General features: G+C 60.3%; 52 protein-coding genes and 1 pseudogene (1 of these 53 only partly in view). 18 read left to right on the forward strand and 35 right to left on the reverse strand.

From position 1 onward, the window contains the following. The first annotated feature begins 162 nt into the window (after positions 1-162). A complete protein-coding gene (locus tag AC1DIS_RS12995) occupies positions 163-414 on the forward strand; it encodes a YfhL family 4Fe-4S dicluster ferredoxin (RefSeq protein ID WP_003195146.1) in 252 nt (83 codons plus the stop codon). 57 nt (positions 415-471) lie between these two features. On the opposite strand, the gene AC1DIS_RS13000 is transcribed toward AC1DIS_RS12995, so the two are convergent. Genes AC1DIS_RS13000 through AC1DIS_RS13010 form a run of 3 tightly spaced genes read right to left on the reverse strand, consistent with a single transcriptional unit; the run spans position 472 to position 2,505 of the window. Beyond that, entirely contained in the window at positions 472-795 is a 324-nt protein-coding gene (locus tag AC1DIS_RS13000; RefSeq protein ID WP_018928681.1) for a multidrug transporter, read from the reverse strand. A gap of 54 nt (positions 796-849) precedes the next feature. Beyond that, the gene (gene mutM / locus AC1DIS_RS13005; RefSeq protein WP_018928680.1) at positions 850-1,662 is read right to left on the reverse strand and encodes a bifunctional DNA-formamidopyrimidine glycosylase/DNA-(apurinic or apyrimidinic site) lyase; all 813 of its coding nucleotides are present in this window, start codon (positions 1,660-1,662) and stop codon (positions 850-852) included. A gap of 30 nt (positions 1,663-1,692) precedes the next feature. Then, positions 1,693-2,505 carry an HDOD domain-containing protein gene (locus tag AC1DIS_RS13010; RefSeq protein ID WP_172901221.1) on the reverse strand — a complete coding sequence of 271 codons (813 nt, stop codon included), beginning with the start codon at positions 2,503-2,505 and terminating at the stop codon, positions 1,693-1,695. A gap of 232 nt (positions 2,506-2,737) precedes the next feature. Between AC1DIS_RS13010 and AC1DIS_RS13015 the strand changes: the two genes are divergently transcribed. From AC1DIS_RS13015 to ilvD, 5 genes are all read left to right on the forward strand, one after another. Further along, positions 2,738-3,934, forward strand: coding sequence for a class I SAM-dependent rRNA methyltransferase (locus AC1DIS_RS13015; protein WP_017341306.1), 1,197 nt, complete (start codon positions 2,738-2,740; stop codon positions 3,932-3,934). Between the two features lie 439 nt (positions 3,935-4,373). Continuing rightward, entirely contained in the window at positions 4,374-5,453 is a 1,080-nt protein-coding gene (locus AC1DIS_RS13020) for a SagB family peptide dehydrogenase (RefSeq protein ID WP_026331822.1), read from the forward strand. Next, positions 5,450-6,427 (forward strand): diiron oxygenase, encoded by a 978-nt coding sequence (locus tag AC1DIS_RS13025; protein WP_477780908.1) that lies wholly within the window; start codon positions 5,450-5,452, stop codon positions 6,425-6,427. Before AC1DIS_RS13020 ends, AC1DIS_RS13025 begins: the two co-directional genes overlap by 4 nt. Then, the gene (locus AC1DIS_RS13030) at positions 6,420-7,640 is read left to right on the forward strand and encodes an MFS transporter (protein WP_477743618.1); all 1,221 of its coding nucleotides are present in this window, start codon (positions 6,420-6,422) and stop codon (positions 7,638-7,640) included. The genes AC1DIS_RS13025 and AC1DIS_RS13030 overlap by 8 nt, the downstream gene beginning before the upstream one ends. Before the next feature lie 257 nt (positions 7,641-7,897). Beyond that, positions 7,898-9,739 (forward strand): dihydroxy-acid dehydratase, encoded by a 1,842-nt coding sequence (gene ilvD / locus AC1DIS_RS13035; RefSeq protein ID WP_018928674.1) that lies wholly within the window; start codon positions 7,898-7,900, stop codon positions 9,737-9,739. Positions 9,740-9,830: 91 nt separating this feature from the next. On the opposite strand, the gene AC1DIS_RS13040 is transcribed toward ilvD, so the two are convergent. Beyond that, positions 9,831-10,898 carry an HAD family hydrolase gene (locus AC1DIS_RS13040; protein WP_018928673.1) on the reverse strand — a complete coding sequence of 356 codons (1,068 nt, stop codon included), beginning with the start codon at positions 10,896-10,898 and terminating at the stop codon, positions 9,831-9,833. Positions 10,899-11,136: 238 nt separating this feature from the next. Between AC1DIS_RS13040 and AC1DIS_RS13045 the strand changes: the two genes are divergently transcribed. After that, entirely contained in the window at positions 11,137-12,528 is a 1,392-nt protein-coding gene (locus AC1DIS_RS13045; RefSeq protein ID WP_477780909.1) for an L-cystine transporter, read from the forward strand. 110 nt (positions 12,529-12,638) lie between these two features. Here the strand turns inward: AC1DIS_RS13045 and AC1DIS_RS13050 are convergent, their stop codons facing one another. Then, positions 12,639-13,151, reverse strand: a complete 513-nt coding sequence (locus tag AC1DIS_RS13050) for a dihydrofolate reductase (RefSeq protein WP_477743617.1) — start codon at positions 13,149-13,151, stop codon at positions 12,639-12,641. A gap of 85 nt (positions 13,152-13,236) precedes the next feature. On the opposite strand from AC1DIS_RS13050, the gene AC1DIS_RS13055 reads away from it, so the two are divergent. Then, positions 13,237-14,616 carry a DUF2868 domain-containing protein gene (locus AC1DIS_RS13055; RefSeq protein WP_477743616.1) on the forward strand — a complete coding sequence of 460 codons (1,380 nt, stop codon included), beginning with the start codon at positions 13,237-13,239 and terminating at the stop codon, positions 14,614-14,616. Continuing rightward, positions 14,609-15,985, forward strand: a complete 1,377-nt coding sequence (locus AC1DIS_RS13060) for a GTPase/DUF3482 domain-containing protein (protein WP_096479415.1) — start codon at positions 14,609-14,611, stop codon at positions 15,983-15,985. Before AC1DIS_RS13055 ends, AC1DIS_RS13060 begins: the two co-directional genes overlap by 8 nt. A gap of 10 nt (positions 15,986-15,995) precedes the next feature. Here the strand turns inward: AC1DIS_RS13060 and AC1DIS_RS13065 are convergent, their stop codons facing one another. The 8 genes and pseudogenes from AC1DIS_RS13065 to AC1DIS_RS13100 form a co-directional block, all read right to left on the reverse strand. Then, positions 15,996-16,421 (reverse strand): hypothetical protein, encoded by a 426-nt coding sequence (locus AC1DIS_RS13065; RefSeq protein WP_028939094.1) that lies wholly within the window; start codon positions 16,419-16,421, stop codon positions 15,996-15,998. Positions 16,422-16,506: 85 nt separating this feature from the next. Continuing rightward, positions 16,507-17,073, reverse strand: coding sequence for a phosphonate degradation HD-domain oxygenase (locus tag AC1DIS_RS13070; RefSeq protein ID WP_018928667.1), 567 nt, complete (start codon positions 17,071-17,073; stop codon positions 16,507-16,509). Continuing rightward, positions 17,073-18,206, reverse strand: a complete 1,134-nt coding sequence (locus tag AC1DIS_RS13075; protein WP_477780917.1) for a TIGR03364 family FAD-dependent oxidoreductase — start codon at positions 18,204-18,206, stop codon at positions 17,073-17,075. The genes AC1DIS_RS13070 and AC1DIS_RS13075 overlap by 1 nt, the downstream gene beginning before the upstream one ends. An 87-nt stretch (positions 18,207-18,293) precedes the next feature. Further along, positions 18,294-19,244, reverse strand: a pseudogene (locus AC1DIS_RS13080) (putative 2-aminoethylphosphonate ABC transporter substrate-binding protein); the annotation flags it as partial. Positions 19,245-19,276: 32 nt separating this feature from the next. Beyond that, a complete protein-coding gene (locus tag AC1DIS_RS13085) occupies positions 19,277-21,001 on the reverse strand; it encodes a putative 2-aminoethylphosphonate ABC transporter permease subunit (protein WP_477780910.1) in 1,725 nt (574 codons plus the stop codon). Next, positions 21,001-22,077, reverse strand: a complete 1,077-nt coding sequence (locus AC1DIS_RS13090; RefSeq protein WP_477780911.1) for a putative 2-aminoethylphosphonate ABC transporter ATP-binding protein — start codon at positions 22,075-22,077, stop codon at positions 21,001-21,003. The genes AC1DIS_RS13085 and AC1DIS_RS13090 overlap by 1 nt, the downstream gene beginning before the upstream one ends. Positions 22,078-22,304: 227 nt before the next feature. Then, on the reverse strand, positions 22,305-23,168 hold the full coding sequence (locus tag AC1DIS_RS13095) for a LysR family transcriptional regulator (RefSeq protein ID WP_018928662.1): 864 nt from the start codon (positions 23,166-23,168) through the stop codon (positions 22,305-22,307). 16 nt (positions 23,169-23,184) lie between these two features. Further along, the gene (locus tag AC1DIS_RS13100; protein WP_477748473.1) at positions 23,185-25,503 is read right to left on the reverse strand and encodes a heavy metal translocating P-type ATPase; all 2,319 of its coding nucleotides are present in this window, start codon (positions 25,501-25,503) and stop codon (positions 23,185-23,187) included. An 84-nt stretch (positions 25,504-25,587) separates the two neighbouring features. Here AC1DIS_RS13100 and cadR point away from each other — a divergent pair, with 84 nt between their 5' ends. After that, on the forward strand, positions 25,588-26,037 hold the full coding sequence (gene cadR, locus AC1DIS_RS13105) for a Cd(II)/Pb(II)-responsive transcriptional regulator (RefSeq protein ID WP_007897786.1): 450 nt from the start codon (positions 25,588-25,590) through the stop codon (positions 26,035-26,037). Positions 26,038-26,130: 93 nt separating this feature from the next. On the opposite strand, the gene AC1DIS_RS13110 is transcribed toward cadR, so the two are convergent. From AC1DIS_RS13110 to AC1DIS_RS13120, 3 genes are all read right to left on the reverse strand, one after another. Continuing rightward, positions 26,131-27,102, reverse strand: coding sequence for a thymidylate synthase (locus tag AC1DIS_RS13110; protein ID WP_477780912.1), 972 nt, complete (start codon positions 27,100-27,102; stop codon positions 26,131-26,133). Between the two features lie 64 nt (positions 27,103-27,166). Beyond that, complete coding sequence (gene lgt / locus AC1DIS_RS13115; RefSeq protein WP_064621002.1) at positions 27,167-27,979, reverse strand: prolipoprotein diacylglyceryl transferase; 813 nt, start codon at positions 27,977-27,979, stop codon at positions 27,167-27,169. Between the two features lie 83 nt (positions 27,980-28,062). Further along, positions 28,063-28,845 carry a sulfite exporter TauE/SafE family protein gene (locus tag AC1DIS_RS13120; protein ID WP_105340765.1) on the reverse strand — a complete coding sequence of 261 codons (783 nt, stop codon included), beginning with the start codon at positions 28,843-28,845 and terminating at the stop codon, positions 28,063-28,065. A 134-nt stretch (positions 28,846-28,979) separates the two neighbouring features. Here AC1DIS_RS13120 and AC1DIS_RS13125 point away from each other — a divergent pair, with 134 nt between their 5' ends. Continuing rightward, a complete protein-coding gene (locus tag AC1DIS_RS13125) occupies positions 28,980-29,726 on the forward strand; it encodes an NRDE family protein (protein WP_477743611.1) in 747 nt (248 codons plus the stop codon). 175 nt (positions 29,727-29,901) lie between these two features. Here AC1DIS_RS13125 and ptsP read toward each other — a convergent pair whose 3' ends face one another. Both ptsP and AC1DIS_RS13135 read right to left on the reverse strand, forming a co-directional pair. Continuing rightward, positions 29,902-32,181 (reverse strand): phosphoenolpyruvate--protein phosphotransferase, encoded by a 2,280-nt coding sequence (ptsP, locus tag AC1DIS_RS13130; RefSeq protein WP_018928656.1) that lies wholly within the window; start codon positions 32,179-32,181, stop codon positions 29,902-29,904. Between the two features lie 22 nt (positions 32,182-32,203). After that, entirely contained in the window at positions 32,204-32,683 is a 480-nt protein-coding gene (locus AC1DIS_RS13135; protein WP_007897732.1) for an RNA pyrophosphohydrolase, read from the reverse strand. Between the two features lie 143 nt (positions 32,684-32,826). Between AC1DIS_RS13135 and AC1DIS_RS13140 the strand changes: the two genes are divergently transcribed. Next, positions 32,827-33,483 (forward strand): histidinol-phosphatase, encoded by a 657-nt coding sequence (locus AC1DIS_RS13140; protein ID WP_018928655.1) that lies wholly within the window; start codon positions 32,827-32,829, stop codon positions 33,481-33,483. 117 nt (positions 33,484-33,600) lie between these two features. On the opposite strand, the gene AC1DIS_RS13145 is transcribed toward AC1DIS_RS13140, so the two are convergent. Next, complete coding sequence (locus AC1DIS_RS13145; protein ID WP_018928654.1) at positions 33,601-34,029, reverse strand: DUF2269 domain-containing protein; 429 nt, start codon at positions 34,027-34,029, stop codon at positions 33,601-33,603. A gap of 39 nt (positions 34,030-34,068) precedes the next feature. Continuing rightward, a complete protein-coding gene (gene ilvA / locus AC1DIS_RS13150; protein ID WP_018928653.1) occupies positions 34,069-35,583 on the reverse strand; it encodes a threonine ammonia-lyase, biosynthetic in 1,515 nt (504 codons plus the stop codon). A 349-nt stretch (positions 35,584-35,932) separates the two neighbouring features. On the opposite strand from ilvA, the gene rpiA reads away from it, so the two are divergent. After that, complete coding sequence (gene rpiA, locus AC1DIS_RS13155) at positions 35,933-36,604, forward strand: ribose-5-phosphate isomerase RpiA (RefSeq protein WP_018928652.1); 672 nt, start codon at positions 35,933-35,935, stop codon at positions 36,602-36,604. 62 nt (positions 36,605-36,666) lie between these two features. Here the strand turns inward: rpiA and AC1DIS_RS13160 are convergent, their stop codons facing one another. From AC1DIS_RS13160 to AC1DIS_RS13175, 4 genes are all read right to left on the reverse strand, one after another. After that, the gene (locus tag AC1DIS_RS13160) at positions 36,667-37,572 is read right to left on the reverse strand and encodes an SdiA-regulated domain-containing protein (protein WP_477743610.1); all 906 of its coding nucleotides are present in this window, start codon (positions 37,570-37,572) and stop codon (positions 36,667-36,669) included. An 87-nt stretch (positions 37,573-37,659) separates the two neighbouring features. Beyond that, entirely contained in the window at positions 37,660-38,595 is a 936-nt protein-coding gene (locus AC1DIS_RS13165) for an SdiA-regulated domain-containing protein (RefSeq protein WP_018928650.1), read from the reverse strand. A gap of 181 nt (positions 38,596-38,776) precedes the next feature. Then, positions 38,777-39,442 carry a fumarylacetoacetate hydrolase family protein gene (locus AC1DIS_RS13170; protein ID WP_018928649.1) on the reverse strand — a complete coding sequence of 222 codons (666 nt, stop codon included), beginning with the start codon at positions 39,440-39,442 and terminating at the stop codon, positions 38,777-38,779. A 38-nt stretch (positions 39,443-39,480) separates the two neighbouring features. Beyond that, positions 39,481-40,875, reverse strand: coding sequence for an FAD-binding oxidoreductase (locus tag AC1DIS_RS13175; RefSeq protein ID WP_018928648.1), 1,395 nt, complete (start codon positions 40,873-40,875; stop codon positions 39,481-39,483). A gap of 204 nt (positions 40,876-41,079) precedes the next feature. On the opposite strand from AC1DIS_RS13175, the gene serA reads away from it, so the two are divergent. Further along, entirely contained in the window at positions 41,080-42,309 is a 1,230-nt protein-coding gene (gene serA / locus AC1DIS_RS13180) for a phosphoglycerate dehydrogenase (RefSeq protein ID WP_018928647.1), read from the forward strand. Positions 42,310-42,386: 77 nt separating this feature from the next. On the opposite strand, the gene AC1DIS_RS13185 is transcribed toward serA, so the two are convergent. Then, the gene (locus AC1DIS_RS13185; protein WP_086944382.1) at positions 42,387-42,812 is read right to left on the reverse strand and encodes a DUF4399 domain-containing protein; all 426 of its coding nucleotides are present in this window, start codon (positions 42,810-42,812) and stop codon (positions 42,387-42,389) included. A gap of 140 nt (positions 42,813-42,952) precedes the next feature. On the opposite strand from AC1DIS_RS13185, the gene AC1DIS_RS13190 reads away from it, so the two are divergent. After that, complete coding sequence (locus AC1DIS_RS13190; protein ID WP_477743609.1) at positions 42,953-43,537, forward strand: transporter substrate-binding domain-containing protein; 585 nt, start codon at positions 42,953-42,955, stop codon at positions 43,535-43,537. A 29-nt stretch (positions 43,538-43,566) separates the two neighbouring features. On the opposite strand, the gene AC1DIS_RS13195 is transcribed toward AC1DIS_RS13190, so the two are convergent. Both AC1DIS_RS13195 and AC1DIS_RS13200 read right to left on the reverse strand, forming a co-directional pair. Continuing rightward, a complete protein-coding gene (locus AC1DIS_RS13195) occupies positions 43,567-44,052 on the reverse strand; it encodes a 2-thiouracil desulfurase family protein (RefSeq protein ID WP_018928644.1) in 486 nt (161 codons plus the stop codon). A gap of 2 nt (positions 44,053-44,054) precedes the next feature. After that, complete coding sequence (locus AC1DIS_RS13200) at positions 44,055-44,687, reverse strand: 2OG-Fe(II) oxygenase (RefSeq protein WP_018928643.1); 633 nt, start codon at positions 44,685-44,687, stop codon at positions 44,055-44,057. 133 nt (positions 44,688-44,820) lie between these two features. Here AC1DIS_RS13200 and AC1DIS_RS13205 point away from each other — a divergent pair, with 133 nt between their 5' ends. Further along, a complete protein-coding gene (locus tag AC1DIS_RS13205) occupies positions 44,821-45,573 on the forward strand; it encodes a DUF2059 domain-containing protein (protein WP_018928642.1) in 753 nt (250 codons plus the stop codon). 42 nt (positions 45,574-45,615) lie between these two features. On the opposite strand, the gene bipL is transcribed toward AC1DIS_RS13205, so the two are convergent. Continuing rightward, on the reverse strand, positions 45,616-46,563 hold the full coding sequence (gene bipL, locus AC1DIS_RS13210) for a phospholipase BipL (protein WP_018928641.1): 948 nt from the start codon (positions 46,561-46,563) through the stop codon (positions 45,616-45,618). 97 nt (positions 46,564-46,660) lie between these two features. On the opposite strand from bipL, the gene AC1DIS_RS13215 reads away from it, so the two are divergent. Together AC1DIS_RS13215 and AC1DIS_RS13220 are read left to right on the forward strand one after the other, a co-directional pair. Next, on the forward strand, positions 46,661-47,239 hold the full coding sequence (locus tag AC1DIS_RS13215; protein ID WP_086944381.1) for a DUF6436 domain-containing protein: 579 nt from the start codon (positions 46,661-46,663) through the stop codon (positions 47,237-47,239). A 103-nt stretch (positions 47,240-47,342) separates the two neighbouring features. Then, positions 47,343-49,745 (forward strand): penicillin acylase family protein, encoded by a 2,403-nt coding sequence (locus tag AC1DIS_RS13220; protein ID WP_477743608.1) that lies wholly within the window; start codon positions 47,343-47,345, stop codon positions 49,743-49,745. A 142-nt stretch (positions 49,746-49,887) separates the two neighbouring features. On the opposite strand, the gene AC1DIS_RS13225 is transcribed toward AC1DIS_RS13220, so the two are convergent. The 7 genes from AC1DIS_RS13225 to AC1DIS_RS13255 all read right to left on the reverse strand — a co-directional run. Continuing rightward, positions 49,888-50,778 carry an ABC transporter permease subunit gene (locus AC1DIS_RS13225; RefSeq protein WP_476217278.1) on the reverse strand — a complete coding sequence of 297 codons (891 nt, stop codon included), beginning with the start codon at positions 50,776-50,778 and terminating at the stop codon, positions 49,888-49,890. Next, positions 50,775-51,695 (reverse strand): ABC transporter permease subunit, encoded by a 921-nt coding sequence (locus AC1DIS_RS13230; protein ID WP_018928637.1) that lies wholly within the window; start codon positions 51,693-51,695, stop codon positions 50,775-50,777. Before AC1DIS_RS13230 ends, AC1DIS_RS13225 begins: the two co-directional genes overlap by 4 nt. After that, entirely contained in the window at positions 51,692-52,834 is a 1,143-nt protein-coding gene (locus AC1DIS_RS13235) for an ABC transporter ATP-binding protein (protein WP_018928636.1), read from the reverse strand. The genes AC1DIS_RS13230 and AC1DIS_RS13235 overlap by 4 nt, the downstream gene beginning before the upstream one ends. 61 nt (positions 52,835-52,895) lie before the next feature. Next, positions 52,896-53,993, reverse strand: a complete 1,098-nt coding sequence (locus tag AC1DIS_RS13240) for a polyamine ABC transporter substrate-binding protein (protein ID WP_064621021.1) — start codon at positions 53,991-53,993, stop codon at positions 52,896-52,898. A gap of 238 nt (positions 53,994-54,231) precedes the next feature. Then, positions 54,232-55,326 carry a polyamine ABC transporter substrate-binding protein gene (locus tag AC1DIS_RS13245; protein WP_018928634.1) on the reverse strand — a complete coding sequence of 365 codons (1,095 nt, stop codon included), beginning with the start codon at positions 55,324-55,326 and terminating at the stop codon, positions 54,232-54,234. Positions 55,327-55,508: 182 nt separating this feature from the next. Further along, the gene (locus AC1DIS_RS13250) at positions 55,509-56,873 is read right to left on the reverse strand and encodes an aspartate aminotransferase family protein (protein WP_018928633.1); all 1,365 of its coding nucleotides are present in this window, start codon (positions 56,871-56,873) and stop codon (positions 55,509-55,511) included. A 72-nt stretch (positions 56,874-56,945) separates the two neighbouring features. After that, on the reverse strand, positions 56,946-57,036 hold the 3' end of the coding sequence (locus AC1DIS_RS13255; protein WP_477780913.1) for a glutamine synthetase family protein. The gene runs 1,268 nt beyond the window's last position; the window shows 91 of its 1,359 coding nt (coding positions 1,269-1,359); its start codon lies off the right edge, out of view — the gene reads right to left on this strand; the stop codon is at positions 56,946-56,948.

Here is a 57,036-nt window from a genome sequence, read left to right on the forward strand (position 1 = left end):
GTGGTGGCCGATGCCCTCACCGAACGCTTCAAAAAGTAGGCGCTGCCGAAGGCTGCGATCTGCTGCACTTGATCGCGCCCGCGTGCACTGCGGGCGCCAATGCGGCACAATTGTGCGCATTGGTTTATTGCGCCAGGGCCTGCCGCCCCGGCTGGAGTTAGCATGTCCCTGATCATCACCGACGATTGCATCAACTGCGACGTCTGCGAACCCGAGTGCCCGAACGCCGCCATTTCCCAGGGCGAAGAGATCTACGTGATCGACCCGAACCTGTGCACGCAATGTGTCGGCCACTACGACGAACCGCAGTGCCAGCAGGTCTGCCCTGTGGATTGCATTCCACTGGACGAGGCCCATCCGGAAACTGAAGAACAGTTGATGGAGAAGTACCGGAAGATTACCGGTAAGGCTTGAAAGCCTGGAAAGATCGTCCGAAGGCGGCCCGAACCTTCGGACGATCTTTTTTATGCCTCACTCCCGCTGCTCAAACCCTTCCCCGACGCACCCCAGACACCGCACAAACGCCGCTTTCGCCGGGTCGACCACCAGCGCCTGTCCTGCATCGCCAATGCCGCCGCCCAACGCGGTAAATGGCAGCGACACCACAAACGCCCCGGCACCGATCACTGTCGCCACCACCAGCAACGGTCGGGCAATCAGCAGATCGCCAAGCATGGCGTAGGCCGGTGGATTCTGGATGGTGTAACGCGGGTCGCCGCTGCCGTTCTCAGTAGCCAGCGTGGGCGCAGCGATGCTCAGCAGCAGCGTGACGACAAAGGTTCGAAACAGATTCATGGCACGGTCCTTCGGCTAGGCAGTGAGAACACTGACTATAGACCGTAGCCGATATCAGCTCTGACAGCGCGGACAAAAGACACTGGCGCGCTGCCCGAGTTTGACTTCCCGCAGCCCCGTGCCACAGACCTTGCAGTGTTCACCACCACGGCCGTATACGAACAGCTCCTGCTGGAAGTACCCCGGCTGGCCGTCGCCGCCGATAAAGTCCCGCAACGTGGTGCCGCCCCGTTCGATGGCGAGCGCCAGGATGCGCTTGATCTCGATCGCCAGCTTCAAATAACGCCCCCGGGAAATGCTCTTGGCCTCGCGGCGCGGGTCGATGCCGGCAGCAAACAGCGCTTCGGTCGCGTAGATATTGCCGACGCCAACCACCACCGCGTTGTCCATGATGAACGGCTTGACCGCCATGGATCGCCCGCGGGACAGCTGGAACAGACGCTCGCCATCGAACAGATCGGTCAACGGCTCCGGCCCCAGGCGAACCAGCAGTTCGTGATTCAGCGGGTCCAGACTCCAGAGCATCGCCCCGAACCGACGCGGGTCGGTGTAACGCAGGGCCAGGCCCGATTCCAGCTCGATGTCCACATGCTCATGCTTGGCCGCCGGCAAGCCGGCTTCCACCAGCCGCAGATTCCCCGACATGCCCAAATGGCTGATCAACGTGCCGACTTCGGCATTGATCAGTAAATACTTGGCCCGCCGTTCCACCAGCACGATGCGCTGGCCCGACAGCCGCACATCCAGGTCTTCGGGGATCGGCCAGCGCAGACGGCGCTCACGCACGATCACCCGGCTGACGCGCTGGCCTTCCAGGTGCGGTGCAATTCCGCGGCGGGTGGTTTCGACTTCCGGCAGTTCTGGCATGGGGCTCTCGAATCAGGCGAGGTTCGACACTCAACGTGTGGCGAGGTCGCGAATTTCTTGTTTCTGGGTTTCGAAATCGTATTCCGATAGGCCGATGTAATCGAGCACCAGATGCCCGACATTGTTCCATTCGTGGTCTTCAGACTGGTTGCCCAGCACCCGATAGGAAGCACAAATGTGCTCGGCCATCTTCAGGATTGCCAGCAGGTTCTTCAGCGGCGTATTGCGGCACGACTCATCGCTGAAAATGGCCAGGGCATTGTGATGGTTGGCAATGGCCTGGGTGACATGTTCCGGCAGACGCCAGGACTTGGCGGTGTAATACCCGACCACGGCGTGGTTGGTGTTGTATTGCTTGTTCTCGGTATCCACCACGCGGCATTCGGCGCTGGCGTTGGCATAGGCCTGTTCCAGCACTTTCATGTAATCGGGGAATTTCTTGAGCATCAGCGGAATGCCGCAATCGTGGAACAGGCCCAGCGCATAAGCTTCATCGCCGGCCTGGACACCGACGCGCTTGGCCAGGCTCAGGCAGGTCATCGCCACGTCCTGCGCCGTGTCCCAGAAACGGTTGAGGGTGACGATGGTCTCGTCGTTCAGCTCACCCTTGATCGACTGCGCGTTGATCAGGTTGATGATCGAACGACTGCCCAACAGGTTTACTGCACGCTGGATCGCGGTGATCTTATTACTCAAGCCGTAGTACGGCGAGTTGACGATTTTCAACAAAGCGCCCGAAAGGCCTGGGTCCTGGGAGATCAGTTTGGCGATCACCTCCAGGTCCGGGTCGGGCATATATTGCTCCATCTGCAGATCCACCATGATCTGCGGCTGGGCCGGCACACTGATGCCTTGCAGGGACTGTTGAATCTGTTCAGAAGACAGCTCTTGGGACATAAGTACGCACTCCGGGTCAGGCGGGGATTCTAACCCTTAAAAAGATCGATCCGACAGCCAGTCAAACTCAATCCATATGTGTGCGGGCCCGCGATGGCGCCATGCGCGTTTCATCGTCCGTCAAACCCGCCACTCCCTCAACACGCTATACTCCCGCTCTTTTTTCCGGAGCGACGTCATGTCCCTGCCTAGCCTGCGCCTCAAAGCCAACGCCGACCGACGCCTGCGCAACGGTCACCTGTGGGTCTACAGCAACGAAATCGATGTAGCCGCCACCCCATTGCACGGCTTCAAGGCTGGCGATCAGGCGATCCTCGAAGCCGCCGGCGGCAAGCCGCTGGGCATCGTTGCCATGAGCCCGAACAATCTGATCTGCGCCCGCCTGCTGTCGCGCGACATCAAGTTGCCGCTGGACAAATCGCTGCTGGTGCATCGCCTGAACGTCGCCCTGTCGCTGCGCGATCGCCTGTTCGACAAGCCGTTCTATCGTCTGGTCTACGGCGACTCCGACCTGCTGCCAGGCCTGGTGGTCGACCGTTTCGGCGACATCCTGGTGGTCCAGATCGCTTCGGCGACCATGGAAGCTCACAAAGATGACGTGATCGCGGCCCTGACCCAAGTGCTCAAGCCAAGCGGCATCCTGTTCAAGAACGACTCCGCAGCCCGAGACGCCGAAGGCCTCAACCGTTACGTCGAAACCGTGTTCGGCCTGGTGCCGGAGTGGGTGGCGCTGGAAGAAAACGGCGTGAAGTTCGAAGCGCCGGTCATCCAGGGCCAGAAAACCGGCTGGTTCTATGACCACCGCATGAACCGCGCGCGTCTGGCACCTTATGCCAAAGGCAAACGCGTGCTGGACTTGTACAGCTACATCGGCGGCTGGGGCGTGCAAGCAGCCGCCTTCGGCGCCAGTGAAGTGTTCTGCGTCGATGCGTCGGCCTTCGCCCTCGACGGCGTCGAGCGCAACGCCGCACTGAACGGTTTCGCCGAAAAAATGACCTGCATTGAAGGCGACGTGTTCGAAGCCCTCAAAGAGCTGAAAGCCAGCGAAGAACGTTTCGACGTCATCGTGGCCGACCCTCCTGCATTCATCAAACGCAAGAAAGATATGAAAAACGGTGAAGGTGCCTACCGTCGCCTGAACGAACAAGCCATGCGCCTGCTCAGCAAGGACGGCATCCTGGTCAGCGCATCGTGCTCGATGCACCTGCCGGAAGACGATTTGCAGAACATCCTGCTGACCAGCGCCCGTCACCTGGACCGCAACATCCAGATGCTGGAGCGCGGCGGACAAGGCCCGGATCACCCGGTTCACCCAGCCATTGCCGAAACCCGCTACATCAAGAGCATTACCTGCCGTCTGCTGCCAAACAGCTGAGTACGCCGGTTTGACGGGGAGCCGACAGGCTCTCCGTCAGCCATTCTGACGCTGCGACATCTCCTCTCCCGCCCCATCGTCTTACTCTTGCAGTCCTACAAACTTGCAGGACGTTTCCCTGCACATTTGATTTGAAAGAATATAACTTACAAACTTTCTCCAACCCCAAGACTGCTCCGACAAAATTACTGGAATATTCCTACTTGATCTCCCCTTGATAAGAGCCCATTAAAGCCTATGATTGAGTTGTCACCTCGAAGTGACACTCACTATCAAATGACAAGGAGTCAACAACATGAAAGCAATTACTCTGGAAGCTAACAAAATCGCCAACCTGGCTTTTCTGGTTGCACCAAAAGCCCGCTAAGTAAATGAGACGCTGGGGAGTGCCGGCTACCCAGCGTGTTCTATGGCACCCGTCCAGAGCGAACCGCCCACCATGCAGATAAACCCATATCTATTCATACTTCCTCGCACGCCCGGCCAAATAGTCTGGGATTACAAAAATCACAAACAATTTGAACTAAGCCTTGAATACTCAAGCAGACTTACGCAACTAATCAACAACCCCGAACTTTATAACGACAGCAACATAGTTGACACTCAACTCCTGAACGCAGGAATACTGACAACATCAATACAAGGTACTGTTGAATGGGGCTGGGATGAACTGTCGAAGATATTCCATATCGGTACCAAAAACATCCCCTGCGAACATGTCCCTCAGGATATTCATGAATGGTCCAGACACTACCTGGATCACTGCACCGAAGTGCTGGCCGCTCCTGCGCCGAGCAACCGGCCCACAGAACGCCAGGCGCGGGAGCTGATTGGCCTGCCAAAGCCTTCCTGCCTGCCGGAAGGGTCTCTTGCCAACGTCCTGATCGGCCGAAAAACCTGCCGCACCTTCACGGACGCAGCAGTTTCACTGGAAGCTATCGGCACGCTGCTTTACCTGTCCCTTGGCTACTTGCATGAGCGCGAAAACGATGTCGACGAAACCCTTGTCGAAGGTCTCGATGCCCGGCGCAGCAGCCCATCCGGTGGCGGGCTGAATGCCTGCGAAGGCTTTCTTCATGTACACAACGTCAGCGGCCTGAAACCCGGGCTCTACGCCTATCACCCCACCGACCACGCCTTGAGTTTCGTCAACCCGACACCTGACTCACCACTGGGGCAGTTGCTGTGTGGACAGCACTTCATCAACAACCTGCCCGTGGGCCTGTTCATCACCAGTCGGTTCGACAAGCTGTGGTGGAAATATGAACACTCGCGAGCCTACCGAATGGCCTTCGTGGAAGCAGGGCATATTTCTCAAACATTCCAACTGGTGGCCACTGCACTGGGGTTGAACACCTGGCTGACGGGGGCGCTGGCCGATGATCAGGTCGAGGTCTTGCTGGGGATCGAGAACAGCGCGGAACAACCTTTGTTTTTTGTCGGCTGTGGCTACAGCGACGGACAAGTGATGTGCAAGGAATTGAAAGATCTTCTGAGCAGTCGGGAGCCGCAACAATGACCACTCCCATCATTGCCCCGTTGGAGCAGCCCGTGTCCTGGGCTCATCGTTACACCCTGGGCGACTGGAATACCCGTGCGTCAGTGCGCACCAGCGAACACGACTATCTATTACCACCAGACCTGGAACAGCAACTGGAAACGCGCCACTGGTTTCCTCCAGGCTTCCTGRCTTACCTGACTCACCCGGCTATCCAGGCGGCAGGTCAAACCGTCATCCATCGGTTGTCGGCCAATCATCTGGTGTACTTCCTCGACTACACCACCTTGCTTGAGCACCGCATCGTCAACCGCTCCGTGGAAACCATCATCCATGATGAACTGAACGTCCACATTCCCGCACGAATGAAGACCGCCGCGCTTCAGCTTTATACCGACGAGGGTTATCACGCCCTGTTTTCCAACAGCCTTGCCGAGCAAGTAGCCAGTTTCTACGGGATCAGCCGACGTCCGGTCATGCCCCACCGCATCATGCGATTGAACGCCCTGCTTGACGGCGCCCCGGAAAGATACAGGGCGCTGGCCTGGTTCCTCGTCGGGTTCGTGTCGGAGACGATCATTGCCAAGGAACTGCTCGATGTCTGCCGTAACGACCTGGTTTCCAGCGTCCAGGCAATGCTCAGGGATCATCTGGCGGACGAGGCGCGCCATAGTCGCTATTTCTCTGAAGTGTTCCATTACCTGTGGCTGACGCTGAACAGCCCTCAACGCACGTTTGTCGCCAAAGCGCTGCTGGACATCATCCGGATGTTCTTCGAAGCCGATGAGCGATGGATGCGCGAAAGCCTGCTCAGCGCGGGTCTTGGCGAGACCACCATCACGGAAATTCTTGGCGGACTGACCAGCCCCCAAGCCACCCATCAACGGGCGCGATCCGGTGCTGGCGCAACGCTTCAGGCGTTAAAAAAGGCTGGTTTCTTCGACTTGCCCTCCAACCAGCAACTGTTCATGAAGGCAGGGCTTATCGATGGCTGAAGGACAATCCGCGGCGACCGTCAAACAACGTCGGGGAGCGGTCAGCCTGTTGTTGGCCATGGTGCTGCTTGGCGTGTTCCCGCTGGATGTCCTGCTGCCCTCTTTCCCGGCGCTCGCCGAACACTTTCGCAGCACACCCGCCGACATTGCGCTGTCGATCAGTCTGTTTGCCGTCGGCATAGCGGTCTCCCAACTGCTGATCGGGCCGCTGTCGGATGTGATCGGGCGCAAAGGACTGTTGCTCGCTGGAATAACCATCTCGATGCTGGGTGCAGTGGGCTGCACGCTGACCACGGACTATGTTCACTTCCTGTTGTTCCGTGTGATTCAGGCACTCGGCTGCGGGTGTTTCGTGCTGTCACAAGCATTGATCCAGGACCTGTTCGAGGGCGAGGAGCGTGACCGGTTGCGGATCCTGATGGTGACTGCCACCGGCGTTTTCATCTCGGTCTCACCGTTGGCCGGCACGTTCCTGCAAGCCACGCTGGGCTGGCAGGGCAGCTTTGTGGTGTTTATCGCACTGGCTGGAATAGTACTGCTCAAGGCCTGTTTTTTTCTCGAAAGCACTCGGCCTGCGGCAACCGGGGCGCTATCGAATATCTTCCAGCCCTACCGCCGGGTCTTGTGCGATGTCGACTTTCTGTCCTACTGGCTGATTTCCGCCTTTGCTTTCGCCTGCCATTTTTCCTTCATAGTGATTTCGCCGCTGATTTTCATGGATCAACTCCAGCTGTCGGCCTATGACTTCTCGCTGATTCTGCTGGTCTATGGCGGCGCCTACATTGTCGGCGGCACGGTTGCGACGCTGCTGGGTAAACGTCTCAGTCCCGGCCATCAAGTCATCAGCGGGCTGAGCCTGATCCTGCTGTCCGGCCTGATCATGCTTTACCTCTCAAGCCACTTTGCATTGTCCCCGATTACCGTCCTGGTACCGATGCTCATCTGTACCGCCGGCACCACCATTGCCCGACCGGCCGCCACGTCCAAAGCCATGAGCCTGTTCCCTGAAAATGCGGGAACTTCGGCGTCGGCCGGCAGTACGGTGATTTTCATCTGTGGCGGGTTAATCAGTGCGCTCATCAGCCTGAGCCCGGCCAACCTGCAATCCACGCTGGGATACAGCTTTATCATCCTGAGCAGCGTGGCGCTGGTACTCAACAGTCGTATCCATAGCCGAGCCAAGAGCCCGGGAGCCAGCCCAAGCGTCGAATAATCCTGCCAGTCGTCATCCCACACGCCCCGTCAGCACTGGATCAACGTTTTCCGGCATTCCCTCCTGACGCCAGCGGTGTAGAATCGCGAGATTCATCGCCAGTCATCCCCCGGCGGGTTTATGAGCTCAAGCTGAAGCGCGCGGCGATCCCGCAAAGTTATCGGCAACTTCCGGACACACGGCCATTTCTGAGTGTTCCAGACGTCAATAGAAGCTCACTTCCCTTTTGATACCTGATTTGCCGCCCGGAGTGCTCCATGCCTGATTACCGCTCGAAAACATCCACCCACGGTCGCAACATGGCCGGTGCTCGCGCACTGTGGCGCGCCACGGGGATGAAAGATGACGACTTCAAGAAGCCGATCATCGCCATTGCCAACTCCTTTACCCAATTCGTACCGGGCCATGTGCACCTGAAGGATCTGGGTCAACTGGTCGCACGTGAAATCGAACGGGCCGGCGGCGTAGCCAAAGAATTCAACACCATCGCCGTGGATGACGGCATCGCCATGGGCCACGACGGCATGCTCTATTCGCTGCCGAGCCGCGAGATCATCGCCGACTCCGTCGAATACATGGTCAACGCCCACTGCGCCGACGCCATTGTCTGCATTTCCAACTGCGACAAGATCACCCCTGGCATGCTGATGGCCGCCTTGCGCCTGAACATCCCGGTAATCTTCGTGTCCGGCGGCCCGATGGAAGCCGGCAAGACCAAACTGGCCAGCCACGGTCTCGACCTGGTCGACGCCATGGTGATCGCCGCCGACTCCAGCGCCTCTGACGAGAAGGTCGCCGAGTACGAGCGTAGCGCCTGCCCTACTTGCGGTTCCTGCTCCGGCATGTTCACCGCCAACTCGATGAACTGCCTGACCGAAGCCCTTGGTCTCGCATTGCCGGGCAACGGTTCGACCCTGGCCACCCACAGCGACCGCGAACAGCTGTTCCTGCAAGCCGGCCGCACCATCGTCGAGCTGTGCAAGCGTTACTACGGCGAGAACGACGAGTCGGTGTTGCCGCGCAACATCGCCAACTTCAAGGCGTTCGAAAACGCCATGACCCTGGACATCGCCATGGGCGGTTCCACCAACACCATCCTGCACTTGCTGGCCGCGGCCCAGGAAGCCGAGATCGATTTCGACCTGCGCGACATCGACCGCCTCTCCCGCCATGTACCGCAACTGTGCAAGGTCGCGCCGAACATCCAGAAGTACCACATGGAAGACGTGCACCGCGCCGGCGGGATCTTCAGCATCCTCGGCTCCCTGGCCCGTGGCGGCCTGTTGCACACCGACCTGCCGACCGTACACAGCAAGACCATGGCCGAAGGTATCGCCAAGTGGGACATCACCCAGACCAACGACGAAGCGGTGCATCACTTCTTCAAGGCTGGCCCGGCGGGCATCCCGACGCAAACCGCGTTCAGCCAGTCGACCCGCTGGGAAACCCTGGACGACGACCGTGAAAACGGCTGCATCCGCAGTGTCGAACACGCTTACTCGAAAGAAGGCGGCCTGGCCGTTCTGTACGGCAACATCGCGCTGGACGGTTGCGTGGTGAAAACCGCCGGTGTCGACGAGTCGATCCACGTCTTCGAAGGCAACGCGAAGATCTTCGAAAGCCAGGACAGCGCCGTACGCGGCATCCTCGCCGACGAAGTGAAGGCTGGCGACATCGTGATCATTCGTTACGAAGGCCCGAAAGGCGGCCCGGGCATGCAGGAAATGCTCTACCCGACCTCTTACCTGAAATCCAAAGGCCTGGGCAAAGCCTGCGCCCTGCTGACCGACGGCCGTTTCTCCGGCGGCACTTCGGGCCTGTCCATCGGCCACGCTTCGCCAGAAGCCGCTGCCGGTGGCGCGATCGGTCTGGTGCAGGACGGCGACAAGGTCCTGATCGACATTCCGAACCGCTCGATCAACCTGTTGGTCAGCGACGAAGAACTGGCCGCGCGCCGGGTCGAGCAGGACAAGAAAGGCTGGAAGCCGGTGGAAAAGCGTCCACGTAAAGTGACCACCGCTCTGAAAGCCTATGCCCTGTTGGCGACCAGCGCCGACAAGGGTGCCGTGCGTAACAAAGCGATGCTCGACGGGCTGTAATACTTAACCGTCGAACAAAAAAATGCCCCGCCAAGTGCGGGGCATTTTTTTGATCGTTCCCACGCAGAGCGTGGGAACGAGATCACAGCGCTTATTGAATCTCTTCCGGTTTGACGATCACCCAGTTCTTGTCCGCCGTCACCGCCAACCCTTCTTTCGCCTGGGCCGCTGCGTGCTTGGCCATCATGCCGTTAATCTGGGTCATGTACTTGTCTTTGCGGTTGACCCACAAATGGATGCCGCCCTTGGACACGTCGACGCTGTGGAACAGCATGTAACCGTCGCTGCTCGGCGTATCACCACCCACCAGGACCGGCTTTTTCCATTCATCGATGTAGGTCAGGATCGCCGCTTGTTTGCCGGCCATCCAGGTTGCCGGAGTCCACAGGTACGGGGTCAACTCGAGGCCAAGGTTGGCCTTCTCGTCATACTTGCCCGCAGTGATCTGCTTACGCGCCGTGGTCAGTTCACCAGTCTTGCGGTCCTTGAGCATCGTGGTCACACCGATCACGTTCTGCGGTTTGACGTTGTAGCCGTACTTCGGATCGGCAGCGACCATGCGCACCAATTCTTCGGAGGCAGCGGTCATCACGTAGACCTCAATGCCATTTTCCATCAGCTTGTTGTAGAGCTCGGCCTGGCCGGTGAAGACTTTCGGCGGCTGGACGTCGATGGTCTTGACCACATCGCCGTCGTAATAAGTGCTCGGCACCGGTTTGCCAGACGCCATCAGCTCATCGACGTAGCCCTTGAGCTCTTGAAGCGTGAAGCCGGAAAACACTTGGGCGACCCATGGATAGCAGACCATGTCGTCGATTTCGCAGAGACGATAGTAGTAGCTGAACAGGCTCTCCTTATGGTCGGCGGTGTCTTTGAACGGGATCAGTTTCAGCGAGGGGTCGAGGCTCTCGCGGGTGATCAGGCCCTTGTTTTCCATGAACGGCAACAATGACTCTTCGAGGTCGTAGCGGTAACTGGTGTTGTCCATGTCGAACACCGCGAAGTTACCCTTGTTGGCATTGGCCGCGATCATCGCGTCCAGCGCCTTGGCCTGATCCGCTGGCCAGTGCTTCAGGTCGGTAGCGAACGCCTGGCCGGCAAGGCCAAGACTCAAACCCAATCCAAGTGCAGCAGCAAGAAATTTCGGTGCAAGCTTCATCGGCGTTTCTCCCCGGTTCAAAGAAATCGACGCTAACAAATAAGTGTGACAATCCTCGCCTGCCCGCGACCGCTTGCATCCTGATTCCGTCAGCGGCATTCCTTATAGCGGCATTGGCTTATTCCAAAAACGACAGTTGACCGCTGTTTTTGATATTAAATCATTACATATCAAGCTGTTAGGCTCACCGGTTCGCAGTCACACACGAAGGTGGCTGGCACAAGTCTATGGAGCCTCTATGAATCTGCCGCTGATCCTCARTCTGCTGGTGTTCCTCGCCTTGCTCTTTGGCCTGGCGCAAACCCGTCACACCACCTGGAGCCTGGCGAAAAAGGTGTTGCTGGCGCTGGTGCTGGGCGTGGTATTCGGTATCGCCCTGCACACGATTTATGGTGCGGGCAACCCGGTGCTGAAAGCCTCGATCGGCTGGTTCGATCTGGTGGGCAACGGTTATGTGCAGTTGCTGCAAATGATCGTGATCCCGCTGGTGTTCGCCTCGATCCTCAGTGCCGTGGCCCGTCTGCACAACGCTTCGTCGCTGGGCAAGATCAGTTTCCTGACCATCGGCACGCTGCTGTTCACCACCGCCATCGCGGCGCTGATCGGTATCGGCCTGACCAACCTGTTCGGCCTCACCGCCGAAGGTCTGGTCGCCGGCACCCAGGAAATGGCGCGTCTGCAAACCATCCAGACCGACTATGCGGGCAAGGTCGCCGACCTGAATGTGCCGCAACTGTTGTTGTCGTTCATCCCGCAGAACCCGTTCGCCGACCTCGCTCGCGCCAAACCGACGTCGATCATCAGTGTGGTGATCTTCGCCGCATTCCTTGGGGTCGCGGCGCTGCAACTGCTCAAGGATGATGTCGAAAAAGGTCAGAAAGTGATCAACGCCATCGACACCCTGCAAGCCTGGGTGATGCGTCTGGTGCGCCTGGTGATGAAGCTGACCCCATACGGCGTGTTGGCGCTGATGACCAAAGTGGTCGCCGGCTCCAACCTGCAAGACATCATCAAGCTCGGCAGTTTCGTGGTGGTGTCCTACATCGGCCTGGGCCTGATGTTTGTGGTCCATGGCGTGCTGGTGTCGGCCGCCGGGATCAACCCGTTGCGCTTCTTCCGCAAGATCTGGCCGGTGCTGACGTTCGCCTTCACCAGCCGCTCCAGCGCCGCCACCATTCCGCTGAGCATCGAAGCCCAGACCAGCCGTTTGGGTATTCCACAGTCCATCGCCAGTTTCGCTGCCTCGTTTGGCGCGACCATTGGCCAGAACGGCTGTGCCGGTCTGTACCCGGCAATGCTGGCGGTGATGGTTGCGCCAACCGTGGGCATCAACCCGCTGGACCCTTTGTGGATCGCGACGTTGGTGGCGATTGTGACGCTGAGTTCGGCCGGGGTGGCCGGGGTTGGTGGCGGTGCAACCTTCGCCGCGCTGATCGTGTTGCCGGCCATGGGTTTGCCGGTGTCACTGGTGGCGTTGCTGATTTCCGTTGAACCGCTGATCGACATGGGTCGCACGGCGTTGAACGTCAGTGGCTCGATCACCGCTGGGGCGATCACCAGCCAGATCATGCAGCAGACGGATAAAGCGCTGTTGGATGCGGATGAGCATTCGGAGTTGGCTCACGCTTAGCCCGCACTGATCGTTCCCACGCTCCCGCGTGGGAATGCCTCAAGGGACGCTCCGCGTCCAGTGACGCCGAGCGTCACGGGCTGCATTCCCACGCAGAGCGTGGGAATGATCTATGTGCGCTCCCACACCTCAAAGCTGTACGCCGGCTTATCGCCTTCTGCCGGATTCGGAACATTCGACACCAGCTTCCACTGGTTCACATCAAACTCCGGAAACCACGCATCCCCTTCCGGGCTCAGCGCCACGCGCGTCAGGTATAGCCGATCGGCCTGCTCCAGACCTTGCGCATACAACTGCGCACCACCAATTAACATCAACTCATTGGCACCCTGCTCCAGCGCCCATTCCTCGGCGCGAACCACGGCCGCCTCCAGTGACGGATAAACCTCCGCGCCTTCCAGCTGCAAATCCACCTGGCGACTGACCACGATGTTCAACCGGCCCGGCAGCGGACGACCGAGGGAATCCCAGGTCATGCGCCCCATGATGATCGGCTTGCCGAGGGTGGTGGCCTTGAAGTATTTGAAGTCCCCCGGCAAGTGCCAGGGCATGCTGTTGTCGACGCCGATCACACGGTTTTCACCGAGGGCTGCGATCAGGCTGAGGGGGAGTGATTTAGTCATGCCGGCGAGGATACCAGAGCCTCCCTTACCCCGATAAGCGTCACAGCGGTTATGCTCATCGCTCAATGAAGCGACGGGATGCCGCGTGACTGAACTGACGCCCCTGCAAAACCTCTGGCTGAGCGAAACCATACGCCTGCGTGAAGAACACGCCGGCCCCCTGGATGATCTGGAAGCCAACCGAGTCGCCCGTAGCGCCGGCGGCGACCTGCCGACGCGTATTCAATGCCGCGCCCGGTGGCTGGCCGAGCGCGACGGGCAGACCCGCGCCCTCAAACACTGGCTGCAAGGCGCGCGACTGGCGTTGATCGTGCTCGCCGTGCTGGCCGTGATCAGTGGCGCTGGCCTGGCGTTTGCCGCGCTGGGCGACGGCCAGACCCCGGTCAATGTGTTCTGGGCCTTGGGCAGCCTGCTGGGGCTGAACCTGATTCTGCTATTGAGCTGGGCCCTGGGCCTGGTGTTCGCCGGCGAACAGGGCGCCGCCCTCGGACGCTTGTGGTTGTGGCTCAGTGAAAAACTCGCCCGCGATGCCAACGCCGCGCAACTGGCGCCGGCCCTGCTGCTGTTGCTGCAACGGCAGAAACTCAATCGGTGGGCGTTGGGTGTGCTGGTCAACGGCTTGTGGTTGTTGGCGATGCTCAGTGCCTTGGTGATGCTGCTGACGCTGATGGCGACCCGGCGCTATGGCTTCGTCTGGGAGACCACCATTCTCGGCGCCGACACCTTCGTCGCCATGACCCATGCCCTCGGCGCCCTGCCGGCCTTGCTCGGTTTCAGTGTGCCCAGCGTGGAGATGATCCGCGCCAGCGGCGATGCCGCGCTGAACATCGAAAGCGCCCGCCAGGCCTGGGCGGCGTGGCTGGTGGGCGTGCTGCTGGTGTACGGCGTGTTACCGCGTTTGCTGCTCGCATTGTTCTGCCGGTGGCGCTGGAAAACCGGCCAGGCAGCCTTGCATCTGGACTTGAACCTGCCAGGTTACGCCCAACTGCGCGAACGGCTGATGCCCACCAGCGAACGCCTGGGTATTAGCGATGCCGCGCCTGAGCAACTTCACCGGGTTGAAAACGCGGCCAGCGACCTGCAAAGCGATGGCGCACTGTTGGTGGCCATCGAGCTGGACGATCAACGCCCCTGGCCACCGCAGCTGCCGAAAAGCGTCAACGACGCCGGCATCCTCGACAGCCGCGAATCCCGGCACAAACTGCTTGAACAGCTGAGTCGCTTTCCCCCGGCCCGCCTGGCCATCGCCTGCGATCCACGGCGTTCGCCGGACCGTGGCAGCCTCGCGCTGATTGCCGAACTGGCTCGCAGTGCTACGGCTACCCGCGTGTGGCTGCTGCAAGCGCCGCCCGGCGAAGCGCTGGATGCCGAACGCCTGGGCGACTGGCACGTTGCGCTGCAACAACTGGACTTGCCATTCGCCGATTGCGCGCCGTTGAGCTGGCTGGAGACGGGTCATGACTGATGCCTGGAAACGGCCATTGAAACTCGCCGTGGTCGGCCACACCAACGTCGGCAAAACCTCGTTACTGCGAACGCTGACGCGGGATGTCGGCTTCGGCGAAGTCTCCCATCGCCCCAGCACCACGCGCCACGTCGAAGGCGCGCGATTGTCGGTAGACGGCGAGCCGTTGCTCGATCTGTTCGACACGCCGGGCCTGGAAGACGCCATCGCCCTGCTCGACTACCTCGAGCGCCTGGAACGGCCCGGCGAACGCCTCGACGGCCCGGCGCGGCTGGCGCGCTTCCTTGAGGGCAGCGAAGCCCGGCAGCGCTTCGAACAGGAAGCCAAGGTGTTGCGACAATTGCTCGCCTCCGACGCCGGCCTCTATGTGATCGACGCTCGGGAGCCAGTGCTGGCCAAGTACCGCGACGAACTGCAAGTGCTGGCCAGTTGCGGCAAACCGCTGCTGCCAGTACTGAATTTTGTCAGCAGCGCCCAGCAGCGCGAACCGGATTGGCGTGAAGCCCTGGCGCGGTTGGGCTTGCATGCCTTGGTGCGGTTCGACAGCGTCGCGCCGCCGGAAGATGGCGAACGCCGACTGTATGAAAGCCTCGCGCTGCTGCTGGAAAACTCCCGCGAACAATTGGAACGCCTGATCGCCGATCAGCAGGCCCAACGCCTGGCCCGTCAGCAGAGTGCAGCACAGTTGATTGCCGATTTATTGATCGATTGCGCCGCCTGCCGCCGCAGTGTCGCCAGCGAGGCGGAGCAGGAACAGCAAGCGATCAGCGAACTGCGCAAAGCGGTGCGTCAGCGTGAACAACGTTGCGTCGAAGCCTTGCTCAAGCTCTACGCCTTCCGCCCACAGGACGCGGCGGCCAGTGACCTGCCGCTGCTCGATGGTCGCTGGGGCGATGACCTGTTCAACCCGGAAACCCTGAAACAACTCGGTGTACGGGTCGGCGGTGGCATCGCGGCTGGCGCGGCGGCCGGGGCCGGCGTCGATTTGCTGGTGGGCGGCCTGACCCTCGGCGCGGCGGCACTGGCCGGAGCGATTGCCGGCGGCGCCCTGCAAACCGCCCGCAGTTACGGCAGCCGCCTGCTGGGCAAGATCAAGGGCCAGCGAGAACTGACTGTCGACGACAGCGTGCTGCGGTTGTTGGCCCTGCGTCAGCGACAACTGTTGCAAGCCCTGAACCAGCGCGGGCACGCGGCGATGGACAGCATTCAGGTCGCCACACCACAGGACAAAACCTGGCGCGAAGGCAAACTGCCGGAAGCGCTGAACAAGGCTCGGGCACATCCGCAGTGGTCGTCGCTCAATCCTCATTCGAAGGTGAATCAGGCGGAGCGGCAGGAGCAGGTTGAGGTGTTGGCGCAGCAGCTCTAACCAACGATCGTCAGCGCCAATCCAGTTTCAGAAACTCTTTGGCCAATGCCTTCACACGGCTACGATCGGTCCTGTTCGCTCGCCCGTCATTGTCCACATCCGAGCTCAACACCCACTCAAAAACCCCATCGTTATCCAGATCGCGGACCGCAGCCTTGTAGGCAATCCTCGGTCCGTCATGAAAATGCAGTCGTACCGTCTCAGGCGTACCGTCAGCGGATGGATTCTGCGAGAAGATGCGCAAGTGCCGCTCCTCAGCTTCATCCGCGTTATACCAGGCGCATTTCAAGTACGTTTTGCCAAACGACTTGAGCTGTTGACGATCCGCGTCCGTCGCCTCGCGCTGCAACTGTTCACCTTCAAAGAACTGGAAAGCGACGGTATCTGCCGAGCCCTTCCCGCTTCGATCCTGTGCAATCACTTTCAAAAAATGCATCCATGCGCTCCTTTGCGAAAAGGCCAGATTGATGCTTCGACGCGCGTTGATCCATAAACCGATTCCCTATCGTGTGTCAGACAACTCAGCGCAGAACGCCGGACAACAGGCCCGCAGCCTTGCGTTTCAAGACGTCGAGGTCCATCACCGGCACGTCCATGTCCTTGGCGCACTCATCCCACTGACGCATCCGCAGACTGACCTCGCACAATGGATCGAGCTCAAAAGCCTCAGCCTCTTCAGCACTCATCACCCCACCCTGATACTCCAGCGTCCGCCGACTGGCTTCACTCAAACGCTCGTAGTACCCAGGCTCTCTGAGCGTCAGATAACGCTTGGCCTGCACGTGATATTCCACCAGCCGCGCCATGCGTTCGCTGAAACCGGCCCGACGCAAATAATCAGCGCCCAAACGCTCATGGCTGACCACCCCGAAGCCACCCATGCTCTCGGCCCCCTCGGCACAGAGATGCCCGATGTCGTGAAAGAACGCCGCCAGTACCACTTCATCATCGAAGCCCTCGGCCATCGCCAGTTCGGCCGCTTGCGACATGTGCTCGATCTGCGACACCGGTTCACCGATGTAGTCGTTATCGCCAAACCGTTCGTACAGACCGAACACCTCGGCGATCACTTGCTGATGGTGGTCCATCAACTGTCTCCCAATAAGCTGGCGACATTACGTTCCGCCAACGCCGGYCCGACGCTCATGCCGACACCGGAGTGCATCAGCGCCACGCTCACACCCGGCATCGGACGCAGAAAAGAAAACGGGCCGGGGCCGCGTGAACCGTAAACACCCTGCCAGCGCTCGACCACTTGCACTTTGCAGCCCAACGTCTGCTCGGCCAGTTCGAGCATCCAGTCGTCCACCTGTTCGGCATTGAACGGTGATGGATCGCTGCCGTAATGGTGGGAGTCGCCGATGATCAACTCACCGTACGGTGTCGGGCTGATCAGCAGGTGAATGCCGTTTTCATGCAGATGGGGCGCCTCGCGCAGAATTTGCGCCTGTACCGCCGCAGCTTCCGGCAGATCGGCGAAGGCGCCGTAGTGCACGCAACYCAGACCGGTGAGCAGTGCGTGTTGCAGGTTGAGGTTGATCTGCGGCCGGGCGCGGAGCATTTGCAGGCGGCAGATTTGCGGGTTGAGTTCGGCAATCGGCTCGGCCAGCAAAGTTTGATAATCGTGGCCGGAGCAAACGATGATCTGCCCCGCGTTGAAGGTGCCGGCGGTGCTGTGCAAGCGGCCCGGCTCGATGTCGCGCACCAGGGTGGAAAAGTGAAACTCGACGCCCAACTCACGGCGCAGGTAGTCGATCAATGCCGGAATCGCCTCGCGGGAATACAGCTGTTGGTCGTCCATGCCGTGCAACGCGACGCGGTGATGGTTGAACTGACCGCCGTATAAATCCCGCAATGGGTTGCCGCGCAACAGCTCGACACGGTAACCGTGCTCCACGGCACGCCCGGCGCAGAAGGCTTCCAGCAGGTGTTCTTCCGCTTCGGTACGCGCGAACAGGTACGAGCCGTTGCGCTTGAGGTGCAGGCCGGCAAGTTCTGCCCATTGGCCCCAGATTTCTCGACTGGCCCTGGCCAATTCGAGCATCGGCCCTGGTGGCTGGCCGGTGACCAGTGCCTGACCGAAGTTGCGTACAGATGCGCCCAATGGTGTGGCGCTGCGCTCGAAGACTTTGACCTTGAGGCCGCGCCTGACGGCGGCATAGGCGTGGGACAGGCCTAGAATGCCGGCGCCGACGATCAGCATGTCGCTGTGGTGTGTCATGAAGATAATCCCGCTTTTTGTGGCGAGGGAGCTTGCTCCCGCTGGGGCGCGTAGCGGCCCCCCCTCTCTATCTGAAAAGAAGGGGCCTGCTGCGCAGTCCAAGTCGTTCTTGATCAAGCGCTGCTCATAGTCCGCCGGCAATTCAGTCTGCGGCTTGGCAATACCCGGTTGCGCGAGCACCGCAAAGTTCTCTTTATAAAGCTCCATCGCCGCCGGGCTTGCAGAGAAGTCGGCCAGTTTCTTCGCTGCTTCTTCATGCGCGGTGCCTTTGATCACGGCAGTCGCTTCGATCTCCCAGCCCAGGCCTTCTTTCGGCAGGATGATGTCCAGCGGCGCGCCTTGGCGCTTCAGTTGAACAGCCGGGTATTCGAAGGAAATACCGATCGGGAATTCACCGGCAGCGGCGAGCTTGCACGGCTTGGAACCGGAGTGAACGTACTGGCCGATGTTCTGGTGCAGGTCGTCCATGTACTGCCAGCCCTGCTTCTCGCCGAAGGTTTGCAGCCAGGCGCTGACGTCGAGGAAACCGGTGCCGGACGAGGCCGGGTTGGGCATGACGATCTTGCCTTTGTACTCAGGCTTGGTCAGGTCCTGCCAGCTGACCGGTTTGCTCAGCCCCTGCTTTTCGGCTTCGACGGTGTTGAAGCAAATGGTCGCCGCCCACACGTCCATGCCGACCCAGGCCGGTGGGTTGGCAACATCACGGTAGTTACCGCCGATCTTGCCCAGGTCCTTCGGCGCGTAGCTTTGCAGCATGCCTTGCTGATCGAGGATCGCCAGGCTCGATGCCGCCAGACCCCACACCGCGTCGGCTTGCGGGCGAGCTTTTTCGGCCAGCAGCTTGGCGGTGATGATGCCGGTGGAATCGCGCACCCACTTGATCTCGACGTCCGGGTTGGCCTTCTCGAAGGCTTCTTTGTAGGTCTTCAGTTGTTCGGCTTCGAGGGCGGTGTACACCGTCAACTCGGTTTTCGCAGCGAAGGCGTTCAGGCTGAAAGCGGTGAGGACAGCAGCGGCCAGGGCCAAGGGCTTGAACATGGTGCAATTCCTGTGTGAGTTGAAGGTGTGAATCAAAGACCGGGCGCGGTCTGCCGCCAGGCCTGGGAGCGGCGCAATAAACCGCGCGAGGCCCAGGCCAGCAGCAGGGACACGCCCGCCGAGGTGAACAGAATCAGGGTCGACATTGCCGCCGCACCGCCGACGTTGCCGGCGTCGTCCATGTTCAGCACCGCCACCGCCGCGAGAATGGTGTCGGGGCTGTAGAGGAAGATCGCCGCCGAAACGGTGGTCATGGCCGAGACGAACAGGTAGCGCACGATGTCCAGCAACGCTGGCAGGCAGATCGGCACGGTGACTCGCAGGTAATGCCGATACAGCGGCGCCTTGAGCGACAGCGCGGCGGCTTCGAACTCGGCGTCGAGCTGGCGCAGCGCGGTGGTGGCGGTCATTTGCGCGGTGGTCAAATAGTGAGCAATGGTGCAAACCACCAGCAGCGTCATGCTGCCGTAGAGCACATGCAGCGGATTGCCGCTGAGGTTGAAGAAGAAGACGTAACCCAGGCCCAGCACCAGACCCGGCACCGCCATCGGTACGAAACTGAGCATGCGCAGTGTCAGATTCAGCCCGCGCTGGCCACGGGTTTTCTCCATCAGGTAGGCGCCGGTGAAGATCAGCACGCTGCCGATCAACGCCGTGCACAACGCCATCTTCACGCTGTTGCCATAGGCCAGCCAGCCGCCGCCCGCGGTGTCGTTGAACTGGTAATGGTTGAGCGACAGCGACAGGTTGTACGGCCAGAACTTCACCAGCGACGAGTACACCGCCATGCCGAACACCAGCAGCAACACCGCGCAGATCAGCAGCACGATGGCCAGATAACAACCGTCGCGCAGCCTCGACGGCATTGGCTGAAAGACTTGCGCCCGACCACTCATGGAATCGCCATGACGCCGACGCAGCCAGGCGTCGACACCAAAGCTGAACAGCGCCGGCAGCAGCAGAACCATGCCGATCAGTGCGCCGCGACCGAATTGTTGCTGGCCGACCACCGCTTTGTAGGCTTCCAGCGCCAATACCTGATAGTCGCCACCGACCACCACGGGCACACCGAAGTCGGTGATGGTCAGGGTGAACACCAGACAGAACGCTGCGAACACCGCCTGAYGCGTCGCCGGCCAAGTGATGCTGCGAAAGGCTTTCGCCGGGCTCGCGCCCATGCTGGAGGCGGCATCGAACAGTCGCGCATCCGCCAGGGACAGCGCTGACAGCAAAATCATCAAGGCGTGCGGGAAGGTGTAGATGACCTCGCCGAGCACAATGCCCCAGAAGCCGTAGATGTTGTCCGAAAACAGACCGCGCAACAGGCCCTGATTGCCGAACAGATAAACCAGCGCAATCCCCGGCAACATCGACGGCGCCATCAACGGCAGCAGCGATGTACCGCGCCAGATACCTTTGCCGGGAATCAACGTGCGTTGCAGGGCGTAGGCAAACAGGTAGGCCAACGGTACGACCATCGCCGCCACGCTGAGGGAAACCTTCAGGCTGTTACCCAGCAACCAATGGAAATTCGCACCGGTCAGCAATTCACCGGCAGCCACCAGACCACCGCCCTGCCCGGCCTGCGAACTGAACCCGCGCCAGAAGATCGCCAGTAACGGCATCAACACTGCCACACAGAGCAACACCAACAACAGCAGCTTGCCGCCGACCACGAACAGCCGGTCGCCGATCTCGGCACGGGAGGCCTGCCGAACCTGCTTGTGCGGTATCGGCAGCGCGACGTTCGCGCTCATCAGGCGAACACCTGCAGGCTACGCGGCGGCAAGGCGACCATGATCTGCTGCGCACCGAGACGCGGCATCGCTTCCGGCGCCAGTTCCGCCAGCAATGCATGACCCGGCAGCTGATCGAGTTCGAAGCTCATGCGGCAACGATTGCCGAGGAAAGTGATTTCGCGAACCTTGGCCGGGAACAGGTTTTCTTCATGCACCAGCGGGTTGACGTTGATCGCCTCGGGACGGCAGAACAACCGGCCCGACGCGGTTTTCGCACTACCATCGGCCAGGCGCATGTGCATCCCGCCGACCAGGGCATGACTGTCGCTGCTACGGCGGAACGGCAGCCAGTTGCCCTGACCGACGAACTCCGCCACAAACGGTGTGGCCGGGCGGTCGTAGATGTCCTGCGGTGTGGCGTACTGCTCGACCTTGCCGTTGTTCATCACGGCGATGCGGTCGGCCATCAGCATGGCTTCGTCCTGATTGTGCGTGACCATCAGGGTGGTGATGCCGAGGTTGCGCTGCAATTGGCGCAACTCGGTGCACAGATGCTCGCGGACCCGGGCGTCGAGCGCCGACATCGGTTYGTCCAGCAGCAACAAGGAAGGGGCCGGCGCCAGAGCCCGGGCCAGCGCTACGCGTTGCTGCTGACCGCCGGACAACTGGCCGGGGTATTTTTTCTCGCTGCCGGTGAGGCCAACCAGCTCCAGCATCTGACCGACACGCTTGCGCACCTCATCGCGACCGCTGCCGGCGAGGCCGTAGGCGATGTTCGCTTCGACGGTGAGATTGGGAAACAGCGCGTAGGACTGGAAGAGAATGCCGTAGTCCCGGGCCTGAGGCGCCAGGTGGGAAACGTCGCGATCACCGAGGTATAACTCGCCGCTGTCCTGGCGCTCAAGGCCGGCGATGCAACGCAGCAAGGTGGTCTTGCCGCAACCCGACGGCCCCAGCAAACACACCAGTTCACCGGCCGTCACGTCGAGGGAAACGTTATCCAGCGCGGTGAACGCACCGAAGCGTTTCTGCACGCCGCGCACTTTCATCGGCGCGCCGGGGTTGGTCAGGGCAGTTGCGATCGAGTGGTTCATGGACAGGCCTCATCAAGCAGATGAGGGCCATCCTAGGTTTGCAATGCGTCCGTCATGTGGCAACGAGGCAAAAACGGCCGATAGTGGTATTCAAGGATTTGGGTTGGGTAGAACGAGCGATGAGTAACCTGTGGCGAGGGAGCTTGCTCCCGCTGGGTTGCGAAGCGGCCCCAGAAAATGGGCCTGCTGCGCAGTCCAGCGGGAGCAAGCTCCCTCGCCACAGGGATCTACGCCGGGGCCATTTCCTGTGCCAGTCCGAGAAACGCCGCCGGCAGCCGGGCGCCTTTTCGCTCCTTGAGGCAGTACAGGTACTCGGGAATCTGCGGCGCATTCTCGAGGGTCAGCACCCGCAATTGCGGGTCGTGTGGCACTTCCTGCCGGGCAATGATGCTGATGCCGATGTTGCGCAGCACCGCTTCACGAATCGACTCGCGGCTGCCAATCTCCAGCAGCGGCCCGAAACTCACCCCGGCACTGGCCAGCAACTCTTCGGTCAAGCGCCGGGTGGTCGAGCCCGACTCGCGCATCAACAAGGTGTGCCCCGCCAGCGCACTGAGCGGCACATGGTCATGCACCGCCAGAGGATGATTACGATGCACCGCCAACACCAGCGGGTCACTGCCCAGTACCCGGCGGATCAGCCGCGCATCGTCGAGCAACTGCGAGGACGCGGCGACATCGACCCGGTAATCCTCCAGCGCTTCGAGCACCTGCTGGGAGTTGCCGATTTCCACCGACACCTCCACCTGCGGCAAGCGCTCGCGAAAGGTCTTCACCAGATCGAGGATGTAATACGGCGCCGTGGCGGCGATGCGCAACGTGCCCTGGACCTGACCGCTGTTACGCAGGAAGAACTCGATATCGGCTTCCTGCTGCAGCAGTGCCTTGACCATCGGCAACAGCCGCGCACCTTCGTCGCTGACGCTGAGGCGGCGGCCGCCACGGTAGAACAGCTCAACCGAATACTGGCTTTCCAGGTGCCGGATCTGGGTCGTCACCGTCGGTTGGCTCAGGCCGAGCTTTTTCGCCGCCAGGGTAATGCTGCCCAGCCGGGCCACCATGTAAAACGCCTTCAGCTCGGCACTCAGCACACCCGTTCCTCATCGTCTATTTGCGCAACAGGCGCAAACCGTTGAACACCACCAACAGGCTCACGCCCATGTCGGCGAACACCGCCATCCACATGGTGGCGATCCCGGCGAAGGTTACCCCAAGAAAGATCGCTTTGATGACCAATGCCAGGGCAATGTTCTGTTTGAGGATATTGGAGGTCTGCCGCGACAGGCTGATGAAGGCCGGGATCTTGCGCAGATCGTCGTCCATCAGGGCGACATCGGCGGTTTCGATGGCGGTGTCGGTCCCGGCGGCCGCCATGGCGAAACCGATCTCGGCCCGCGCCAGTGCAGGAGCGTCGTTGATGCCGTCGCCGACCATCCCCACGCGATAGCCCTGGGCATACAGCGTTTCGATGGCCTGCAGCTTCTCGCTTGGCAACAGATCGCCTTGCGCCTGATCGATGCCCACATGGGCGGCGATGACCTCGGCGGTGTGAACGTTGTCACCGGTCAGCATCAGGGTTTTGATGCCCAGTTCATGCAACTGCTGGATCGCTTCGCGACTGGTCGCTTTCACGGTGTCCGCGACGGCAAACAAGGCCAGCGGACCCGACTTGTCGAGCAACAGCACCACCGACTTGCCCTGTTTCTCCAGAGCAAACAGTTTTTCTTCCAGCGCTGGAGAACACAGGCCCAAGTCTTCCACCAGTCGATGGTTGCCCAGGTGATAGAGCTCACCATTGATCTCACCGCGTACTCCACGCCCCGCCAAGGCTTCGAAGTTATCCACAGTCAGCGGCGCGCGCTGGTTATCCACAACTGCCGCGTTGGCGATGGCCAGCGACACCGGGTGATCCGAGCGACCAGCCAGCGCCGCCGCAAGGGCCGGGGCTGTTTGATCGGCGGTCGGGTCGAGGGACAAATAGTCGGTCTGCACCGGTTTGCCATGCGTGAGGGTGCCGGTCTTGTCGAGGGCCAGGTAGTCGAGTTTGTAGCCGTGCTCCAGGTAGACGCCGCCCTTGACCAGAATCCCTTTGCGCGCCGCTGCCGCGAGGCCGCTGACGATGGTCACCGGAGTGGAAATCACCAAGGCGCATGGGCAGGCGACCACCAGCAACACCAGTGCCCGATAGATCCAGTCGAACCACAGCGCGTCCATGAACAGCGGCGGGATCACCGCCACGGCGAGGGCCAGGATGAATACAGCCGGTGTGTAGATTTTCGAAAAGCTGTCGACAAAGCGCTGGGTCGGCGCCCGCGCGCCCTGGGCCTGTTCGACGGCGTGGATGATCCGCGCGAGGGTCGAGTGGTCGGCCGCTGCGGTCACGGTGTAATCCAGTGAACCGGACTGGTTGATGGTGCCTGCGAACACTTTGTCGCCGATGGTTTTTTCGACCGGCAGGCTTTCACCGGTGATCGGCGCCTGGTTGATGGTCGAGCTGCCAGACAACACTTCGCCGTCCAGACCGATCCGCTCACCGGGACGCACCCGCACCCGTGCGCCCAGTTCGATGCTTTTCACCGGTTGTGCGACCCAACTGCCGTCGGCTTGCTGCACCGTGGCTTGCTCGGGCGCCATCTGCATCAGTCCGCCGATGGCGTTGCGCGCCCGGTCCAGGGACCTGGCTTCGATCAACTCGGCGACGGTGAACAGGAACATCACCATCGCCGCTTCCGGCCACTGGCCGATCAGGACCGCACCGGTCACCGCGATGCTCATCAGCGCGTTGATGTTCAGATTGAGGTTTTTCAGGGCGATCCAGCCCTTTTTATAGGTACCCAGGCCGCCACTGAGGATTGAGATCAGCGCAATCACCGCCACCACCCAAGTGGGCGCCGCGTTAGTGAAGTGGATCACTTCAGCCGCCAACGCACCAACGCCGGACAGCGCCAATGGCCACCAAGGTTTTTTCTCTGGCACAGGTATTGGCGCTTCGACGCCTTGCTCCAGCGGCTCGGCGTGCATGCCGAGGGACTTGATCGCCTCGATGATCGGCGCGGTGCCTGGCAGGTCATGGGTCACGCCCAACACCCGGTTGATCAGGTTGAACTCCAGTTGCTGCACGCCCGCAAGCTTGCCGAGTTTGTTCTGGATCAGCGTCTGCTCGGTCGGGCAGTCCATGGCCTCGATGCGGAAGCTGCTCAGCCGCGCGCCGGCGGTCGGCGTCTCGCTCAATTTGATCAGCGATGGCGCCGCTTTGGAGGAACAGCAGGAATCGCCGTGACCGCCATGATCATGGCTACCATGGGCACGCTGGGGCACAGGCTGCAGCTTGTGGCTGTGATCGTGATCGTGATCGTGATCGTGATCGTGATCGTGATCGTGATCGTGATCAGCCTCGGGTTTGTGGGTGTGAAGAGAATCGCTCATTGGTCGCGTCCATGAAGGTGCCTGTTGCCAAGTAAAGACCCTGTAGCCACTATAGGGTCAAGCACCCTTTTGGAGATTGACGCGATGAAAATAGGAGAACTGGCGAAACTCACCGACTGCGCCGTGGAAACCATCCGCTACTACGAGCGCGAAAACCTGCTGCCGGAACCGGCCCGCAGCGACGGCAATTACCGCGTCTACACCCAGGCCCACGCCGAACGCCTGACCTTCATCCGCAACTGCCGGACCCTCGACATGACCCTGGAGGAAATCCGCAGTCTGCTGGCCCTGCGCGACAGCCCGCAGGATCAATGCGAAAACGTCAACGCGTTGATCGACGAGCATATCCATCATGTGAAGGCACGAATCGACGGCTTGCTGGCCTTGCAGACACAACTGCTCGACCTGCGCCAACGCTGCAGCGAAGGGCCGGATATCGATCAGTGCGGGATTTTGCAGCGGCTGGAGGTGAGTGGCGGGGTTGTGGCGACGGAGGTTGAGCATTCCCATGTCGGCCGAAGCCATGGGCATTAAGAATGCCTTCGCGGGCAAGCCTCGCTCCTACAGGTATCGTGTGAACCTGTAGGAGCGAGGCTTGCCCGCGAACACCGCGAAGCGGTGCCAGACTCAGACCGCCATCGGCGCCGTCATCGGAGCGTGGTGCTCATAGCCTTCGAGCGAGAAATCACTTGGCTCGATCAGCTCCAGCCACTCCGGCTGGTACACACCGGTCTTGGCGAACTCCGGCACGCGATCGGAGATCTTCAGCTTCGGCATGGCGAATGGCTCGCGCTTGAGCTGTTCGTTGAGCATGTCCAGGTGGTTTTCGTAGACGTGGGCATCACCGATGAAATAGGTGAACCAGCGCGGCGTGTAACCGGTCAGGCGACCGATCAGGCTCAGCAGCGCGGCGCCCTCGGTGAGGTTGAACGGCGTGCCCAGGCCCAGGTCGTTGGAGCGGATGTAGAGGGTCAGGGAGATTTCCCTGGTCTCGACATTCGGGTGGAATTGGTACAGCAAGTGGCACGGCGGCAGGGCCATTTCATCGAGCTGCGCAACGTTCCAGCCGTGGAACAGAATGCGACGGCTGCCTGGGTCCTTGATGATGGTGTCGACGCACTGGCGGATCTGGTCGATCGCCTTGTACAACACCACATACGCCYGGCCATCTTCTTCGCCTTCAGCAATCTGCCGATAACCCTGGCTCAGGGTCTGCTCGATGGCGGCCTGGTTGCTGACCGGGATTTGCTTATACGCCGGCCATTTGCGCCATTGCACGCCGTAGATCTCGCCGAGGTCGTCTTCGCCCTGACGGAACGGGTTGGCCAGCCACTGGGCGTTTTCGTTGGCGTTCTGGTCCCAGACCTTGCAACCCAGCGCACGGAATTCAGCGGCGTTGTTCACCCCGCGCAGAAAACCGCACATCTCGCCGATGGCCGACTTGAAGGCCATCTTGCGGGTGGTGATCGCCGGGAAACCTTCCTGCAAATCGAAGCGCAGCATCGCACCCGGAAAGCTGATGGTGTTAACGCCGGTGCGGTTGGCCTGTTTGGTGCCGTTCTTGATGACGTGGGCGACCAGATCGAGATATTGCTTCATGAATTACCTGTGTCCTTGAACCCGGAGCCGTCGCCCCGGGGTTCGAATTTTTTGCGCCAGCTGCTTATACAGCCGCTGCGGGGGCCGCCGGGGCGCGTCGATAAGCCAGCCAGATCAGGAATAGACCGCCGACGATCATCGGTACGCACAACACTTGGCCCATAGTCAGCCAATTCCACGCCAGATAGCCCAGTTGCGCATCCGGAACGCGGACGAACTCGACAATGAAACGGAAAATGCCATAGAACAGCGCAAACATCCCGGATACCGCCATGGTCGGCCGTGGCTTGCGCGAGAACAGCCAGAGGATCAGGAACAGCGCCACACCTTCCAGCGCAAACTGGTACAGCTGCGACGGGTGACGCGGCAACTGCGCCGGGTCGCTGAACGGCGGGAAGATCATCGCCCACGGCACGTCGGTCGGCTTGCCCCACAACTCGGCGTTGATGAAGTTGCCGATGCGCCCGGCACCCAGACCGATCGGCACCATCGGCGCAACGAAGTCCATCAGCTGGAAGAACGACTTGTTGTTCTTTTTACCAAACCACAACGCTGCGAGCATCACACCGATGAAGCCACCGTGGAACGACATGCCGCCCTTCCACACTTCGAAGATCAACATCGGGTTGGCCAGGTAAGCGCTCAGATCATAAAACAGCACATAACCCAGGCGGCCGCCGACGATGACGCCCATCGACATCCAGAACACCATGTCGGAGAGTTTCTCCTTGGTCCAGGTCGGGTCGAAGCGGTTCAGCCGACGGGACGCCAGCAGCCACGCGCCGCCGATGCCGACCAGATACATCAGGCCGTACCAGTGGATTTTCAGCGGACCGATGGCCAGGGCCACCGGGTCGATCTGCGGGTAAGGCAGCATTGCGACTCCTCGTTAGAGTTGAAACCTTCAAAATTCCCGGGCGACGCTGTCACGCCAGGATTAAGCCAGGATTGCGTTAGGTGTCAGAGCAGGAAGTTCAAGCCGACGCAAAACAGCAAAGCGGCAAACAGTCTTTTCAGCAAGCGTGGCGACAGCCTGTGGGCCAGTCGTGCACCGAGGCGGGCGAAGACCATGCTGGTCAGAGCGATCCCCAGCAGCGCCGGCAAATAAACAAAACCGAGACTATGGGCCGGCAGCAGTGGATCGTGCCAGCCCAGAATCATGAAACTTAATGCACTTGCCAAGGCGATGGGCAGGCCACAGGCCGACGAAGTGGCCACCGCTTGCTGCATCGGTACGCTGCGCCAGGTCAGGAATGGCACGGTCAGCGAGCCGCCGCCGATCCCGAAAATCGCCGAAGCCCAGCCAATCACACTGCCGGCCACGGTCAGACCGACTTTACCGGGCACCGTTCGGCTGGCCTTGGGCTTGAAGTCCAAGGCGAGTTGAACAGCGATGATCAACGCGAATACGCCGATGATTTTCTGCAAATTCGGCCCGGAGATCGCTTCGGCGGTCAGCGCGCCGAAACCGGCACCGATCAGAATGCCGAGAGTCATCCAGGCAAAAATCGGCCAACGCACGGCGCCGCGGCGATGATGTTCGCGAACCGCATTGACCGACGTAAAAATGATCGTCGCCAGGGAAGTACCGACTGCAAGATGCGTCAGGATCGACGGATCAAATCCCTGCAAGGTGAAGCTGAACACCAGCACCGGGACGATGATAATCCCGCCGCCTACCCCAAACAGCCCGGCCAGCACGCCCGCACAGGCGCCCAGCGCCAGATAGAGCAGAAATTCCATGGCCACATCCCCAAGCATCCCGAAACAGGAGCGGCATGGTAACGGATGCATGGCCTCGGGCTCCACTGCGGATGGCGATGGATCGATGAGCGATGTCTGCGTAGAGTGAGCAAAAAACACACAAGGACCACCTTATGTGCCTGATTGTCTTTGCCTGGCGGCCGGGTCATGCCCAGCCGCTGATCGTGGCGGCCAACCGCGACGAATTCTATGCCCGGCCCAGCCTGCCCCTGGCGCAATGGCCGCACGCCCCGCATGTCTACGCCGGGCGTGACCTCGAGGCCGGCGGTACGTGGCTCGGTGTCGGCGCCAATGGGCGCTTCGCCGCACTGACCAACATCCGTAATCCCCTTCAACCGCCGGCCGCCAAGTCGCGAGGCGAACTGGTGGCGCAGTTTCTCAGCGGGGAAACGCCCATTGAAGACTATTTAAGCGACGTTATCGCACGTTCGGCTGAATATGCCGGGTTCAATCTGCTGGCCGGCAATGCCAAAGAGCTCTGGCACTTCAACGCTCGGGAAACCGCGGCGGTCAGGCTCGAACCAGGGATTTATGGGTTATCGAACGCGGGGCTGGATACGCCGTGGCCAAAAGTGCTCAAGGCCAAGGCAGCGTTGAGCGAAGTCCTGGACGATCCACAACCACAGGCGTTATTGGCCTTGCTGAGCGATCCGCAGATCGCACCACTTGCCGAGCTGCCGGACACTGGCGTGGGGCAAGCCACCGAGACGTTGTTGTCGAGTGTGTTTATCAAGAGCCAGGCTTATGGGACGCGGGCGAGCACGGCGTTGATTGTTCAGGCAAATGGGATGCGGCATATGGTCGAGCGGAGTTTCGGGCCGTATGGGGGGCATTTGGGGGAGGTAGAGATCAGGATTTGAAGTCGGGCGATTAATTGTGGCGAGGGAGCTTGTCGGATCGCCGCACCGTCCCGCTGGAGCGCGAAGCGCTCCCGATCCGGCCGATGCGTTCTTTCATAAAGATCGCATCGGCTGAATCACGACTGCTTCGCAGCCGAACGGGAGCAAGCTCCCTCGCCACAGGGCCGCCGCTGACCTAGAGGGTCTTGACCGAAGCCGGATTGATCATCCGTGCCAACCCAAGGTTTTTCAGCGCCAGTTGCAGCGAGCTGTGGATAACTTGCGGGTTGTCGATGGTCATCAGCTCCGCCAGCAACTCCTTGGCCTTGCTCAGGTTGATCTGACGCAGCATCCACTTCACTTTCGGCAAGTTGGTGGCGTTCATCGACAGGCTGTCGAAGCCCATTGCCATCAACAGCACTGCCGCCGCCGGGTCACCGGCCATTTCGCCGCAGATACTCACCGGTTTGCCTTCGGCATGCGCATCGCGCACCACGCTCTGCAGGGCTTGCAGCACCGCCGGGTGCAGGTAGTCGTAGAGGTCGGCCACCCGTGGGTTGTTTCGGTCCACGGCCAGCAGGTACTGAGTCAGGTCGTTGGAGCCGACCGACAGGAAGTCCACCTGCCGCGCCAGTTCCTTGGTCTGATACACCGCTGCCGGAATCTCGATCATCACGCCAACCGGCGGCATCGGCACGTCGGTGCCTTCGTCGCGGACTTCGCCCCAGGCCCGGTGGATCAGGTGCAAGGCTTCTTCCAGTTCATGGGTGCCGGAAATCATCGGCAGCAGAATACGCAGGTTGTTCAGGCCTTCGCTGGCCTTGAGCATGGCGCGGGTCTGCACCAGGAAGATTTCCGGGTGGTCGAGGGTCACGCGAATCCCGCGCCAGCCGAGGAACGGGTTGTCTTCCTTGATCGGGAAGTACGACAGCGCCTTGTCACCGCCAATGTCCAGGCTACGCATGGTCACTGGTTGTGGATGGAACGCGGCAAGTTGCTCGCGATAGATCGCCAGCTGTTCCTTTTCACTCGGGAAACGCTGGTTGATCATGAACGGCACTTCGGTGCGGTACAGGCCCACGCCCTCGGCACCGCGCTTCTGCGCCCGTGCCACATCCGCCAGCAGGCCGGTATTGACCCACAGCGGCATGCGGTGGCCATCGACCGTTACGCACGGCAGGTCGCGCAATGCATCCAGCCCGAGGGCCAGTTGTTTCTCTTCCTCGACCACGTCGGCGAACTGCTTGCGCAGCACGTCACTCGGGTTGGTGTAGACCTCGCCGTGGTAGCCGTCGACGATCATCTGGATGCCGTCGACCTTGGAGTACGGCAGGTCGACCAGGCCCATCACCGTCGGAATACCCATGGCGCGCGCCAGGATCGCCACGTGGGAGTTGCCGGAACCGAGTACCGACACCAGGCCCACCAGCTTGCCTTCCGGCACCTCGCCGAGCATCGCCGGCGTCAGTTCTTCGCTGACCAGAATGGTGTTGTCGGGGTAGACCAGCGTCTGCTGCCGCTCTTCCTGCAAGTAGGCGAGCAAACGGCGGCCGAGGTCCTTGACGTCCGAGGCCCGCTCACGCAGGTAGGCGTCGTCCATCAGTTCGAAACGGTTGACGTGATCGGTAACCACCTGACGCAACGCGCCCTGGGCCCACTGACCGGTCTTGATCACGGTGGTGACTTCGCTGCCGAGCGAGGCATCGTCGAGCATCATCAAGTAGACGTCGAACAGCGCCCGCTCTTCAGGTCGCAGCTGGGTTGCCAGCTTGGCGGACAAGGCACGCATGTCGGCGCGCACGCCTTCGATGGCCGTCTTGAACAGCCCAAGTTCTGCATCGATGTCGGTGATGGTCTTGTCCGGCACCACATCCAGATCGGCCGGCGGCAGCATGACGACTGCGGTGCCGACCGCCGCGCCCGGCGAACCCGGTACGCCGACGAACTTTGCTTCCTGGATACCTTTGCCCTGACGGCCCAGGCCACGGATCGAACCGGTGGCCTCGGCATGGGCGATAACGCCGGCGAGCTGCGCGCTCATGGTCACGAGGAAGGCTTCTTCACCCTCATCGAACTGGCGGCGTTCCTTTTGTTGAATGACCAACACGCCGACGACGCGGCGGTGGTGAATGATCGGCGCCCCGAGGAACGACGCGTAGCGCTCTTCACCGGTCTCGGCGAAGTAACGGTAGCGCGGGTGATCCGCGGCGTTTTCGAGGTTCAGGGGTTCTTCACGCGTGCCGACCAGGCCGACCAGACCTTCGTTGGGTGCCATGCTGACTTTGCCGATCGAGCGCTTGTTCAAGCCCTCGGTGGCCATCAGCACGAAGCGGTTGGTCTCTGGATCAAGCAGGTAGACCGAGCAGACCTGGCTGCCCATGGCCTCTTTGACGCGCAACACAATAATCCCCAACGCCGCCTTGAGATCCTTGGCGGAGTTAACTTCCTGGACGATCTTGCGCAGCGTATTGAGCATGGCTCGGGGTCGAACTCCGTCGTCAGTCGCGCGCTAAAAGGCGCGGGGCAAGCTCTTTGAGAGCGCGTCGATACACCTCGCGCTTGAATGTCACCACCTGGCCCAACGGATACCAATAGCTGACCCAGCGCCAGCCATCGAATTCCGGTTTACCGGTCAAATCCATCCGCACCCGCTGCTCGTTGGAGATCAGGCGCAGGAGAAACCATTTCTGCTTCTGGCCGATGCACAGCGGTTGGCTGTGCGTTCTGACCAGACGTTGCGGCAAACGATAACGCAACCAGCCCCGGGTGCAGGCGAGAATTTCAACATCTTCGCGCTCCAGGCCCACTTCTTCGTTCAACTCGCGGTACAAGGCGTCTTCCGGCGTCTCCTGGGGGTTGATCCCGCCCTGTGGAAACTGCCAGGCATCTTGATTGATTCGGCGAGCCCATAGCACCTGGCCAGCATCATTCGTCAGAATGATCCCGACATTGGGGCGGAAACCATCGGGGTCGATCACGGCAACAACCTCGCAAACGCATGTCGCCGCATTGTTCCACAAAGGTTGTGAAAGCAGCAACGAGCCGACCTACCTTATGTGCACTCTTGTGAAAAGTCCGTATTCTGGAGACCTTTCTACAGACTTTTCAGCGAGTAACTGCAATGCGGCTGGCTTTATTCGACTTGGACAACACGCTTCTGGGCGGCGACAGTGACCACGCCTGGGGCGATTATCTGTGCGAACGCGGTTTCCTCGACGCCGTCGCCTACAAGGCACGCAACGACGAGTTCTATCAGGACTACCTGGCCGGCAAGCTGGATCAGGCCGCCTACCTGAACTTCTGCCTGGAAGTCCTCGGCCGCACCGAAATGGCGACACTGGATCAATGGCACCTGGATTACATGCGCGACTGCATCGAACCGCTCGTGCTGCCCAAGGGCCTCGAACTGTTGGCCCAACACCGTGAGGCCGGCGACAAGCTGGTCATCATCACCGCCACCAACCGTTTTGTGACCGGGCCGATTGCCACGCGTTTAGGCGTTGAAACCCTGATCGCCACCGAATGCGAAATGATCGACGGCCGGTACAGCGGGCGCAGCACCGATATCCCGTGCTTCCGTGAAGGCAAGGTGACCCGGTTGAATCGTTGGCTGGAAGAAACCGGCCACAGCCTGGAAGACAGTTATTTCTACAGCGACTCGATGAACGACTTGGCGTTGCTGGAGCAAGTGACGAATCCGATCGCGGTCGATCCGGACCCTAACTTGCGGGCCGAGGCCGAGAAACGTGGCTGGCCGGTGATCAGTTTGCGCGATTGATTAAGCCTGTAGCAGCTGCCGAGGTACGAGGCTGCGTTGCGGTCCGCAGGACCGCCCTTCGGGGCCGCTTCGCAGCCCATCGCAGCCTCGCACCTCGCAGCAGCTACAGATTCCGCGCTATACCGGCTTGGCCCCCATCAACCCCGCAATGGCGATCAAGCAGACAAAACTGAACAACGCCAACGCCAACGTAAACTTCCCATTCCCCGCCGCCGGCGCCTTGCGCAGCCGATTGAGCCGCACCAGCAGCCAGAACCAGCCCAGCGCCGCCACGGTGTACAGCACACTGGACGCCAGCAACCAGGTCTGCCCCAACGGCCAGCCCACCAGATGCACCATCCACCAGCCGGTAAACGGCATGCTCAACAGCGCCAGGCCCATCAACAACCAGATGAACACCTGCGGTCGCTGCAAGGTACGCGCAGGCGCCGTCGCATCACCGTTACGACGAGTGCGCCAGACCCAGATTGCCAGCCCCAGTGCGCTGATCAACAGCAGCACCGTCGCCACGCCATGCGCGACTTTGAGGGCGGTTAACGTTTCCATTGTTCGAATTCCTTATAGGCTGCCCATCAGCGTAGCCGCTCAGCCGAGAAACAGCTGATAGGCCGGGTTGTCGCTTTCGTCCCAGTACGGGTAGCCGATTTCTTCCAGCGCCGCCGGTACCAGATGACGCTCGTCGTGGGGCACTTGCAGGCCCGCGACCACACGGCCATCCGCCGCGCCGTGGTTGCGGTAGTGGAACATCGAAATATTCCAGCGCCCACCGAGCTTGTTGAGGAAGTTGAACAACGCACCCGGACGCTCCGGGAACTCGAAGCGCAGCACCACCTCATCGACCACCTGGGCGGCACGCCCGCCAACCATATGGCGAATGTGCAATTTGGCCAGTTCGTTGTCGGTCAGGTCGAGTACCGGAAAACCCTGCTCGGTCAGGCTGGCGAGCAGCGCACTGCGCGGGTCGTTTTCCGGATGGGTCTGCACGCCGACAAAGATGTGCGCTTCGCTGCCGGTGTTATAGCGGTAGTTGAATTCGGTGATCTGGCGCTTGCCGATGGCTTCGCAGAACGCCTTGAAGCTGCCCGGTTTCTCGGGGATGGTCACGGCGATGATGGCTTCGCGGCCCTCGCCCAGCTCGGCACGCTCGGCGACGTGTCGCAAGCGGTCGAAGTTGACGTTGGCGCCGGAATCGATGGCCACGAAGGTGTGGCCGGTGACGCCACGTTGCTCGACGTATTTCTTGATCCCGGCCACGCCCAAGGCGCCGGCAGGTTCAGTGATCGAGCGGGTATCGTCGTAGATATCCTTGATCGCCGCACAGATTTCATCGGTGCTGACGGTGATCACTTCATCAACGTAGTCTTTGCAGATATCGAAGGTGTGCTGGCCGATCTGCGCCACCGCGACGCCATCGGCAAACAGGCCCACGGTCGGCAACACCACGCGCTCACCGGCCGCCATGGCGGCTTGCAGGCAGTTGGAGTCATCCGGTTCGACGCCGATGATCTTGATGTCCGGACGCAGGTATTTCACGTACGCCGCAATCCCGGCGATCAATCCGCCACCGCCCACCGGAACGAAGATCGCATCCAGACGCCCCGGGTGCTGGCGCAGAATCTCCATGGCCACCGTGCCCTGCCCGGCAATGGTGTGGGGATCGTCGTAGGGGTGAATGTAGACGTAGCCTTTTTCGTCGACCAGTTTCAGCGAGTAGGCCAGGGCTTCCGGGAACGAATCGCCGTGCAGTACCACTTTGCCGCCGCGCGAACGCACGCCTTCGACCTTGATCTCCGGGGTGGTCTTGGGCATCACGATGGTCGCTTTCACGCCCAGCACTTTGGCTGCCAGGGCCAGGCCTTGCGCATGGTTGCCCGCCGAAGCGGTGACCACGCCACGGGCGCGCTCTTCATCGCTCAGTTGCGTCAGCTTGTTGTAAGCGCCGCGAATCTTGAACGAGAACACCGGCTGCAAGTCTTCACGCTTGAGCCAAATCTCGTTGCCCAGCCGCTCGGAGAGCTGGCGAGCAGTCTGCAATGGGGTTTCTACGGCAACGTCATAAACGCGCGAGGTGAGGATCTTTTTGACGTACTGTTCGAGCATCGGAAAGCATCACTGAACGGGTTGGGCAGGGCCAAGGAGTCTAACCCGGCTTTCGGGCGGGCGACCACACTAAACAGGTGGTTTTAGCCACTCGCAAACGCAAGAGACTCATTGTGGCGAGGGAGCTTGCTCCCGCTGGAGTGCGAAGTGCTCCCCAAAACAGGCAGCCCGTTTCTTCAAACACACTGTATTGGCAGGTTTTACGACTGCTGCGCAGCCGAGCGGGAGCAAGCTCCCTCGCCACAGACAAGCCCCCTCGTCTCCATTCGACACACTGGCAATGACCTTCCACATCGCGAGGCCTATAATGCCGGCCTTTCGTCCCCCTCTTCGGCACCTCGGAGCCCGCATGACCCAGGATCAACTCAAACAGGCAGTGGCTCAGGCCGCCGTCGACTTCATCCTCCCGAAACTCGATGACAAGAGCATCGTCGGGGTCGGCACCGGCTCTACCGCCAATTGCTTCATCGACGCCCTGGCCAAGCACAAAGGCGCGTTTGACGGCGCAGTGGCCAGTTCCGAAGCCACCGCCGCGCGCCTCAAGGGCCACGGTATTCCGGTGTATGAGCTCAATACCGTCAGCGATCTGGAGTTCTACGTCGACGGCGCCGATGAAAGCGACGAGCACCTGCACCTGATTAAAGGCGGCGGTGCAGCCCTGACCCGCGAGAAGATCGTGGCGGCCGTGGCCAAGACCTTCATCTGCATCGCCGACGCCAGCAAACTGGTGCCGGTGCTCGGTGCGTTCCCATTGCCGGTGGAAGTGATCCCGATGGCTCGCAGCCACGTGGCCCGCGAACTGGTGAAGCTGGGCGGCGACCCGGTTTACCGTGAAGGTGTGCTGACCGATAACGGCAACATCATCCTTGACGTGCACAACATGCAGATCACCAACCCGGTGGAGCTGGAAGCACAGATCAACGCCATCGTCGGCGTGGTCACCAACGGTTTGTTCGCGGCGCGCCCGGCGGACTTGCTGCTGTTGGGCACAAGCGAAGGCGTGAAAACCCTCAAGGCCTGATGCCACACCCATTTGCAGGAGCGAAGCTTGCTCGCTCCTACAATTTAGTTTTGGGATGTTGGTCAGGGTTGCGACGGTTTTTTGAAGACATAGAACAGGTTCGGCTCGCTGACGAGGTACAGGGTGCCGTCGTCATCCATGGCAATGCCTTCCGGCTTGTGCAATCCCTGACGACCCTTGTTCAGTGACAGGGTGCTCAGCGGTCGCCCGTCCACATCCAGTTCAAGAATCAACCGCGACTCATCGGACAGTGCCAGCAAATGGCCGCTGCGCTCGTCATATTGCAGGCTCGACAGGTCTCGCACGAACATTCCGCCATCGCGCTTGGGATTGTTCACCACGTGCACCGCGTAGGACTTCTCCGGGTTGTAATGGGGAAAGCCCTGCACTTCGTAGATCAGCATCGGGTCGCGCTCCTTGGCGACGAACAAGCGCTTGCCCACCGAGTCATAGGCCAAACCCTCGAAACCCTTGTTGCCGCTCATGTGCACGCCGAGGGTCATCTGCTCGGCGTCCGCGGCATCGAGGAACGTCGTGCCCTTGCGCAGATGAATCTTGATCAGCCGTTGCTCACGCTCATCGGTGATCACGTAAGTGTCAGCGCTAATGAACTCCACTGCTTCCGGGTCGCCGAACCCGACCAGCGCCACACGCCGCAGGATTTTGCCTTCCAGGGACAACTCGATCAGCTCGGCGTTTTTGTGGGTGACCGTGAACAGGCTTTTGCGCACGGGATCGAAGGTCAGCGCGGAAACATCGTCGTCCAGACCGTCAATGACTCGCGCCTCGATCGCCACCTGATACTGGTCCAGGCCAATGGGCTGGGCATTCATCGGCTGCCATAGCGCCTGCACATTGAACCCGCTGCGCTCGAACAGGCGCTGGTACTGGCCGACGGCAACCAACAGGATCAGGGCAATGACCGACAGGATCAGCATCAGGGGTTTGGGGCGGACAAGTCGACGCATTCAGGCAAACTCGGAAACAGGACGGGCGGATGAAACACCACGGCTGCCTGAATTAAAACCCTAATGGCCCGCGACCTTCTACCGCAACTACCGAACCTGTTGCTTTTCGAAGCGGTAGAACAGGTTCGGCTCGCTCACCATGTACAGCGTGCCTGCTTCGTCCATGGTGACGCCTTCGGCACGGGGAATGGTTTTCTTCAGGCCATTGAACCCTCCGAGCAAGGTCATGAAACTGACCTGCTCGCCCTTCTCGTCCAGTTCCAGCAACAAGTGAGAGTCGGCGGACAGCACCAGGGTGTGACCGGTGCGCGGATCGATGGCCAGGGCCGACAGGTTACGGACATCCAGTGCGTCGCTGGAGAGTTTCTGCTTGTCACCCTTCAGGATCTGGCTGCCATCGCTTTTCCAGCTGAACAGCGCTGGTGGACGCTCTTCACCCAGCAGCAGTTGCTGGCGACGGGCATCCCAGACGACGGCTTCGAAGCCTTTATTCTGGTTTTTCGAGGGGCCGAGATCGTACTTCGGGAAATTGGCGATGTTCAGCTCGCGCGTATCGGCATCGACCTTGACGATCGAGAGCAGGTGTTCGCGCTCATCGGTAATCGCCAGCAAACCATTGCCCATTACCGTCACCCCTTCCGGGTTGCTCCACCCCACCAGCGGCATTTTGCGCAACACGTCGCCTTGCAACGTCAGCTCGACCAGGAACGGGTTCTTGCCCATCACGGAGAACAGGGTTTTGGTCTGCGGGTCGTAAGACACGTCCGACGCTTCGTCCTTCTCCATCCCCGGCAGCAGTTTGGCGTCGATCACCGCCCGATAGTCCGGCAGCCAGACACTCTCTTTTCGTTCGGCAGGGCTTTCGAAGCGCTCCTTCACCCAGAGCACACCGCGATCATCCCAATGCATCGCAAACGCAAGGCCATAAGCGGCGACCGCCACCAGTAAAAGCCAGAAATACCAACGCATGACAAAGCGCGAGCGGCGGGCAGTTTTCAGCTTGGGCAGCGATTCGATGGCCATTCAGGGATGCGTTCCAGAAATTCAGGCTATGGGTAATAGCACATTGGGACAGGCTCAGATGCCATAAGCCCCGGAATTATCCAGACAAAATGTGAAAAAAACGGGAAATGGCCGGATTGCCCTGTGTGGGCAGCCAAGATCAAAAGATCGCAGCCTGCGGCAGGCTGCGATTTTTTGCTTTTTAGAGAACGCTACTGGTAAAGCGGCTGACACCCGGCAATTCGAGCACCAGTTCGTCACCGACGTTCAGCGGGCCAACGCCCACCGGCGTGCCAGTGAGGATCACGTCACCGGCCTGCAGCGAGAAGCAGCCGGCCATGTACTGGATCATCGGCACGATCGGATTGAGCATGTCCTTGGTGTTGCCATCCTGGCGGACTTCACCATTGATGGTCAGGCGGATGCCGATGTCGGTCAGGTCGGTAAACGTGCTGCCAGCCACGAATGGCGCAATCACCGCCGCACCGTCAAAGCACTTGGCGATTTCCCACGGCAGGCCCTTGGCTTTAAGCTCGGCCTGCTTGTCGCGCAGGGTCAGGTCCAGGGCCGGGGCGAAGCCGGAGATGGCATCCAGCACTTCTTCGCGGCTCGGCTTGGTCGACAATGGCTTGCCGATCAGCACCGCTATTTCTGCTTCGTAATGCACCGAACCGCGCTCGGTCGGAATGCTGAAGCTGCCTTCCAGTGGCACCACGCAGCTGCCGGGCTTGATGAACAGCAGTGGTTCGGTGGGCACCGGGTTGTCCAGTTCCTTGGCGTGTTCGGCGTAGTTGCGGCCGATGCACACCACTTTCCCCAGCGGAAAATGAATACGCGTTCCGTCGACATACTGGTGCTGATAGCTCATTGACCGACTCCTGCTTCGTGCTCTTAAAGTTCGAAGAATCAAACAGCGAAAATCTTGCCCGGGTTCATGATGCCATTCGGGTCGAACACCGCTTTGACGGCTTTCATGTACTCGATCTCAACCGGTGAGCGGCTATAGGTCAAGTAGTCACGTTTGGTCATGCCCACGCCGTGTTCGGCGGAAATCGAACCGTTGTACTTCTCGACGGTTTCGAACACCCACTTGTTGACGGTGGCGCACTTGGCGAAGAACTCATCCTTGCTCAGGTTATCCGGCTTGAGGATGTTCAAGTGCAGGTTGCCGTCGCCGATGTGGCCGAACCAGACGATTTCGAAGTCCGGGTAGTGTTCGCCGACGATCGCGTCGATTTCCTTCAGGAACCCCGGGACTTTCGACACAGTGACCGAAATGTCGTTTTTGTACGGCGTCCAGTGGGAAATGGTTTCGGAGATGTACTCGCGCAGCTTCCAGAGGTTCTGCAACTGGGTTTCGCTCTGGCTCATCACGCCGTCCAGCACCCAGCCCTGCTCGACGCAGTGCTCGAAGGTTTCCAGGGCGTGGTTGGCTACTTCATCGGTGGTCGCTTCGAATTCCAGCAGCGCATAGAACGGGCAGTCGGATTCGAATGGCGCCGGCACATCGCCGCGTGCCATGACCTTGGCCAGGGCTTTGTCGGAAAAGAATTCGAAGGCAGTCAGGTCAAGTTTGCTCTGGAACGCGTGCAATACCGGCATGATCGAATCGAAATCGGCTGTACCGAGCACCATCGCGGTGAGGTTTTTCGGCGCACGGTCCAGACGCATGGTGGCTTCGACGACAAAACCCAGGGTGCCTTCAGCGCCGATGAACAGCTGACGCAGGTCGTAGCCGGTGGCGTTCTTGATCAGGTCTTTGTTCAGTTCCAGCAGATCGCCCTTGCCGGTGACGACTTTCATGCCGGCCACCCAGTTACGGGTCATGCCGTAGCGAATCACCTTGATCCCGCCGGCATTGGTGCCGATATTGCCACCTATCTGGCTGGAACCTGCCGAAGCGAAGTCCACCGGATAGTACAAACCGTGCTCTTCAGCCTTGTTCTGTAATTGTTCGGTAACCACGCCCGGCTGACAAACAACGGTGCGATCGGTGAGGTTCACGTCGAGAATCTGGTTCATGTAGTCGAAGGACACGACCACTTCGCCATTGGCCGCCACTGCTGCGGCAGAAAGCCCGGTACGACCGCCGGACGGCACCAGCGCAACCTTGTGTTCATTGGCCCAACGGACAATGGCCTGGACCTGCTCGATGGTCTTGGGGAACACAATGGCCGTCGGGGCCGGGGCGAAATGTTTGGTCCAATCCTTGCCGTAAGCGTTCAGGGAGTCGGCGTCGGTCAGCACCTTGCCAGGCTCAACCAGGGTCTTCAGCTCATCAATCAGCGCAGGATTGGTCATCGACAGAACTCTCGAACAATTCATGGTCATCCTGAGTACGCTTCACGTCGCAGAATGAGTGTTAGCAGGTCGCATATGCTAGCATACCGACCCCGCAGGATAGTGCCCAAAGGCTGTTCTGCGGCGACGGCTTTCCTGCCGTCCGGGTCAGCTCTGGCTGCTCCCTTCCCTGCCATTTTTTCTCCGGGACACAGGTTTACGCAGATGAGCAAGACTTCTCTCGATAAGAGCAAGATCAAGTTCCTTCTTCTCGAAGGCGTCCACCAATCGGCTGTCGACGTCCTCAAGGCGGCGGGCTACACCAGCATCGAGTACCTCACAGGTTCTCTGCCGGACGCCCAGCTGAAGGAAAAGATCGCTGATGCTCACTTCATCGGCATTCGCTCCCGCACTCAACTGACCGAAGAGATCTTCGATCACGCGAAGAAACTGGTGGCTGTCGGCTGTTTCTGCATCGGCACCAACCAGGTCGACCTCAACGCGGCTCGCGAACGCGGTATCGCGGTATTCAACGCGCCGTACTCCAACACTCGCTCCGTTGCCGAGCTGGTGCTGGCCGAGGCGATTCTGTTGCTGCGCGGCATCCCTGAGAAGAACGCTTCCTGCCACCGTGGCGGCTGGATCAAAAGCGCAGCCAACTCCTTCGAAATCCGCGGTAAAAAGCTGGGTATCGTCGGTTACGGCTCGATCGGCACTCAACTGTCGGTCCTGGCGGAAGGCCTGGGCATGCAGGTTTACTTCTACGACACCGTGACCAAGCTGCCATTGGGCAACGCCACCCAGGTCGGCAACCTGCACGAGCTGTTGGGCATGTCCGACATCGTCACCCTGCACGTTCCGGAAACCGCTGCCACCCAGTGGATGATCGGCGAGAAGGAAATCCGCGCCATCAAGAAGGGCGGCATCCTGATCAACGCCGCGCGCGGCACCGTGGTCGAACTGGACGCCCTGGCGGACGCGATCAAGGACAAGCACCTGATCGGCGCGGCCATCGACGTATTCCCGGTGGAGCCACGCTCCAACGAAGAAGAGTTCGAAAGCCCGCTGCGTGGCCTGGACAACGTGATCCTGACCCCGCACATCGGTGGTTCTACCGCTGAAGCGCAGGCTAACATCGGCCTGGAAGTGGCGGAAAAACTGGTCAAGTACAGCGACAACGGTACGTCGGTATCGTCCGTGAACTTCCCGGAAGTGGCCTTGCCGGCTCACCCTGGCAAGCACCGTCTGCTGCACATCCACGAAAACATTCCGGGTGTGATGAGCGAGATCAACAAGGTCTTCGCCGAAAACGGCATCAACATTTCCGGTCAGTTCCTGCAGACCAACGAGAAAGTCGGCTACGTCGTGATCGACGTGGATGCCGATTACTCGGAAATGGCGCAAGAGAAGCTGCAGCACATCAACGGCACCATTCGTTGCCGCGTGTTGTTCTGATCGCGACTTGAGCGACAAAAAAGGGAGCTCCTCGGAGCTCCCTTTTTTACGGCTGCTTTTTCATCGCTGTGGAAAAGCTACTTCACCGTCACGGTGATTTTCTTCGACACGATCGGCGGATCGAACGGCATGTGACCGCTGTCGCCCAGTTCGAGCTGCAAGGTGTGCTTGCCCGGTGCCAGTTTGATTTCAGCGTGAGTTTGCGCTTTGCCAAAGTGCATGTGATTGGCATCGTTTGGAATCGGAGCGCCGGCAGCCGGTAGTTTGTCGACATCGATCAGCAGATGGTGGTGCCCAGTGTTTTTGGTGGTGTCGCCCGCTGGTGCCAGTGCGATTTCCTTGACGCCGAAATTCACTGTAAAGGTTTGCGCGACCGTGGCTCCGTCCGCAGGAGATACGATGAACACTTCTGCCCCCTTCGGAGCCGGGGTGGCGGCACCGGCCAGCACCGAAACACCCATCAGCACACCAGCCAATGCTGCTCGTGACATAAAGCTTTTCATTCTCTTCTCCAGTTTTTCCGTAAAATTCGCTCGACCGTGAACAACTTAACGGCCATTCGTTGTCGAAGGCACTCAATAACCATAGCAAAGCGAGCCTGAACAGCGCGTCGCGATAGATAAATGAATTCAAAGGAGTGACCATGCGCTTTTTGCCTGGCCTGATCTGCCTGCTACCCCTTTTGAGCCCTTTGGCTCATGCCGAACTGATGGACGATGTAAACGACCGCGGCGAATTGCGCATTGCTCTTGAGGCTAATACACCGCCCTTCAATTTCAAGGATGACGGCAAACTGACCGGGTTCGAGGTCGAGTTGGGTCAACTGCTGGCCAATGAGCTGGATGTACGGGCCGACTTCGTCGTCACCGATTCCGACGATCTGATGACCGGCGTCGAAAGCGGCAAATACGACGTTGCCATCAATCACATAGCACTGACCCCGGACCTGAAGGATCGTTTCGACTTCAGCGAACCTTACATTCACACCAACGCACAATTGATCGCGCAGAAAGAAGAGCAACCGCGATCAATCCTGTTGGTGCAGTCGCTGACGGAACAAAAACCGAAGGCCACCCCTGTGAGCCTGGCGATTCCGTTTCAGAAGGGTAATCCGGCGTTTCATGCCAGCCTTGAGAATGCAATGCAGCGGATCAAGGCCGATGGCCGGCTGGAGGCGCTGGAGCACAAGTGGTTTGGGGCTGATGCGGGTGTGGCGCCGAAACCTTGATTCGGGCGAATGAGTAACCCTGCGGGCTGTTACTTCAGGGTTGCCAGGGCCTGCGCCGCTTGCGGCAACTCCAGCTCGCTGAAGACTTGCACACCATGGCGCTTGAGCAGCGCGGCGGTCACGCCCTCACCGCTGACCTTCACTCCACTGAACGTCCCGTCATAGGTCAGCAGATTCCCGCAAGACGGGCTGTTGGCCTTGAGCACGGCAATCCGGATGCCGTGCTGTTGCACCAGCTCCAGCGCCTGAGAAGCCCCCGATAGAAACTCGGCACTGACGTCCTCGCCCTCGGTGGTGATGACCGATGCAAGGCCATCAAGCACTTCACCGCCCTGCCCGCCGGGAATTTCCGCCGCAGCCCTGGGTGTCGGCAACCCGCCAGCGACTTCCGGACACAACGGCACCACCCGGCCCTCGGCAATCCACTGTTCCAACAGATCGAACGGCCCGCTGGCCCCGCCGTCGTAACGGACGCGGTGACCGAGCAAACAGCGGCTTACCAGAATCTTTTGCATGATCAGAACGGCTCGTTGCCACGACGGCGGAACCAGCCAGTCAAGGACAGGCGTTCTCGGGTCGCGGGCAGGACTTCGTGGGGCACGTCGCCCGACAGGAACACCACCAGGCATCCGCCGGTGGGCACCACATCGTGTTCGACGCCTTCGTCCAGGTACATGCGCAACTGACCGCCATGCTCGGGCAGCCAGGCGTCGTTGAGGTAGATCACCGCCGAGACCATGCGCCGGTCGTCGTCACGGAAACGGTCGACATGCTTGAGGTAGAAAGCGCCGGGCGGGTACAGGGCGAAATGGCTTTCGAAATCTTCCAGGCCCAGGAACAAACCACGATTCATCGCCTCACGCAGGCTGTCCATCAACCCCAGGTAGCTGTCGCAGGACTCGGCCTGGCCGGGTTCGAGCCACTGGATATGGTCGCCGCGAATGCCCTCGCGAATCTCCGAAAACGCCCCGCGCCCCACGGCGGCCGGGGCGAGCTCACCCTCGGCGGCACGTTTACGACATTCGGCGGCCAGCGCCCGGGTCAGGTCCAGGGGCAGGAAAATATTCTGCTGCGACCAGCCGTGTTCGGCCAGGTCGTCGACGATACGTAACAGCAGTGGATGATCAGAGGGTATGTGCATGGCGCGCATAGTATTCCTGTGCCCGCAAATCCGACAGAGCCACGCAGCGGAGGATTGGTCGGATAAGGTACTCAACCTGATACGAATTCTCGACAAGTACGAATGCCGCACGGAGAATAGTCGCCTGCTGACAGGAGTCCCTATGCGTCGCTTGCTTTTCTCACTGTTGATGTTCTGCGTTTTGCCCGCCTGGGCGGACGGCCACGACCAGTTGTACAAGGTCGCCGGTTGGCCAGAACAACGCGCGCATTTCAACGATGCTCTCTCGGCCGCTCAGCAGCGCTATCAGAACAGCTTGCCACCGGCAGTGTTCCAGGCCCTGGTCGACAACAGCAATCTGCGGTTCGCCCCCAAGGCCATGGACCAGCGCGCCGAAGCGCAACTGCGCAAGAAGCTCGCCGACCCGAAACCTGCGCTGACCTTCTTTCAATCGCCCCTGGGCAAGAAAATCGTCGCCGCCGAACTGCTGGCGACCCGTCGCGATCAATTGGCGAAAAACGCCAAGGGCTTGCCGAAGATGCAAGCCAGCGATACCCGTCAACTGATCATCGGCCACCTGGCCCAGGCCCTGCCCGCCCGCGAGGCCGGCGCTGAAGTCAGCCTGGCGATCGCAGGCGTCGCGGCCGACAGCCTGAGTTCGATGATCCCTGGCTTGCTCGGCAACGGTCAGGCTCAAGGCATGTTGAACGGTCAGCGCCAGCGCCTGATGGAGCAGATCGGCGCCGACCTGAACAACACGCTGCTGTATGTCTATCGCGACCTGTCGGATGACGAACTGGAAGAGTTTTCGACCTTTGCCGAGTCCTCTGAAGGCAAGGCTTATTACCAAGCGGCATTGGCGGCGATTCGGGCGGGGTTGGCAGTGGGGCAAAGTACGTCGAGCCTGACCCAGTAATTTTTGGCGTCCGTGAAATGGCCCGCGAAGACTATCGAAATGTCACCGCCGATCCCGACTCATGCGCTTGGTCAAAAACCCGAAATACTCCTGCCGCAGCCCCGGCGACTCATTCGCCAGATGATGCCGCGCCTCAGGCAGCATCAACACCTGGGGCCGATCGAACTTGCCTCGCAGCACTTCAAGGTTGTGCTCCCAATCCACGGTCATGTCCGCCTGCCCCTGCACGATCAGCGGCCGCCGCGGGCTGCTCGGTGCCGCTTCGATACGCTTGATCCACCGTCCCAGCGCACCGACCCAGGCCGTTGGCAGACGCAGCGGTTGCAGCGGATCGGCCTGCAGGAACGCGAGGAAGTCAGGGTCGTTGGAATTCTCGCTGAAGCGCCGGGCGATGCCTTTGACAAACGGCTTGAGCAGGTAATAACTGAGCCGCGACCAACCCCAGGCTCGCGGCCGCACCAAGGGCGACAGCAGAATCACTTGCCCCTGGGCCGGGCTGCTCGCACCTTGATTGAGTACATGGTCGATCACAATCGCCCCGCCGGTGCTTTGCCCGCACAAGTGCCAGGGCTGCGGAAGGCCCAACGACTGCGCCTCGGCCAGCAGGCCTTGCAGGGCGCTCTGGTACTCGGCGAAGTCCTTGATACTCGCCCGTTCGCCACTGGACAAGCCATGCCCCGGCAGGTCGCAGGCGATTACCGCAAACCCTTGGTCCAGCGCCCACTCAATCACATGCCGGTAGAGCCCGGTGTGATCGTAGAAGCCGTGAAATAGAAACAGCGTCGCCTTCGCCCGCTCGGGCCACCAGAGCTGGCTGACCACTTCATAACCATCGATCTCGAAACGCCCCAAGCCACGGCGCAGGGTCCGCTGTGGAAAATCCAGCCCGTAAAAACGCTGATAGGCCATGGCCTCCGTCGACAGCGGCCGCCACTCGGCCAACGGCCGCAGGCTGGCACGCAAATGATCGGGATCGAAAGTGGCAGACATGGGCTATTCCAGAGCGCTAAACGGACTTTATCGGCCTGCGATATTCATCTGTCGCAGCAAGCATGGCAAGCTAGCCGACCTTCGAGGATTGAAACCCATGCGCCCGGCCTATCGCACCACACTGCTTGCCAGCCTGCTCGCCCTTGTGTGTGCCAGTGTGCTGTGGGCCGCTTACGACTGGTTTCAGGGACGCTACCTGCGAGCCTTCAGTTCGCACACCGCCGTGTTCTCCGGCGACCCGTTGCGCCTGCCCGACGAACTCGCCGGCCCCGGCGCCATTCGCCTGGTGCACTTCTGGGACCCGGCCTGCCCATGCAATGTCGGCAACCAACAACACCTGACTGAACTGGTTGAGCAATATGTACCGCAGGGCGTCGAGTTCTATACGGTACAAAAGCCCGGCAGTCACGGCCAGTTGCCCGGCACCTTGAGCCGCCTGAAAACCCTCGCTGTCCTGCCTGGCTCCGAACAGATTCCCGCCAGTCCGGCAGTGGCGATATGGGACCGCGACGGCAAGCTGGCATATTTCGGCCCGTACAGCGAAGGCCTGACCTGCAATTCGAGCAACAGTTTTATCGAGCCTATCCTGCAAGCGCTGAACGCAGGCAGGGCGGTGAACGCCACCCATACGATGGCGGTGGGTTGCTACTGCCCGTGGCCCGCGGTGGCGAAGTAAGGCATTCCTGACTTTTCCAGGACCGCGATGCCCGGCACAGGAGGTCTGTGCTACACGTTTGCAGCCCACACGGGCGGCAATCCCGAAAGAACAAGGAGCCACCATGAAACGCGTCCTGACCGTACTTGCCTTGCTGATCGTCGCGCTCGCCGCCGGGGGCGGCTGGTATGTGTACAGCAAACAACCGACGCGCCAGGGCCAGGTGGCGTTGCAGCATCTGCAAGGCTCAGTGACCGTGCGCTACGACGAGCGCGGCGTGCCGCATATCCGCGCCGAAAACGAAACCGACCTCTACCGCGCCCTCGGCTACGTGCAGGCCCAGGACCGACTATTCCAGATGGAAGCCGTGCGGCGCCTGGCCCGTGGTGAGCTGGCCGAAGTCCTCGGCCCGAAACTGCTCGACACCGACAAACTGTTTCGCAGCCTGCGCATCCGCGAACGTGCTGACAGTTACGTGGCCGCGCTGGATCGTGAGTCGCCGGCGTGGAAGGCCCTGCAAGCCTATCTGGACGGCATCAATCAATATCAGGACAGCCACGCCGCGCCAGTAGAGTTCGACGTGCTGGGAATCCCCAAGCGCCCTTTCACCGCCGAAGACAGCATCAGCATCGCCGGCTACATGGCCTACAGCTTTGCCGCGGCGTTTCGCACCGAACCCTTGCTGACTTACGTGCGTGACCAACTGGGCGCCGATTACCTGAACATCTTCGACCTCGACTGGCAGCCCAAGGGCCTGCTGGCCAAAAGGCGCCCCAGCCCCGCGCCGGTCCTCGCCGCCAGTGACTGGAAAGACCTGAACGCCCTTGCCCGTCTGAGTGAGCAGGCTCTGGCCGACCACGGCCTGCCGCAATTCGAAGGCAGCAACGCCTGGGTGATTTCCGGCAACCGCAGCAAAAGCGGCAAGCCGCTGCTGGCCGGTGACCCGCACATACGCTTCTCGGTGCCGTCAGTGTGGTACGAGGCGCACCTGTCGGCGCCAGGCTTCGAGCTGTATGGCTACCATCAGGCGCTGGTGCCGTTTGCATTTCTCGGCCACAACCTGGACTTCGGCTGGAGCCTGACGATGTTCCAGAACGACGATCTGGACCTGATCGCCGAGAAGGTCAACCCGGACAACCCGAACCAGGTCTGGTATCGCGGCAAGTGGGTGGACATGGTCACCACCGAACAACAGATCGCAGTGAAAGGCCAGTCACCGGTCACATTGACGCTGCGCCAGTCGCCCCATGGCCCGATCGTCAACGATGCGCTTGGCACTGCCGCCGGCAAGACGCCGGTTGCCATGTGGTGGGCGTTCCTCGAAACCCCGAATCCGATCCTTGACGGCTTCTACCAGCTCAATCGCGCCGACACCCTGGCCAAGGCCCGCGCCGCGGCCGCCAAGGTTCAGGCTCCAGGGTTGAACATCGTCTACGCCAACGCCAAGGGCGACATCGGCTGGTGGGCCTCGGCGTTGCTGCCCAAGCGTCCGGCCGGGGTGAAGCCCGGTTTCATCCTCGACGGCAGCACCCCTCAGGCGGACAAGGAAGGTTTTTACCCGTTCAGTGCCAACCCGCAGGAAGAAAACCCGGCGCGGGGCTACATCGTCTCGGCCAACTTCCAACCGGTGTCGCCGACCGGCATGGAAATTCCCGGCTACTACAACCTCGCCGATCGCGGGCAGCAGCTCAATCGCCAGCTCAGCGACAAGAACGTGAAGTGGGACAACGCGGCCAACCAGAAGCTGCAACTGGGTACGACCACCGCCTACGGGCCGCGCTTGCTGGCGCCTTTGCTGCCGGTACTGCGTGAAGTGGTGAGCGACCCGGCCGAACTCAAACTGGTGGAGCAACTGGCGCAGTGGAGCGGCGATTACCCACTGGACTCCATCAGCGCCACCCTGTTCAACCAGTTTCTGTTCAACCTCGCCGACGCGACGATGCACGATGAACTGGGCAATGACTTCTTCGAAACGCTGCTCCCGACCCGGGTGATCGATGCCGCGCTGCCGCGCCTGGCGGCCTCCGCCGACTCGCCGTGGTGGGACAATCGCAACACCCCTGGCAAGGAAACCCGCGCCGATACGGTCAAGGTGGCCTGGCAAGCGAGCATGGCTCATCTCAAAGCCACCCTTGGCGCCGATTCCGCGCAATGGCAGTGGGGCAAGGCGCACACCCTGACCCACGGCCATCCGCTGGGGATGCAAAAGCCCCTGGACCAGATTTTCAACGTTGGCCCATTCGCGGCACCCGGCACCCACGAAGTACCGAACAACCTCTCGGCCAAGATCGGCTCGGCGCCGTGGCCCGTGACCTACGGCCCGTCGACCCGGCGGCTGATCGACTTCGCCGACCCGGCCCATAGCCTGACCATCAACCCGGTGGGCCAGAGCGGCGTGCCGTTCGACAGCCACTATGCCGACCAGGCCGAGGCGTATATCGAAGGGGTTTATTACCAGGCGAATTTCAATGAGGAAGAAGTGATGGCCAATACCCGCAGCACCTTGAAGCTGTTGCCGGCGCGGTAGATTTTTTCTGGCCGGGCTGACGCCTTCGCCACAAAATTCTGGGCCATAAAGTCAAAAGATCGCAGCCTGCGGCAACTCTTACGGGATTCACATTCCACTGTAGGAGCTGCCGCAGGTTGCGATCTTTTGATCGGCAGCAGTTTTAAGCCGCTTCCGGTGCCTGCGCCCGACGTACGTCCGGTTGTTTCCAGGAGTCGGCAGCGGCTTCCTCGATGGCTTGCTGGATCGCACGTTTGCGGCTTTCTTCGGCGCGACGGCTGAAGAACCAGACCAGGAAGGTCACCAGCGACACCGCCAGCAGAATCAGGCTGGCCACGGCGTTGATCTCAGGCTTCACGCCCAGGCGCACCGCCGAGAACACTTCCATCGGCAGGGTCGTGGAGCCTGGCCCGGACACAAAGCTCGCCAACACCAGATCATCCAGCGACAAGGCAAACGACATCATGCCGCCGGCCGCCAGTGACGGCGCGATCATCGGAATGGTGATCAGGAAGAACACTTTCCATGGCCGCGCACCGAGGTCCATGGCGGCTTCTTCGATGGACAAATCCAATTCACGCAAGCGCGCCGACACCACCACCGCCACATACGCTGCACAGAATGTGGTGTGAGCGATCCAGATGGTGACGATGCCGCGCTCCTGCGGCCAGCCGATCATCTGCGCCATGGCCACGAACAGCAGCAACAGCGACAGACCGGTGATCACTTCCGGCATCACCAGCGGTGCGGTAACCAGGCCGCCAAACAGTGTGCGGCCCTTGAAGCGGGTGATGCGGGTCAGCACGAACGCCGCCAGCGTCCCCAATGCCACCGCCGCTATCGCCGTGTAGCAAGCGATTTCCAGCGAGCGCACCACTGAGCCCATCAGTTGCGTGTTGTCGAGCAGGCCCACATACCATTTGATCGACCAGCCGCCCCACACCGTTACCAGTTTCGAGGCGTTGAACGAGTAGATCACCAGGATCAGCATTGGCGCGTAGATGAACAGCAGACCCAGCACCAGCATCAGGTTCGAGAAACGGAAGCGCTTCATTCTTTACCCTCCATTTCCTTGGCCTGACTGCGGTTGAACAGGATGATCGGCACAATCAGGATTGCCAGCATCACCACCGCCAGGGCAGACGCCACCGGCCAGTCGCGGTTGTTGAAGAACTCTTGCCAGAGCACTTTACCGATCATCAGGGTTTCCGGACCACCGAGCAGTTCCGGGATCACGAACTCCCCCACCACCGGGATGAACACCAGCATGCAGCCGGCGATAATGCCGTTTTTCGACAGCGGCACGGTGATCTTCCAGAAGCTGTTGAAGTTGCTCGAACCGAGGTCCGATGCGGCTTCCAGCAGGCTGTGATCGTGTTTCACCAGGTTGGCGTAGAGCGGCAGGATCATGAACGGCAGATAGGAGTAAACAACCCCGATATAAACCGCCAGGTTGGTATTGAGGATCTGCAACGGCTCGTCGATCCAGCCCATGCTCATCAGAAAACCATTGAGCAGCCCGTTGTTGCTGAGGATGCCCATCCACGCATACACGCGGATCAGGATCGCGGTCCAGGTCGGCATCATGATCAGCAGCACCAGCACCGTTTGCAGCTCTTTGCGGGCGGTGGCAATGCCATAGGCCATCGGGTAGCCGATCAGCAGGCAGAGGATGGTGCTGAACAGCGCCATCTTCAGCGAGCCTAGGTAAGCGGCGATGTACAACTCGTCATCGCCCAGCATCGCGTAGTTGGCCAGGTTGAGTAGCACCTGCAGTTTCTGGTCAACGAAGGTGTAGATCTCGGTGTACGGCGGAATGGCCACGTCGGCTTCAGCGAAGCTGATCTTCAGGACGATGAAGAACGGCAGCATGAAGAACATGAACAGCCAGATGAACGGAACCCCGATGACCAGCTGACGGCCACCGGGAAGTATTCGATTGAGCCGGCGTTTGAGTTTGCGCATGTTCATGAGCGAAGTACCACGCCGCTGTCGTCTTCCCACCACACGTAAACCTGGTCACCCCAGGTCGGGCGCTGGCCACGGCGCTCGGCGTTGGCGACGAAGGACTGCACCAGCTTGCCGCTCGGCAGTTCGACGTAGAACACCGAATGGCCGCCGAGGTAGGCGATGTCGTGCACCTTGCCGCTGGACCAGTTGTGTTCGCAGGTCGGCATTTCGGCCGTCACCAGCAGTTTTTCCGGACGGATTGCGTAAGTAACGGACTTGTCCTGCACCGAGGTGCTGATGCCGTGACCCACGTAAATGTTGCGGTCCAGATCCTTGCAGGTGATCAGTGCATGGCCCTCGGCGTCGTCCACCACTTCACCTTCGAAGATGTTGACGTTGCCGATGAATTCGCAGACCAGGCGGCTGGTCGGGGTTTCGTAGATGTCGATCGGGCTGCCGATCTGGGCGATCCAGCCCAGGTGCATGATCGCGATGCGCTCGGCCATGGTCATGGCCTCTTCCTGGTCGTGGGTCACCATGACGCAGGTTACGCCGACGCGTTCGATGATCTCGACCAGTTCCAGCTGCATTTGCGAACGCAGCTTCTTGTCCAGCGCGCCCATCGGTTCGTCGAGCAACAACAGCTTCGGCCGCTTGGCCAACGAACGCGCCAGGGCCACGCGCTGACGCTGACCACCGGACAGCTGATGCGGTTTGCGCTTGGCGTACTCGCTCATCTGCACCAGCTTGAGCATCTCGGCCACGCGGGCATCGACCTCGGCCGTCGGGATCTTGTCCTGCTTGAGGCCGAAAGCGATGTTCTGCGCCACGGTCATGTGCGGGAACAAGGCGTAGGACTGGAACATCATGTTGATCGGCCGCTCGTACGGCGGCATGTCAGTGATGTCTACGCCATCGAGGAAAATGCGCCCCTCCGTGGGCCGTTCGAAACCTGCCAGCATCCGCAGCAAGGTGGATTTGCCCGAACCCGAGCCGCCGAGCAAGGCGAAGATTTCGCCTTTCTTGATTTCCAGGGACACGTCGTCCACGGCAATCGTCTCGTCGAACTTTTTGGTGACCCGGTCGATTTTGACCAACACCTGTTTAGGTGATTGGTCGCCCTCGAGGGCTTTCTTATAGGCGCCGGAGGCAACTGCCATTTACGAAACTCCCAACAGAATTTGCAGTTCGCTCAATGTGGCGAACCTGGATAGGTTGACGCTATTTGCCCGACTTGACCTTGGTCCAGCTGCGCGTCATCAAACGTTGAATGTTCGGCGGTAACTCGATGGACACGTACATCTTGTCGAGGACCGCTTGCGGCGGATAAACCGACGCGTCAGTGCGTATGGATTGTTCCATCAGTTTGTCCGACCCAGGGTTTGGGTTGGCGTAGCCCACGGCATCGCTGACCTTGGCGATTACCTCAGGCTTGAGCAAATAGTTGATGAAGGCGTGGGCTTCCTTGACGTTGGCCGCATCCTTGGGGATCGCCAGCATATCGAACCAGAGCGCGCCGCCCTCTTTTGGAATCGAGTAGGCGATGTTCATGCCTTTACCGGCTTCAGCCGCGCGGGCCTTGGCCTGGAACATGTCGCCGGAAAAACCGATCGCAACGCAGATATCGCCGTTGGCCAGGTCCGCGATGTATTTGGATGAGTGGAAGTACGTCACATAAGGCCGCACCGCCAGCAATTTAGCCTCGGCCTTTTTGTAGTCTTCGGGGTTGGTGCTATTGGCGTTCAGGCCCATGTAGTTGAGGACCGTGGGCATCATTTCATCGGCGGAGTCGAGGAACGCGACGCCGCAGCTGTGCAGCTTCTTGATGTTTTGCGGCTCGAACACCACATCCCAGGAGTCGATCTTGTCGAGCCCCAGCACAGCCTTGATCTTGTCGACGTTGTAACCGATGCCGTTGGTGCCCCACAGATACGGCACGGCATATTGGTTACCCGGATCGTTCTGCTCCAGGCGCTTGAGCAACACCGGGTCGAGGTTGGAATAGTTGCCTAGCTTAGACTTGTCGAGCTTCTGGAAAGCGCCGGCCTTGATCTGCTTGCCAAGGAAATGGTTGGACGGCACGACCACGTCGTAACCGGTACGCCCGGCCAGCAATTTGCCTTCCAGGGTTTCGTTGGAATCGAATACGTCGTAAATCGGCTTGATACCGGCGTCTTTCTGGAAGTCGGCCAGGGTGGTCTCACCAATGTAGTCCGACCAGTTATAAATATGCACCGTGCCGGTGGCCTGGGCACTGACGGCAAGCGTCAGCCCGGCGCCGACCAGCAGGGCATTGCGCAACAAAGAAAAAACAGGCAAGTGGAGGTCCTCTAAAATTAGTTGGGCCCAAGTTGCCCCGCGCTACATGACAGCCATGGCTGCCTGACAACAAAACCGGCGCGCAACTTACCCTCGAAAAACCGTTCCAGCAAACTTTATGAAGATCCTGTAGCAGCGGCCGCAGGCTGCGTTCAACTGCGAAGCAGTTGTGCTGTCGAAAAGCGGAGGTCCTTCGGACCTCAACGCAGCCTTCGGCAGCTGCTACAGGGTTTATTACTTATTTACCGGATTTGATCTTGGTCCAGCTGCGGGTCAGTTCACGCTGGGTTGCGGCTGGCAAATCAGCGATCGCATACAGCTTGGCCTGTACTTCAGGAGTCGGATAGATGCCCGGATCCGAAGTGATGTCCTTGCTCACATACTGGGTGGCTTCAGCATTACCGTTAGGGAAACGCACGGCGTTGGTGATGTCAGCCATTACTTTCGGTTGCAGCAGGTAGTTCATGAACTTGTAGGCCCCCTCGACGTTTTCCGCATCCTTGGGGATTGCGACCATGTCGTAGAAGCTGCCAGCGCCTTCTTTTGGAATGGCGTAACTGACTTTCACCTTGTCACCGGCTTCGGCAGCACGGGACTTGGCTTGCTGGACGTCACCCGAATAGCCGACGGCTACGCAGATGTTGCCGTTGGCCAGGTCCGAGATGTACTTCGAGGAGTGGAAGTAGGTGATCGAAGGACGAATCTTGAGGAACAGCTCCTCGGCTTTCTTGATGTCTTCTTTCTTCTGGCTGTCGGTTGGCAGACCCAGGTAATGCAGGGCGACCGGCAGCATTTCGGTCGGCGAATCCAGGAAGCTCACGCCGCAGCCCTTAAGCTTGGCAATGTTTTCAGGCTTGAGCAGGGTGTCCCAGGAATCGATCGTGTCGACGCCCAGTGCTGCCTTGACTTTCTCAGGGTTGTAACCGATCCCGATCGAGCCCCACATGTAAGGGAAGGCATGTTTGTTGTCCGGGTCACTGACGGAAACCGCTTTAAGCAGTGATTTGTTCAGGTTGCCGTAGTTGGACAGCTTGGACTTGTCCAGCTCCCGGTAAACACCGGCCTTGATTTGCTTGGCGAGGAAGTTGTTCGACGGTACGACAACGTCGTAACCGGACTTGCCTGCCAGCAACTTGGCTTCCAGGGTTTCGTTGCTGTCGAATACGTCGTACACCACCTTGATCCCGGACTCTTTTTCGAAGTTCGCGATGGTGTCCGGTGCGATGTAATCGGACCAGTTGTACACGTGCAGCACTTTATCGTCGGCCTGAACGGCGCCCGCCATCACGCCCATCAGGGACATGGCGAGGAGGGTCTTGCCAGTTATCTTCATACCTAATGCCTTCATGGGTAATGCTCCAGTTTTTCTTTTTAACCACGTGCTCAGCAGCCTGTTACAGGGCATCCGAACAACCGTTAGTCTGGCAAGATCCAAGGCAGGCTTTCAAGGAAAGCCCCATCCTTTGTTTGCACTGAGCGAAGTGCAGACATTGCACCTCGCTCAGAGCCTAGCACTTAGCCCTGCAACGCACTCAGGGTCAGGTCCAGGCACTTGCGCGCCTTGGTCACCAACTCGTCGATTTCAGCCGGTGTAATCACCAGTGGCGGAGCAATGATCATGGTGTCGCCGACCGCGCGCATGATCAGGCCGTTGTCGAAGCAGAACTGCCGGCAGATCATGCCGACGCCCTTGCCTTCGTAACGCTTGCGAGTGGCCTTGTCCTGAACCAGCTCGATAGCCCCCAACAGACCGACCCCACGCACTTCCCCCACCAACGGGTGATCGTTCAGTTCCCGTAGACGCTTCTGCAAATAAGGTGCCGTCTCTGCTCGCACATGCTCGACAATTTTCTCATCGCGCAGGATGCGGATGTTTTCCAGCGCCACCGCCGCGGCCACCGGGTGCCCGGAATAGGTGAAACCGTGGTTGAAATCACCACCTTCGTTGAGCACCTCGACCACATCGTCATGCACGATCAGGCCACCCATCGGGATGTAGCCGGACGTCAGACCTTTGGCGATGGTCATCATGTGGGGCTTGAGGTCGTAGAAATCGGTACCGAACCACTCACCGGTACGACCGAAACCGCAGATCACCTCGTCGGCCACGAACAGGATGTCGTACTTGGCGAGGATTTCCTTGATGCGCGGCCAGTAGCTGTCTGGCGGAATGATCACGCCGCCGGCGCCCTGGATCGGCTCGGCAATAAAGGCACCGACGTTGTCGACGCCGATTTCCAGAATCTTCTCTTCCAGCTGATTGGCCGCCCAGATACCGAACTCTTGTGGCGTCATGTCACCGCCTTCACCGAACCAATACGGTTGGGCGATGTGGACGATGCCCGGGATCGGCAAATCGCCCTGTTCGTGCATGTACGTCATGCCACCCAGGCTCGCGCCGGCCACGGTGGAGCCGTGATAGCCGTTCTTGCGACTGATGATGACTTTCTTCTTCGGCTGGCCCTTGATCGCCCAGTAGTGGCGAACCATCCGCAGCATGGTGTCGTTGCCTTCGGAACCGGAACCGGTGAAGAACACATGATTCATGCCTTCAGGCGCGATTTCAGCGATGACCTTGGCCAGCTCCAGCACCGGCGGGTGAGCGGTCTGGAAGAACAGGTTGTAATAAGGCAGTTCGCGCATTTGCTTGGCGGCGGCATCGGCCAGTTCATCGCGACCATAGCCGATCGCGACGCACCACAGACCGGCCATGCCGTCGAGGATCTTGTTGCCTTCGCTGTCCCAGAGGTAAACACCCTTGGCATTGGTGATGATCCGCGGGCCTTTCTCTTTCAGCTGCTTGAAGTCGCTGAACGGGGCCAGGTGGTGATCATTGCTCAGGGTTTGCCATGCACGGGTTTGCGGGTTGTTGCTGGTCATGCGAATTCTCCTTGGATTGCAGTGACGGCGCGACGTCAGAGGGCAATCACGCCCCTTGTCGCGCCCGGCGCATCAGACGGCGAAGAGCAGGAACTCCCGCTCCCACGAACTGATCACGCGCTTGAAGTTTTCATGCTCGGCCCGCTTGACCGCGACGTAGCCT

The sequence above is a fragment of the Pseudomonas sp. 05N433 genome (genome assembly GCF_056396925.1).

What these genes read in the sequence shown, in the direction of transcription:
- AC1DIS_RS13140 (WP_018928655.1), top strand. Translation starts at nt 32,827, where the DNA reads ATGCGGCTGGCTTTATTCGACTTGGACAACACGCTTCTGGGCGGCGAC.
- AC1DIS_RS13100 (WP_477748473.1), bottom strand. Translation starts at nt 25,503, where the DNA reads ATGAGCGATTCTCTTCACACCCACAAACCCGAGGCTGATCACGATCAC.
- AC1DIS_RS13060 (WP_096479415.1), top strand. Translation starts at nt 14,609, where the DNA reads ATGACTGATGCCTGGAAACGGCCATTGAAACTCGCCGTGGTCGGCCAC.
- AC1DIS_RS13215 (WP_086944381.1), top strand. Translation starts at nt 46,661, where the DNA reads ATGCGCCCGGCCTATCGCACCACACTGCTTGCCAGCCTGCTCGCCCTT.
- AC1DIS_RS13120 (WP_105340765.1), bottom strand. Translation starts at nt 28,845, where the DNA reads ATGGAATTTCTGCTCTATCTGGCGCTGGGCGCCTGTGCGGGCGTGCTG.
- AC1DIS_RS13175 (WP_018928648.1), bottom strand. Translation starts at nt 40,875, where the DNA reads ATGACCAATCCTGCGCTGATTGATGAGCTGAAGACCCTGGTTGAGCCT.
- ptsP (WP_018928656.1), bottom strand. Translation starts at nt 32,181, where the DNA reads ATGCTCAATACGCTGCGCAAGATCGTCCAGGAAGTTAACTCCGCCAAG.
- cadR (WP_007897786.1), top strand. Translation starts at nt 25,588, where the DNA reads ATGAAAATAGGAGAACTGGCGAAACTCACCGACTGCGCCGTGGAAACC.
- AC1DIS_RS13160 (WP_477743610.1), bottom strand. Translation starts at nt 37,572, where the DNA reads ATGCGTCGACTTGTCCGCCCCAAACCCCTGATGCTGATCCTGTCGGTC.
- AC1DIS_RS13220 (WP_477743608.1), top strand. Translation starts at nt 47,343, where the DNA reads ATGAAACGCGTCCTGACCGTACTTGCCTTGCTGATCGTCGCGCTCGCC.
- AC1DIS_RS13145 (WP_018928654.1), bottom strand. Translation starts at nt 34,029, where the DNA reads ATGGAAACGTTAACCGCCCTCAAAGTCGCGCATGGCGTGGCGACGGTG.
- AC1DIS_RS13050 (WP_477743617.1), bottom strand. Translation starts at nt 13,151, where the DNA reads ATGACTAAATCACTCCCCCTCAGCCTGATCGCAGCCCTCGGTGAAAAC.
- AC1DIS_RS13195 (WP_018928644.1), bottom strand. Translation starts at nt 44,052, where the DNA reads ATGCAAAAGATTCTGGTAAGCCGCTGTTTGCTCGGTCACCGCGTCCGT.
- AC1DIS_RS13235 (WP_018928636.1), bottom strand. Translation starts at nt 52,834, where the DNA reads ATGGCAGTTGCCTCCGGCGCCTATAAGAAAGCCCTCGAGGGCGACCAA.
- AC1DIS_RS13040 (WP_018928673.1), bottom strand. Translation starts at nt 10,898, where the DNA reads ATGAAGCTTGCACCGAAATTTCTTGCTGCTGCACTTGGATTGGGTTTG.
- AC1DIS_RS13250 (WP_018928633.1), bottom strand. Translation starts at nt 56,873, where the DNA reads ATGACCAGCAACAACCCGCAAACCCGTGCATGGCAAACCCTGAGCAAT.
- AC1DIS_RS12995 (WP_003195146.1), top strand. Translation starts at nt 163, where the DNA reads ATGTCCCTGATCATCACCGACGATTGCATCAACTGCGACGTCTGCGAA.
- serA (WP_018928647.1), top strand. Translation starts at nt 41,080, where the DNA reads ATGAGCAAGACTTCTCTCGATAAGAGCAAGATCAAGTTCCTTCTTCTC.
- AC1DIS_RS13000 (WP_018928681.1), bottom strand. Translation starts at nt 795, where the DNA reads ATGAATCTGTTTCGAACCTTTGTCGTCACGCTGCTGCTGAGCATCGCT.
- AC1DIS_RS13015 (WP_017341306.1), top strand. Translation starts at nt 2,738, where the DNA reads ATGTCCCTGCCTAGCCTGCGCCTCAAAGCCAACGCCGACCGACGCCTG.
- AC1DIS_RS13200 (WP_018928643.1), bottom strand. Translation starts at nt 44,687, where the DNA reads ATGCGCGCCATGCACATACCCTCTGATCATCCACTGCTGTTACGTATC.
- ilvA (WP_018928653.1), bottom strand. Translation starts at nt 35,583, where the DNA reads ATGCTCGAACAGTACGTCAAAAAGATCCTCACCTCGCGCGTTTATGAC.
- AC1DIS_RS13190 (WP_477743609.1), top strand. Translation starts at nt 42,953, where the DNA reads ATGCGCTTTTTGCCTGGCCTGATCTGCCTGCTACCCCTTTTGAGCCCT.
- mutM (WP_018928680.1), bottom strand. Translation starts at nt 1,662, where the DNA reads ATGCCAGAACTGCCGGAAGTCGAAACCACCCGCCGCGGAATTGCACCG.
- AC1DIS_RS13125 (WP_477743611.1), top strand. Translation starts at nt 28,980, where the DNA reads ATGTGCCTGATTGTCTTTGCCTGGCGGCCGGGTCATGCCCAGCCGCTG.
- AC1DIS_RS13065 (WP_028939094.1), bottom strand. Translation starts at nt 16,421, where the DNA reads ATGCATTTTTTGAAAGTGATTGCACAGGATCGAAGCGGGAAGGGCTCG.
- AC1DIS_RS13205 (WP_018928642.1), top strand. Translation starts at nt 44,821, where the DNA reads ATGCGTCGCTTGCTTTTCTCACTGTTGATGTTCTGCGTTTTGCCCGCC.
- rpiA (WP_018928652.1), top strand. Translation starts at nt 35,933, where the DNA reads ATGACCCAGGATCAACTCAAACAGGCAGTGGCTCAGGCCGCCGTCGAC.
- AC1DIS_RS13225 (WP_476217278.1), bottom strand. Translation starts at nt 50,778, where the DNA reads ATGAAGCGCTTCCGTTTCTCGAACCTGATGCTGGTGCTGGGTCTGCTG.
- lgt (WP_064621002.1), bottom strand. Translation starts at nt 27,979, where the DNA reads ATGCTGCCTTACCCGCAGATCGACCCGGTGGCCCTGGCCATCGGTCCG.
- AC1DIS_RS13165 (WP_018928650.1), bottom strand. Translation starts at nt 38,595, where the DNA reads ATGGCCATCGAATCGCTGCCCAAGCTGAAAACTGCCCGCCGCTCGCGC.
- AC1DIS_RS13020 (WP_026331822.1), top strand. Translation starts at nt 4,374, where the DNA reads ATGCAGATAAACCCATATCTATTCATACTTCCTCGCACGCCCGGCCAA.
- AC1DIS_RS13030 (WP_477743618.1), top strand. Translation starts at nt 6,420, where the DNA reads ATGGCTGAAGGACAATCCGCGGCGACCGTCAAACAACGTCGGGGAGCG.
- bipL (WP_018928641.1), bottom strand. Translation starts at nt 46,563, where the DNA reads ATGTCTGCCACTTTCGATCCCGATCATTTGCGTGCCAGCCTGCGGCCG.
- AC1DIS_RS13230 (WP_018928637.1), bottom strand. Translation starts at nt 51,695, where the DNA reads ATGAACATGCGCAAACTCAAACGCCGGCTCAATCGAATACTTCCCGGT.
- AC1DIS_RS13070 (WP_018928667.1), bottom strand. Translation starts at nt 17,073, where the DNA reads ATGGACCACCATCAGCAAGTGATCGCCGAGGTGTTCGGTCTGTACGAA.
- AC1DIS_RS13170 (WP_018928649.1), bottom strand. Translation starts at nt 39,442, where the DNA reads ATGAGCTATCAGCACCAGTATGTCGACGGAACGCGTATTCATTTTCCG.
- ilvD (WP_018928674.1), top strand. Translation starts at nt 7,898, where the DNA reads ATGCCTGATTACCGCTCGAAAACATCCACCCACGGTCGCAACATGGCC.
- AC1DIS_RS13245 (WP_018928634.1), bottom strand. Translation starts at nt 55,326, where the DNA reads ATGAAGATAACTGGCAAGACCCTCCTCGCCATGTCCCTGATGGGCGTG.
- AC1DIS_RS13185 (WP_086944382.1), bottom strand. Translation starts at nt 42,812, where the DNA reads ATGAAAAGCTTTATGTCACGAGCAGCATTGGCTGGTGTGCTGATGGGT.